The sequence below is a fragment of the Pseudomonas graminis genome (assembly GCF_004364335.1).
Lineage (GTDB): Bacteria > Pseudomonadota > Gammaproteobacteria > Pseudomonadales > Pseudomonadaceae > Aquipseudomonas > Aquipseudomonas graminis_D.
Genome location: NZ_SOCR01000006.1, coordinates 153,544 through 210,619, shown reverse-complemented (window position 1 = coordinate 210,619; position 57,076 = coordinate 153,544). Strand labels below are relative to the sequence as shown.

Here is a 57,076-nt window from a genome sequence, read left to right as displayed (position 1 = left end):
CGCCGTGAGCGTCGCGACCGTCCTGAGCACTCCGACGCCGATGGCGCCGATGGTGATGACAGCGACAACAGCGATAACGCTGACGAGTAATCCACGGACCTTTTGAGGAGCCCATTACATGGCACGTTTCTTCCGTCGTCGTAAATTCTGCCGCTTCACAGCTGAAAATGTGAAGGAGATCGATTACAAAGATCTCAACACCCTGAAAGCCTACGTATCTGAAACCGGCAAGATCGTTCCTAGCCGCATTACTGGTACCAAAGCTCGTTATCAGCGTCAGCTGGCTACCGCTATCAAGCGCGCCCGCTTCCTGGCCCTGTTGGCCTACACCGACAGCCACGGCCGCTGAGACCAGGTAGTCGACAAACGCAGTAAGGGATAGATCGCATGCGCGCCATGGCTGAATTCATCATGCGCGGCCGCATGCAGGCCACTCTCGTAGTGGTTGGATGTGCGGCATTGCCGCTGTTGTTCTGGTTGAGTGCTGCCGCAGGTTGCCTTGTGCTCCTGCGACGCGGGTTGAGTGACGCGTTAGGCGTCCTTGCCTGGGCTCTGCTGCCGGCATTGGTCTGGTGGTATTTCGGTGAACCCCGCACCCTGATGGTGTTGCTGGGTTCCTGGGGGTTGGCCGCCGTGTTGCGTGCCAGCGAGTCCTGGGTCCGCGTGCTGCTTGTCAGCGTGGCGGTTGGATTGTTGTATGCAGTGGTTTTGGGCGCGGTGTTTCGCGAGCCCATCGAAGCCATGGCGGGGGAGCTGCAAAAGCTCCTGCCCCAGGTCTTCGGTGATGTCTACCAGCAGATGTCGGTAGAAGAGCGAGCGCGTCTGGGGGCACTGATTACTCCCGTCCTTAATGGCCTGATTGCAGCGTTGTTGCAGATCGTCAGCGTGGTATGCCTGCTCCTTGGGCGTTACTGGCAGGCGTTGTTGTATAACCCGGGCGGTTTCGGGCGAGAATTTCGCAGCCTGAAACTCCCGCGGGCACCGATGCTGGTGCTGCTGGTGTGCATGTTGGTGGGGCCGAACTTTGGTCCTCTACTGGCGATGCTGACACCGTTGTGCAGCGTGCCGCTCATGTTCGCGGGCCTGGCCCTGGTTCACGGTCTGGTGGCTGCAAAGCGCCTGACACGGTTCTGGCTGGTGGGGTTGTACGTCACGCTGTTGGTGTTCATGCAGCTGATCTATCCGTTGCTGGTGGTGTTTGCCATTGTCGACAGCCTGATTGATTTTCGCGGCCGTCTGGCGTCGAAAGATGCCGATAGCGGTTCTGCGAACGGTGAAGGTTAAAGTTAAGAGGTTTTACCAAATGGAACTCATCCTGCTGGAAAAAGTCGCCAACCTGGGCAACCTGGGCGATAAAGTAAACGTTAAGGCTGGCTACGGTCGTAACTTCCTGCTGCCTTTCGGCAAAGCAACCGCTGCAACCGCTGCCAACGTGGCCGCGTTTGAAGAGCGTCGTGCAGAGCTGGAAAAAGCTGCCGCCGAGAAGAAAGCTTCTGCTGAAACTCGTGCTGCTCAACTGGCTGAGCTGGAAGTGACTATCACTGCCACCGCTGGTGACGAAGGCAAGCTGTTCGGTTCGATCGGTACTCACGACATCGCTGACGCACTGACCGCCTCCGGCGTTGAAGTGGCTAAAGCTGAAGTTCGTCTGCCGAACGGCACCATCCGTAACGTTGGCGAATACGACGTAGCCGTGCACCTGCACAGCGATGTTGAAGCCACCGTTCGCGTTGTTGTTGTAGCTGCTTAAGCAGTATGGTTTCTGCGCTTCGGTGCAGAAGTCTGACCGGCTGATGACTCGCTCCTCGGTTGGTTAGCATTGGGCACGTTCCTGTTCGCAGGTCGTGCCCTTTGTCATTTCTGAGTATCCTGATTCAACCCCCTGATTTCCGTGTGGCCATGAACGACATCTCCGCTCCCGAGCAATATGACCTGCAAACCGCTGCCCTGAAGGTGCCGCCGCATTCCATCGAGGCCGAACAGGCTGTGCTCGGTGGTTTGATGCTGGACAACAACGCCTGGGAACGCGTGCTTGATCAGGTGTCGGATGGCGACTTCTATCGTCATGACCACCGTCTGATATTCCGCGCCATCGCCAAACTGGCCGATCAAAACCAGCCGATCGACGTCGTCACCCTGGCCGAGCAGCTCGACAAGGAAGGCCAGACCTCCCAAGTCGGTGGTCTGGGCTACCTGTCGGAACTGGCGAAGAACATTCCGTCCGTGGCGAACATCAAGGCCTATGCCCAGATCGTTCGCCAGCGCGCAACGCTGCGTCAATTGATCGGCATCAGTACCGAGATCGCTGACAGTGCGTTCAACCCGGAAGGGCGTACCGCTGAAGAGATTCTTGACGAGGCCGAACGGCAGATCTTTCAGATTGCAGAGGCGCGGCCCAAAACGGGCGGGCCGGTCAGTGTCAACGACCTGCTGACCCGTGCGATTGACCGTATCGATACGCTGTTCAACATCGGTGACGGCATCACCGGTCTCTCCACGGGCTACGCCGACCTTGATGAAAAGACCAGCGGTCTGCAGCAGTCTGACTTGATCATCGTCGCAGGCCGTCCGTCGATGGGTAAGACCACCTTCGCGATGAACCTCGTGGAAAACGCGGTGCTGCGCAGCGACAAGGTGGTGCTGGTCTACTCGCTTGAGATGCCAGGCGAATCGCTGATCATGCGTATGCTGTCGTCGCTCGGTCGTATCGACCAGACCAAAGTACGTTCCGGTCAGCTGGATGACGATGACTGGCCGCGCCTGACGTCGGCGGTCAACCTGCTCAACGATCGCAAGCTGTTCATCGACGACACGGCCGGCATCAGCCCCTCCGAGATGCGAGCGCGTACGCGGCGTCTGGTCCGTGAACACGGGGATATCGGCCTGATCATGATCGACTACCTGCAGCTGATGCAGATCCCTGGCTCGAGTGGCGATAACCGGACGAACGAGATTTCCGAGATCTCCCGTTCCCTGAAAGCGCTCGCCAAGGAATTCAATTGCCCGGTGGTCGCGCTGTCCCAGCTCAACCGCTCCCTCGAGCAACGTCCCAACAAGCGCCCGGTGAACTCCGACTTGCGGGAATCCGGAGCGATCGAGCAGGACGCCGACGTCATCATGTTCGTGTACCGGGATGAGGTGTATCACCCCGAGACCGAACACAAGGGCATCGCTGAAATCATCATCGGCAAGCAGCGGAACGGCCCGATCGGGTTCATCCGGCTGGCGTTCATCGGCAAGTACACCCGCTTCGAGAACCTTGCGCCGGGCAGTTACAACTTTGATGATGATGAATAAGTAGGGCTCTGGACCGCGACTCTGATGCTGGAAGGGCATCAGAATCGAGAGTCATGCCGATCACTTATCCGACTACTGTCGTCGGACTTGATCAAAATTTGTGCTATTCTCCGCGCCCGCGAATTTCTACGCGAAAATCGCCCCCTGACACGAACACTGGTCATCGATATGCAAGCAGCCAAGCCGTTATTTGACTATCCGAAGTACTGGGCCGAATGTTTCGGACCAGCGCCTTTCCTGCCCATGAGCCGGGAAGAAATGGATCAGCTTGGCTGGGATTCCTGCGACATCATCATTGTCACGGGTGATGCCTACGTCGATCACCCGTCGTTTGGCATGGCAATCATCGGCCGGCTGCTGGAGTCCCAAGGCTTCCGCGTCGGGATCATTGCGCAGCCTGACTGGAAGTCAAAGGACGACTTCATGAAGCTCGGCGAGCCGAACCTGTTCTTCGGCGTCGCGGCCGGCAACATGGATTCGATGATCAACCGTTACACCGCCGACAAAAAGATTCGCTCCGACGATGCGTACACGCCGGGCGGCATGGCGGGCAAGCGTCCGGACCGTGCGAGTCTGGTCTACAGCCAGCGTTGCAAGGAAGCCTACAAGAACGTGCCTATCGTTCTGGGTGGCATCGAAGCATCGCTGCGCCGCATCGCTCACTACGACTACTGGCAGGACAAGGTTCGCAACTCGATCCTGATCGACGCCTGCGCCGACATCCTGCTGTACGGCAATGCCGAGCGGGCCATCGTCGAAGTGGCCACTCGCCTGTCGTACGGCGAGACGATCGAAAGCATCACTGACGTGCGCGGCACCGCGTTCATTCGTCGCGATACGCCGGAAGGCTGGTATGAAGTCGATTCCACGCGCATCGACCGTCCAGGCAAGATCGACAAGATCATCAACCCGTACGTGAACACTCAAGACACTCAGGCCTGTGCCATCGAGCAGGAAAAGGGTGACGTCGAGGATCCGAACGAAGCGAAGGTCGTGCAGATTCTGGCGAGCCCGCGCATGACCCGCGACAAGACGGTCATCCGTCTGCCGTCGATGGAGAAAGTGCGCGGCGACGCGGTTCTTTATGCCCACGCCAACCGCGTGCTGCACCTTGAGACCAACCCGGGCAACGCCCGCGCGCTGGTTCAGAAGCACGGCGAAGTGGACGTCTGGTTCAACCCGCCGCCCATTCCGATGACCACCGAAGAGATGGACTACGTGTTCGGCATGCCGTACGCGCGCATTCCGCACCCGGTGTACGGCAAGGAGAAGATTCCGGCCTACGACATGATCCGTTTCTCGGTGAACATCATGCGCGGCTGCTTTGGCGGCTGTACGTTCTGCTCGATCACCGAGCACGAAGGCCGGATCATCCAGAACCGATCCCACGACTCGATCATTCGCGAGATCGAAGAGATCCGTGACAAGGTTCCTGGTTTCACCGGCGTGATTTCCGACCTCGGCGGGCCGACGGCGAACATGTATCGCATCGCGTGCAAGAGCCCGGAAATCGAATCGGCGTGCCGCAAGCCGTCGTGCGTGTTCCCGGGTATCTGCCCGAACCTGAATACCGATCACTCGGCATTGATTCAGCTGTACCGCAGCGCCCGTGAACTGCCCGGCGTGAAGAAGATTCTGATTGCCTCCGGTCTGCGTTACGACCTGGCTGTTGAATCCCCCGAGTACGTCAAGGAGCTAGTGACCCACCACGTCGGCGGTTACCTGAAGATTGCACCTGAGCACACCGAAGAGGGTCCGCTCAACCAGATGATGAAGCCGGGCATTGGCAGCTATGACAAGTTCAAGCGCATGTTCGAGAAGTACTCCAAGGAAGCAGGCAAAGAGCAGTACCTGATTCCTTACTTCATCGCGGCCCACCCGGGCACGACCGACGAAGACATGATGAACCTCGCGCTGTGGCTTAAGGGTAACGGCTTCCGTGCGGATCAGGTGCAGGCGTTCTATCCGTCGCCGATGGCCAGTGCAACGGCCATGTACCACTCTGGCAAGAACCCACTGCGCAAGGTCACGTACAAGAGCGACTCGGTCACCATCGTCAAGAGCGAAGAGCAGCGCCGTCTGCACAAGGCGTTCCTGCGCTACCACGACCCGAAGGGCTGGCCGATGCTGCGTGAAGCGCTGGAGCGGATGGGCCGTGCCGATCTGATCGGGCCGGGCAAGCACCAGTTGATTCCGCTGCATCAGGTTGAAACCGATAGCTATCAGAGCGCGCGCCGCAAGAACTCGACGCCGGCCGGCAGCCACAAGGTCGCCAAGACCACCAAGATCCTGACGCAGCACACGGGTTTGCCTCAACGCGCGAGCGACGGCAGCAAGCCTTGGGACAAGCGCGAAGAGGCCAAGGCCGCTGCGGCTGCTCGTAACAGGGACGCCGCCAAGGAACGCGCGGACGCCGCCAAGGGTGGCAAAGGCGGCAAGAGCAAGAAGCCTTCGCGCCAGCCGGTTTTTCCACGGTAAGGGCCCTCGCGCCAACGCTTCTTCGCTCCAACAAAACGCCAGCTTTCGAGCTGGCGTTTTGCATTCCGGTGCAAATAACCCCACCCGCCTCATTTCCGTGCGACCCTTGCACCATTCGTTGAAGCGGGCGCGATTTTGGTGCTGTGCTTGGCTGAACAAGCTACCTCCAGGCCGGAGGCGCTTGATTTGCCGGGGTGGCATAAGTCTTGCGCAGCTCCGTTACCGTCCAGGCTCGCAGGAGGCACGCCGTGTCGATTCACATTGCCTTGCACCATGTCACGCATTACCGCTACGAACGCGCGGTTGAGCTGGGTCCGCAGATCGTCCGCTTGCGACCGGCGGCTCACAGCCGCACGCGGGTATTGTCGTATTCGCTGAAAGTCCTCCCCGAAAACCACTTCATCAACTGGCAGCAGGACCCGCAGGGTAATTACCTGGCGCGGTTGGTGTTCCCGGAAAAGACTAACGAGCTGCGCATCGAAGTGGATCTGGTCGCCGAAATGGCGGTGTTCAACCCCTTCGATTTTTTCCTCGAGCCGTATGCAGACAAGATCCCGTTCACCTATGCCCGCGAAGAGCACCACGAGCTGCAGCCCTATCTGGAAAAGCTGCCGCTGACCCCAAGATTCCAGGCGTACCTGGACAGCATCGACCGTACGCCTATTCCGGCGATCGACTTTCTGGTGGGGCTCAACCAGCGTCTGGCCAATGACATCGGCTACCTGATCCGCATGGAACCGGGCATTCAGACGCCGGAATACACCCTCGAAAACGCTTCCGGTTCCTGCCGTGATTCGGCGTGGCTGCTGGTGCAGTTGCTGCGTCACCTGGGCCTGGCCGCGCGGTTTGTGTCCGGGTATTTGATTCAGCTCAAGGCCGATGTCAAAGCGCTGGACGGACCGTCCGGCACTGACGTTGATTTCACTGACCTGCATGCCTGGTGCGAGGTGTATCTGCCAGGCGCTGGCTGGGTCGGCCTTGACGCGACTTCCGGCTTGTTTGCCGGTGAGGGTCACATCCCGTTGGCGTGCAGTCCCGAGCCGTCCTCGGCGGCGCCGATCAGTGGCATGGTCGAGCCCTGCAAAACCGAGTTCACCCACGAGATGTCGGTGCAGCGTATCTGGGAGGCGCCGCGCGTCACCAAGCCCTACACCGAAGAGCAGTGGCAGGACATTCAGGCGCTGGGTCGGCAGATCGACAGCGATCTGGCCGCCAACGACGTGCGCCTGACCATGGGCGGCGAGCCGACCTTTGTGTCCATCGACGACCGTGATGGCGACGAATGGAACACTGCCGCGCTGGGTCCGAAGAAGCGCCTGCTCTCCGCCGAGTTGTATCAGCGCATGCGGGACCACTACGCGCCCCAGGGCATCGTCCATTTTGGTCAGGGCAAGTGGTACCCCGGTGAGCAACTGCCGCGCTGGTCGCTGAACTGCTTCTGGCGTAAGGACGGGCAACCGGTTTGGCACAACAACGCGCTGGTGGCTGACGAAACCCGGGACTATGGCGCCGACAGCGAGATGGCGGGCAGTTTCCTGCGCAGCGTGGCCGAGCGACTCAAGCTGCCGACTCGCTACGTTTTCCCCGCCTACGAAGACCGTTTCTATTACCTGTGGCGTGAGGGCGCGCTGCCCAAAAACGTCAGCGCCGAAGCCTCGCGTCTCGAAGACCCGCTCGAACGCGCGCGCCTGCGCAAAGTGTTCTCCCAAGGGCTGGACACGATCATCGGCCACGTTCTGCCGCTGGCGCGCACCGCGGCCGACGATCACTGGCAGAGTGGTCGCTGGTACCTGCGCGACGAGCATTGCCGTCTGGTACCGGGGGACTCCGCGCTAGGCTATCGCCTGCCACTGGCTTCCCAGCCTTGGGTCAAGGCGGCGGAATACCCGTATATCCATCCGACCGACCACAATCAGGCATTTGCCGAGTTGCCCGACCGCGACGAGGTTCAGTCGCGACTGAACAGCCTGGCAGAGCAGGGTGATCCGGGCGTAGACCGCGAACCTGATATAGACGAGTCCGCCGATTGGCTGACTCGCACTGCATTGAGCGCGGAGGCGCGGGGCGGGCGGTTGTATCTGTTCATGCCGCCGCTGCAGTCCCTTGAGGCCTATCTGGAACTGGTCGCCGCGATTGAAGCGACCGCCGAGGACATGCGCTGCCCAGTGTTGCTGGAAGGGTACGAGCCACCGAGCGATCCGCGTCTGGCGAACTTCCGCATCACCCCGGATCCGGGCGTGATCGAGGTCAACGTGCAGCCTTCGTCCACGTGGGACGAGCTGGTCGAACGCACCGAGTTTCTCTACGAACAGGCGCGCCTGACCCGGCTGACCACGGAGAAATTCATGATCGACGGGCGCCATACAGGCACCGGCGGCGGCAACCATTTTGTCCTCGGTGGCGCGACCCCGGGCGACTCGCCCTTCCTGCGTCGGCCGGATCTGCTGCGCAGCCTGTTGAGCTACTGGCATAACCACCCGTCACTGTCCTATCTGTTCTCCGGGTTGTTCATCGGCCCGACCTCGCAGGCACCGCGGGTCGACGAAGCACGCAACGACTCGCTGTACGAGCTGGAAATCGCTTTTTCGCAAATGCCCGAGCCGGGCGAAGAATGCGTGCCGTGGCTGGTGGACCGGTTGCTGCGCAACCTGCTGATCGACGTGGCCGGCAACACCCATCGCGCCGAATTTTGCATCGACAAGTTGTACTCGCCCGACGGCGCGACCGGCCGGTTGGGCCTGCTGGAACTGCGCGCGTTCGAGATGCCGCCGCACGCGCGCATGAGCCTGGCGCAGCAGCTATTGCTGCGGGCACTGGTTGCGCGTTTCTGGCGCGAACCCTATGCACCGGCGAAACTGGCGCGCTGGGGCACCGAGTTGCACGACCGCTTTATGCTGCCGCACTTCATCGAGCAGGATTTCGCCGACGTCATCGCCGAGCTCAACAGCGCCGGTTATCCCGTGCGCGCCGAGTGGTTCGCGGCGCATCTGGAGTTTCGCTTTCCGAAGGTTGGCGACTACGCCGTCAGCGGCATCGAGCTGGAGTTGCGTCAGGCGCTGGAGCCGTGGCACGTGCTGGGCGAGGAGGGGGCAGCGGGTGGCGCGGTTCGCTACGTGGACTCGTCACTTGAGCGCTTGCAGCTGAAGGTCACCGGCCTGCCGCCGCAGCGTTACATGCTCACCTGCAACGGCGTGCCGGTGCCCCTGCAGCCGACCGGGCGCGTGGGCGAGTTCGTCGCGGGAGTGCGTTACCGCGCCTGGCAGCCGACCAATGCCTTGCAGCCGACGATTCCGGTGCATGCGCCGCTGGTTTTCGACATTCTCGACACCTGGATGCAGCGTTCGCTGGGGGGCTGCGAGTATCATGTCGCCCACCCTGGCGGGCGCAATTACGAAACCCTGCCGGTGAACGCCAATGAAGCGGAAAGCCGACGTCTGGCGCGGTTCTTCCGGGTCGGCCACAGCCCCGGCAAACTGGAGGTTCCAGCGCTGACCCTCAACGATGAACTGCCGATGACCCTGGACCTGCGCCTGCATCGGTAGCCGCGTCGGCGACCTGACGTGGGGTCAGGTCGCCGTGCCGCACGTCCAAACATGGAAAGCGCCCCTGCGTGTCATGTTGTCTGCGCTACTCTGAGCGCAGTTGATTCGAGTCCTTTTGCTGTCTGCCGAGCCTTCCATGCCTGACCTGCTTGACCACTATCCGCTCACCCCGGGTACCTACCACGAGATGCTGGATGCCAGCGGCGCCGTTCGGCCGCATTGGCAGCGTCTGTACGAGCATCTCCAGCGCAGCACACCTGCGCAGCTCATCCAGCGTCAGGCGCTGCTCGCCCGGCAGATTCAGGAAAACGGCGTCACCTATAACGTCTACGCCGACCCCAAGGGTGCCGATCGGCCCTGGGAACTGGACATGCTGCCCCACGTGATTCCACTGGAAGAGTGGCAGCCACTGGCGGCCGGCATCGCCCAGCGCGCGCGTTTGCTCAATGCCGTGCTGGCTGATCTCTACGGCCCGCAGGAACTGATCGCCGAAGGTCTGCTGCCGGCGGAACTGGTGTTCGGCCACAACAATTTTCTCTGGCCATGCCAGGGCGTGAAGCCCCCCGAAGGGACGTTCCTGCATGTGTACGCGGTAGACCTGGCGCGCACGCCCGATGGCCGCTGGTGGGTCACCGCCGACCGGACTCAGGCGCCGTCGGGTGCCGGTTATGCGCTGGAAAACCGTCTGATCGTGTCGCGAGCCTTTCCCGAGTTGTACCGGGATATGCAAGTCCAGCACCTCTCGAACTTCTTCCGGTCGCTGCAGGAAACACTCGCGCGCCAGGCACCGACCAGCCACGAAGCCCCGTTGGTGGTGTTGCTGACGCCCGGACGTTTCAACGAGAGCTATTTCGAGCACCTTTATCTGGCCGGTCAGTTGGGCTATCCGCTGGTGGAAGGCAGCGACCTCACTGTGCGGGATGCCACGGTGTACCTGAAGACCCTCAGCGGTCTGCGTCGTGTTCACGCGATCATGCGCCGGCTTGACGACGACTTCTGCGATCCGCTGGAACTGCGCACGGATTCGGCACTGGGTGTACCGGGCCTGCTGCAGGCGGTGCGACAGGGCCGCGTGCTGGTGGCCAATGCCTTAGGCAGCGGCGTACTGGAATCGCCCGGGCTGCTGGGGTTTCTGCCCAAGATCAATGAACACCTGTTTGGTGAAGAGCTGCTGCTGCCGTCGATCGCCACGTGGTGGTGCGGCGAGCCGCCGGTGCTGGCCCAGGCGCTGGAGAAGATGCCCGAGCTGCTCATCAAGCCTGCGTTCCCGTCCCAGAGCTTCGCTCCGGTGTTCGGCCGCGATCTCAGCGCCGAAGACCGCCAGGCCCTGTCCGCGCGCATGCAGGCCCGGCCCTATGCCTACGTCGCGCAGGAGCTGGCGCAGTTGTCCCACGCGCCGGTCTGGCAGGGCGAGGACAGTCAGCTGCAGCCCCGCGCCATCGGCATGCGCGTGTACGCGGTAGCGACGGCCGATGGCTATCGTGTGCTACCGGGCGGATTGACCCGCGTGGCCGCCGATGCCGACGCCGACGTGGTGTCGATGCAGCGCGGCGGGGCGAGCAAGGACACCTGGATCCTTGGCGAGCGCCCGCTGGGCAGCGAACCGTGGAAGAATCGCCATTCGCCGGGCGTGCACGATTTGGTGCGGCGCGACCCGTATCTGCCGTCGCGGGTGGTGGAAAACCTGTTCTGGTTCGGCCGTTACTGCGAGCGCTGCGACGACAGCGCGCGCCTGCTGCGGATCATGCTCACGCGCTATGTCGATGGCGATGATCCGGTCGCCCTGCAAGCGGCGGTCGAGCTGGCCGAACGGTTGAATCTGCTGCCGCTTCAAGACGAAGACGAACCGAGCGAGCTGCATGAACGTTTGCTCGAAGCGCTATTGGGTGACGACTGGCCGTTCAGCCTGCGCTCCAACTTGCAGCGCTTGCAGTGGGCGGCGTCCCAGGTGCGCGGCAAGTTGTCCCGCGAGAACTGGCAGGCACTGGTGGAGTTGCAGCGAGAAGCCATGAGCCTGGAGACCGAGAGCCCTGATTTCGGCGAGCTGCTGGATTTTCTCAACCGTCTGGTGATGTCGCTGGCGGCGCTGTCCGGTTTCGCCCTGGACGACATGACCCGCGACGAGGGCTGGCGTTTCCTGATGATCGGGCGGCGCATCGAGCGCTTGCAGTTTCTTTGCACGACACTGGCGGCATTCCTGCGCAGCGAGGCCGTGTTTCATCAGGACGCACTGGACGGGCTGCTGGAGCTGGGCAACAGCGGCATCACTTACCGCTCGCGCTATCTGGCCTTGCCGCAGTTGATCCCGGTACTCGATTTGCTGGCGCTGGACGATCAGAACCCCCACGCGGTGATGTTCCAGCTCAAGCTGGTGGCCCGCTCGGTGAAACGCATGAACGAGGATTTCGGTGTGCCCCAGGACAACAGTCTCGCGACGCTCATTCAGCGGCTGTCGGTGTTCGATCTGGGTTGTCTGGAAGAAGGGCTGTTCGGTGAAAGCAGCGTCAAGGCGGCGCTGGATGGGCTCGCGGATTTGCTGCAGACCATCGGCGAGACCAGCGGCCATGTGTCTGACCGGCTTGCGCTGCGTCATTTCGCCCATGTCGACGACGTCAGCCAGCGCACGGTGTCGGTCTGATGAACAGCGCCCATTATCAGGTCCTCCACGACACGCATTACAAATACGACAGCCCGGTTTCCCTGGCGCAGCAGCTCGCCCATCTGTGGCCGCGACGCAGCCCCTGGCAGCGTTGCCTGGAGCAGCATCTGGTCATCAGCCCGACGCCGACCACGCGCCGCGATGAGCTGGACGTTTTCGGCAATCCGCTGACGCGCCTGGCATTCGAACGCCCACACGATGAGCTGCAGGTCAACGCGCGCCTGCGCATTGAAGTGCTGGAACGGCCGCGGCTGGATTTCAATGGGTCCGCCCCATGGGACGAGGCGCAGCATCGGCTGACCTACAGCGCGTCGAGGATGGCGCCGGACATCCTCGATGCCTGCCGCTATCGCTTCGAATCGCCTTACGTGCATCTGAAGCAGACGTTCGTCGAGTTCTCCGCCAGCTGCTTTCCCGCGGGGCGGCCGTTGCTGCTGTGCGCGCAGGCGCTGATGGAGAAGATATTCGAGGAGTTCACCTTTGATGGCGAGGCCACTCAGGTTGCTACGCCGCTGGTGGAAGTGCTGGAAACCCGCCGTGGCGTCTGTCAGGACTTCGCCCATCTGATGCTGGCCTGCGTGCGCTCGCGCGGGCTGGCGGCGCGTTATGTCAGCGGCTATCTACTGACCCAGCCGCCGCCCGGTCAGCCACGGCTGATCGGCGCCGATGCATCCCATGCGTGGGTGTCGGTGTTCTGTCCGGTGTTGGGTTGGGTGGATTTCGATCCGACCAACAACGTTCAGCCTGCGCTTGAGCACATCAGTCTGGCGTGGGGGAGGGATTTTTCTGACGTGTCGCCGTTGCGGGGGGTGATTCTGGGGGGCGGGAGCCACGACCCGGAAGTACGTGTGACGGTGATGCCGATTGCGATGTGAGTAGGGGCGCATTGAAGGAGCGCGCTTGCCCCCGATAGATGAGTGCCAGCCAATGGATGGATCACGGCGAAAATCCTATCGCGAGCAAGCTCACTCCTACAGATTTTCGCGTTCATCCATCCCATTGCGCTGAATCAGATGATTACTCAGCAGGCTTTTCTTCAGCGGAGCCTTTTACGTCGGTGGCGTCATCAGCTTCGGTGGAGCCTTCGGCGTTTTCGCCGTCTGCTACTGCACCTTCTCCAGCCTCTGCTTCAGCCTTCTCGGCCTGCTTGCGCTGTGCTTTTTCCTCTTTCTTTTGCTCTTTTGCCAGATCACGTTGGCGTTTGGCGAAGGAATAGTTGGGTTTGGCCATGGGCAGTCCTCGAGGCAGACGATAAGTCAGCACATTCTGCCTGAGAATGGTGCAAAACCGGCGTGGTATTTTTCCTCACCCGGTCATCAATGCCGGTCAGTTGCCCGCCATTACAGGTGTCAGTCGTTGGAAACGGCGCGTTGATAGACGCCGTAAGCCTGGCTTGCGCGGTCGTAACTACCGGATGCACCGCACGCGTAAGCGGCGAGCAGGCTGCGAAAAATGCTGGAAAGTTGCATGGGATCGTCCTGAAGATGGGTGACAGGGCGATCTTATGCAGCCATCGTAGCGCTGACTGTTTGATTGTCTCGATGGCCCTGATAGTGGCTGCGCAGAGGTACTCAGTAAAACGGTTGATAAATTGTTCTAGTTTCGGGCGGTCGTTGTATACGAAATCGAAGACTGCCCCACCAGGAGACGCACCATGATTCGCAAGCTTGTCGCTGCATCCATTCTGACTTTGGCCAGCGGCCACCTTCTGGCGGCTGAATGCTCGGTCGAGGTCGATTCCACCGACCAGATGACGTTTACCACCAAGGCCATCGAAATCGACAAGAGCTGCAAGCAGTTCACCGTCAACCTGAAACACTCCGGCAGCCTGCCGAAGGCCGTCATGGGCCACAACCTGGTCATCAGCAAATACGATGACATGTCGCAGATCGCCACAGACGGCATGAGCGTCGGCATCGACAAGGATTATCTGAAGGACGGTGACGCGCGTGTTATTGCCCACACCAAAGTCATCGGCGGGGGCGAGTCGGATTCGGTCACCTTCGACGTATCCAGGCTGGATCCGGCCCAGGCATATGGCTTTTTCTGCTCGTTCCCGGGCCACATCGGCATGATGAAAGGCACTGTCACGCTGAAGTGATCACTGGGCCTGCTTCGAGTCGGTCATCTTGAAGATGCCTTGGGCGTTGCTGCTGTCGAAGTTGAGATCGATCCTGCCGTTGTCAGGGTCGATCTTGCGCTGAATGAACTCCACGAATGAACCCGGCACCTGGTGCGCCACCACGACGCCCTCGGCGTTCAACAGCCCCCGGCTCACCGTGCAGGCCTTGTACGCGGTCTGCATGACCCTTCCCGAACCTGACACCTCGATACTGTCCTTCATCGGCCGCTCGCGCCGATTTTGCTCTGCCACCGTCGCTTCCAGATCCTCAACGCGATCGGTCAGGTGATTGAAGCTGTTGCCTTCGGTAGCGATCCACGCCATTTCCGCGCTTTCGCTCAGCAGTTGGCGATAGTCATCTTCCCGAACGACGCCGTGCTGGCGTCCAAACGCACGATACAGCGCCGGTAGCAGGCGCGTGGCCTCGGCGACGCTGCAATGCCGGGTGGTGCGCAGGCGGCTCAGAACGCTCAGGTCTTCAGGGCTCAACGGATCGCGGTTCGAACCGACGACACGGCTGACCGCGTCTTGAAACCCCTGGCTGAGGCGCCCGGGATGGAGTTCGGAAACGAAGAACTGCGCGATGTCCTCCGGCAGGTCCATCTGGCGATAGCCCCAGCCGGTCATGTTCAGTTTGGTCAGCGGGTAGGTGCGCACATCGGTGAAGCCCAGCGGCTCGAGCAGGCGCGAGAAGGCCTGACGCCCGCGTGGCAGTTCGCCGTTGTCCGCCCAATCGACGGTGCGGATGGCGCCGTGGTCGAACACCACCTTGCGGCCGCCCTCGAATTGCTCGTCCACATAGCGAAGCCCGTCGGGCACGGCCTCTACCAGCTTGTGGAACAGGCACAGGTTCAATGCTTCGGCGAGCCAGACCCGATGCACCGCCTCGTCAGACCAGGAAAACCCGCCCAGCGCCTGGGGCACCTCGACGCGGTGTTCGAGCCATGCTGCAGCGGGCTGGCCGACGGTGGACGCAACGAGGGTGAAGAGGCCTTGGAAAGCAGTCATGGATAGCGGCTCTGGGCGGGGAAGTCAGAGCGCTATGTAAGCCGTGATGGCGAGTGCCATCAAGCGAAAAGAAATAACGGGTTCATTCCGTTTTTGAATGCAGCGCCGTTCGACCTGCGCCGCGTATCGCGTGAATCACTGTAGGAGCGCGCTTGCCCGCGAATGAGTTGGGTCAGTTACGCAGATGGCGACTGACGAAACGCTTTCGCGGGCAAGCGCGCTCCTACAGGATTTGCATGCGTCCGAGGGGCTGGAGTGACAACCCAAAGGCGCGCACGCTTCCGTTCCCGGATGGGTTAAGGCGCGTACGGCAGATCCCGTTTGTGCTGGGTCTTGCGGTAGGTGCTGACAATCACCTCGGCGGTTTCCTGCTTCACCGGTTCGCCGTGCAGGAAGGCGTCGATCTCTGCGTAGCTGATGCCGTGGGCCGCTTCGTCCGGTTTGCCGGGGACCAGCTCTTCGAGGTCGGCAGTGGGGACTTTCTCGACCAGGTTCTGCGGGGCGCCGAAGCTGCGGGCGATGGCGCGGACCTGATTCTTCACCAGGCCGCTCAACGGCGCCAGGTCGCAGGCGCCGTCGCCGAACTTGGTGTAGAAGCCCATGACTGCCTCAGCTGCATGGTCGGTGCCGATGACCAGACCGCCTTTGACGCCGGCAATAGCGTACTGCGCGACCATCCGCGCCCGGGCCTTGATGTTGCCCTTGACGAAATCCACGGTATTGGCCGGCTGGCCTTCGAAGGATTTGATCTGATCAACCAGCGCTTTCACCGATGGCGCGATGTCCACCGTGTGACGCTCGTCCGGGTTGATGAAATCCACCGATGCCGTGGCTTCATGTTCGTCGTGCTGAATGTGATACGGCAGGCGCACGGCGATGAATGTGTACGCCTTGTCGGCGGTGCTTTCACGCAGCTCGCGAATGGCGCGTTGGGCCATCAGACCCGCTGTCAGCGAATCCACGCCGCCACTGATGCCCAACACCAGCACCTTCAGGCGGGCGTTATGCAGGCAGTCCTTGATGAATTGCACGCGGCGGCTGACTTCCGCCTGCAGCGCTTCGTCATTGGCGAAAGGCGGCTGGACGTTGAGCTGCCGGGCGATCTCGCGCTGTACGTCTTGCATGATTGACTCCTCGAGCAAAAAAGGAATGGCATAAAAAGGGCGGCGGTCGGTGCTCGACTCAGGCTGGCACCTTGAATACGTGGCGCAGATAGGACACGAATTCCGGGTCCTTGCACTGGGTTTTGCCGGGCTCGTCGGAAATCTTGGCGACAGGCTGGCCGGCGCAGGCGGTCATTTTCAGCACGATGCTCATCGGCTGGATCCCCGGAATGTCGGCGGTCAGGTTGGTGCCGATCCCGAAACTGACGTTGATGCGACCCCGCAGCGCACGGAATATTTCCAGCGCCTTGGGCAAATTCAATCCGTCGGAGAACACCAGCGTCTTGCTCATCGGCTCGATGCCCAGCTTTTGATAATGACGGATGCATTTTTCGGCCCACTGCACAGGGTCGCCCGAATCGTGGCGCAGACCGTCGAAGAGCTTGGCAAAGAACAGGTCGAAATCACCGAGGAAGGCATCGGTGGTGATGCAGTCTGTCAGCGCAATGCCCAGCAGGCCACGGTACTCGCGCACCCAGCAATCCAGGGCAGCAATCTGGCTGTCGATCAGGCGCGGGCCGAGTTGCTGATGGGCCATGATCCATTCGTGGGCCATGGTGCCCAGCGGTTTGAGGTCGAATTTGCGCGCCAGGTGCACGTTGCTGGTGCCAACGAACTGGCCGGGGAAATCCTTTTTCAGCACCGAAACCACGTCCTCCTGCACCGCGTAGGAGAAGCGCCGGCGCGTGCCGAAGTCTGCCACTTTCAGTTCCGCCAGTTCATCAGCGGTTGCGGTTGCGTTCAGCCAGTCGAACTTGCGATACAGCTGATCGCGGGCCTGGCTGAGCAGGGTTTCCGGGTTGCGATGGCGATTGCGGACTTCGCTGACGATGGCCAGGACGGGCACTTCGAAGAGGATCACGTGCAGCCAGGGGCCGGACAGGCGGATGCACAGTTCGTCGTTTTCGATGGTGGTCTGGACGTAGCGCAGGTTGAAGCGGAACAGCCCGAGGAAACGCAGGAAGTCGGGCTTCATGAAATTGATGCGTTCGAGGAAACCGTTCTCCTCGACACTCAGCGACAGGTCGCAGAGCTGCTCGATCTGATGGCGGATCTCGGCCAGATACGGCCTGAGGTCTTCACCGTTGCGGCAGCGAAACTCCCACTCCACTTCGACGTTGGGGTAGTTGTGAAGCACAGCCTGCATCATGCTCAGCTTATAGAGGTCGGTATCGAGCAGGTTCTGCACGATGCGGTCCGCGAAAGCGCTCTCACTCATTGTGTCGCTCCAGCCAGCAGTGGCCGCCAAGGTGCGGCCCGGGATTCAATTGGGTGTCGCATACAACCTTGCGGTAGCGCTGTGGCGGTACGTCCGGTTTGTTATTGACGATGGCCGACATAATGCCAGTCGTCGTGGACGAGGGGCAGAAATGTTTGGGTGGACGGTGATTTCCGGTAGGAGCGTGGCTTGTCCCGCGATCTGGCGCGCAGCGGCAGTCATGCTGGTGAATGCTGTTTGTCTGACGCAACAGGGGGAACGGATTACGACTGCTACGCAGCCGATCGCGGGACAAGCCACGCTCCTACAATGTTGCGGATTTCCAGACTACTGAGGCGTTGGCTCGTTGAGCTGTTCGAGCATCCATTCCACGAACACGCGAATCTTCGGCACTTCGGCCGCGTGCTCGGGGTAAGCCAGGTAATAGGCATCCTCACTGGGCAGTGCGTGTTGCCAGGGGATGATCAACTTGCCGTCCGCCAGCTCCTCTTCCACCAGAAACCGGGGCAGCAGCGCGACGCCGCAGCCCACTTGCGCCGCGCGAATGCACATGTAGATCGTTTCGAAGCGCGGGCCGTGATAGCTGTGCTCGGTCTGGTAACCCTGACTTTCGAACCAGTCATGCCAAGCCTGGGGGCGATGCGCGTTTTGCAGCAGGACCAGATCGGTCAACTGCGTAGGATCGGTGAAGGGTGGGTCAGGCAGGCTGCCCGGGGCGCAGACCGGGATCAGCTCTTCACTGAACAGCCTGACGCTCTCGGCACCGGGTCGGGCGCCACCGCCGAAATAGAACGAGAGGTCGCAGCGGCTCTGCGCCAGGTCATCGCTTTCCTGTTCGTTGACCAGATCCAGATGAATGTGCGGATGACGCAAGCGCCAGCCCTTGAGTCGTGGCACCAGCCAGCGGGCGCCAAAGGTCGAAGGCGTCGACACGCGCAGCACTTCGGTTTCGCCGCCGTAGGAGCGCAGGAAGTGCGTCGACATCTCCATCTGCGTGAGCACTTTGCGCACCTCGCCCAGGTACAGCGCACCGGCTGGCGTCAGTTGCAGGCGCCGACGAACCCTTCGGAACAACAGGTGCTGCACCAACTCTTCCAGCTGCGCGACCTGCTTGCTGACGGCGCTCTGGGTGAGGTTCAGCTCCTCGGCCGCGCGGGTGAAACTCAGGTGACGGGTCACCGCTTCAAAACATTGCAGCGCGGTGACCGACGGGAGATGGCGTTTGCTCAGCATATTCGGCTCGTTCAGCGTCAGCATGAAAAAACGGAATGATATCTCGCTTAATCGTCGTTTGTTGCAGTGTCGCCGGCCAGCTATTACTAGAGGCTGACGAAATCACCCATATTTGGCATTCCGCTTTCGCGCTTACGATCAGTTTCAGGAGAAACCATGCTCAACGACCTGCTTACCCGACTCGGTGTCGATGCCGCGCTTTATCAACAGGGCGACAAGCCTGTTCACACGCCGATCGATGGCAGCCAGGTGGCGTCGGTGAGCTGGGAGAGCGCCGCCGAAGTCGAGCAGCGTATCACCCGCGCCGACCACGCCTTCGACGCATGGCGCAAAGTGCCTGCGCCTCGTCGCGGCGAGCTGATTCGTCTGTTTGGCGAAGCGCTGCGCAAACACAAAACCGACCTCGGTGAACTGGTGTCGTGGGAAGCGGGCAAGATCACTCAGGAAGGACTGGGTGAAGTGCAGGAAATGATCGACATCTGCGACTTCGCCGTCGGCCTGTCGCGGCAGATGTACGGCCTGACCATCGCTTCCGAGCGCCCGGGCCACCACATGCGTGAAACCTGGCATCCGCTGGGCGTCGTCGGCGTCATCAGCGCGTTTAACTTCCCTGTCGCGGTCTGGTCGTGGAACACCGCCCTGGCGCTGGTTTGCGGCAACTCGGTGATCTGGAAACCGTCGGAAAAAACCCCGCTGACGGCGCTGGCCTGCCAGGCGCTGTTCGACAAAGTAGCGGCTGAATTTTCGGACGCTCCTCAGTACCTCACCCAATGCATCGTCGGCGGCCGCGAAGCCGGTGAGGCGTTGGTCGATGACGCCCGCGTCGCGTTGATCAGCGCCACCGGCAGCACGCGCATGGGCCGCGAAGTGGCGCCGAAACTCGCTGCACGTTTCGCCCGCAGCATTCTGGAGCTGGGCGGCAACAACGCGATGATTCTGACCCCGAGTGCCGATCTGGATCTGGCCGTGCGCGCGGTGCTGTTCAGTGCCGTCGGCACGGCGGGTCAACGTTGCACCACCCTGCGTCGCCTGATTGCGCACTCGTCGGTGAAGGCGGAGTTCGTCGAGCGCTTGAAAGCGGCATACGCCAAAGTGCGCATCGGGCATCCGCTGGAAGGCAATCTGGTCGGTCCGCTGATCGACAAGCAAAGCTATGAAAACATGCAGGAAGCGCTGGAGCAGGCGTTGAGCGAAGGCGGCAAGGTGTTTGGCGGCAAGCGTCAGTTAGAGGAAAAATTCCCGAACGGTTATTACGTATCGCCGGCCATTGTCGAGATGCCGGAGCAGAGCGATGTCGTGCGCAGCGAAACCTTTGCGCCGATTCTGTACGTGGTCGGGTACGAGGAATTCAGCGAGGCGGTACGGCTGAACAACGACGTGCCGCAAGGGTTGTCCTCCTGCATCTTCACTACCGACGTGCGTGAAGCCGAGCAATTCATTTCGGCGCTGGGCAGTGACTGCGGCATCGCCAACGTCAACATTGGCCCGAGTGGTGCAGAGATTGGTGGCGCGTTCGGTGGCGAGAAAGAAACCGGCGGTGGCCGCGAATCCGGCTCGGACTCGTGGAAAGGCTACATGCGTCGCCAGACCGCCACCGTGAACTACTCCCGGGAACTGCCGCTGGCCCAAGGCATTACGTTTGATTGATGGTTTGTGTAGGAGCGTGGGAACGATCAGGTCTGGCTGTCTCTCTCCGAGGTTGTGCGATGCCGTTACGCGAAGAATGTCTGTGGGAAACGCTGACGCCGCAAAGGCCTGAAGCGCCCGCGTTGAGCGGGGAAGTGACTGTCGATGTGTGCGTCATCGGCGCAGGCATCACGGGTTTGTCGGCGGCCCTTCATCTGCTTGAGCAAGGCAAGACGGTCGCTGTCGTCGAAGCCCATCGCACCGGGCAGGGCGGGTCCGGGCGGAACGTAGGACTGGTCAACGCCGGCCTGTGGATTCCGCCCGACGAGATTGAAGCCGGCTTCGGCGAAAAAGTCGGCAGCCAGCTCAACGCCATGCTCGGCAATGCGCCGTCGCTGGTCTTCAGCCTCATCGAAAAATATGGCATCGACTGCCAGGCCACGCGCAAAGGCACGCTGCATATGGCGCACAACGCCAAGGGCGAGCTGGACCTGCGCAGCCGTGAACAACAATGGAAACGTCGCGGCGCACCTGTGGAATTGCTCACCGGCAAAGCCTGTCAGGAAGCGACCGGCACCACCGAAATCACTTCTGCATTACTCGACCGCCGCGCTGGCACCATCAACCCGATGGCCTACACCAGCGGGCTGGCAGCGGCCGTCACGCAATTGGGCGGTCAGCGTTTCGATCACTCGCCGGTCAAACGCCTTGAACGTCAGGGCTCGCGCTGGTGCGTGATCACCGAAAACGGCGCGGTGCTTGCCGAGCAAGTCGTTATCGCGTCCAACGCCTACACCGAGGGCGAATGGACGGAGCTTCGGCGCAACTTCTTCCCCGGCTATTACTATCAAGTGGCATCGGCGCCGCTGACCGAAGACGCGGCACAACAGATTTTGCCAGGCGGGCAGGGCTCCTGGGACACGCGGCAAGTGCTCAGCAGCATTCGTCGCGATGCCGATGGCCGGCTGTTGTTGGGCAGTCTGGGCAATGGCAACCAGAAGCCCGGCTGGTTTCTGAAGGCGTGGGCCGATCGCGTTCAATGGCATTATTTCCCGTTCCTCAGACAGGTTGAGTGGGAATGTACCTGGACCGGCTGCATCGATTTCACGCCCGATCATTTACTGCGCATGTTCGAGCCTGCACCAGGACTGGTCGCTGTCACCGGTTACAACGGACGCGGCAATACGACAGGGACGGTGGTCGGCAAAGCATTCGCCGATTATCTGTCCAGCGGCAACGCCAGTGTTTTACCCATCCCCTTCGCGCAGATGCAGCCTCTGGCGGGCGTTAGACTGCGCAGTTCTTTGTATGAGGCTGGCTTTTCGCTATACCATGCCGGCCAGTGCCTCAGAATCGTGATCTGAGAAGAACTCCCTCTCCAAAACAACGCTTTTTCCTACATCCACTACCCTCAAATGGTGCGGCCCGTAGCGGATCCGCACCGACGGTGTGCAGTTCGGTGACGCAGGCTGTAACAACAGGGTTGTACAGGTGAGGGCGGCACGGTTGCGCGCCCGCTTCTCCAGGGTTGCTCTTTTAAAGTCGCAAGGTTGCACCTTGCGCGGTTTAGACGGTTGCACGCCCCGTGAAAAAGGGCAGAAATCAGTCGGATAGCAACAAAACGGCGAGTTTCTCAAGAATAAAAAACCGATGGCACGCCACTTGCTCGCAGCAGCTCTGTGGTCGCAGTGCTAATTAAAAAACCCAGGAGCACCAACTCATGTCGCAGACGTTCTACAGAAAAGGCTTTCTCGCACTCGCAGTGGCTACTGCCATGGGTGCGGCTTCATTTGCGCAGGCAGCCGACCTCAAGATCGGCGTTGCAGGCCCGATGACCGGCGCAAACGCCTCATTCGGCGAGCAATACATGAAGGGCGCTCAAGCAGCTGCCGATGCCATCAACGCTGCGGGCGGCGTCAACGGCGATAAAATCGTCCTGACCGCCTACGACGATGCGTGCGAACCTAAACAGGCTGTTGCTGTTGCCAACAAGGCCGCGTCTGACAAAGTCGCCGGCGTTGTCGGTCATTTCTGCTCCTCCTCGACCATCCCTGCGTCGGAAGTCTATGACGAAGCCGGCATTATCGCGATCACCCCTGGTTCCACCAACCCTACCGTGACCGAGCGCGGCCTGAGCGCCATGTTCCGCATGTGCGGTCGTGACGATCAGCAAGGCATCGTGGCCGGCGACTACATCGTCGACGTGCTCAAGGGCAAGAAAATCGCCGTCATCAACGACAAGGACACCTACGGGAAAGGCCTGGCCGACGCCACCGCCAAGCAGCTGACCAAGCGCGGCGTGAAGCCTGTGCTGGAAGAAGGTCTGACCCGTGGCGAGAAGGACTTCAGCGCCCTGGTCACCAAGATCCGCTCCGTTGGCGCTGACGTCGTTTACTTCGGCGGCCTGCACCCGGAAGCCGGTCCACTGGTTCACCAGCTGCATGAGCAAGGCCTGAAAGACGTCAAGTTCATGTCCGACGACGGCGTTGTCACTGATGAGCTGGTGAAAACTGCTGGCGGCCCGCAATTCGTCGATGGCGTGTACATGACCTTCGGCGCCGACCCGCGCATGCTGCCAGACAGCAAGGCCGTGGTTGAGCAGTTCCGCAAATCCGGCTACGAGCCTGAAGGCTACACCCTCTACGCCTACGCTTCGGTTCAGGCCCTGGCCGCTGGCTTCAACGGCGCCAAGTCGAACAAAGGCGAAGACGCTGCCAAGTTCCTGAAAGCCCACCCTGTCAAAACCGTTATGGGCGAGAAAGCCTGGGACACCAAGGGCGACCTGAAAGTCTCTGACTACGTGGTTTACCAGTGGGACAAGGACGGCAAATACCACCAGCTCGAAAAGCAGAAGTGAGTTAAGCGCTTAGTCGGATCGGCTGTTTCCCGGGGGTGAGCCGGGAAACGACCTGATCCGGTAATCGGCGCTGTCTGACGGCGGCGCCGGATTTCTTCTGTTGCCACTGTCTGCGCCGCTCTATTCCTCACGAGGGAGTGGTCGCCGCGCGCCAGGTTGGCCTTTCAAGTTCGTGAGCGTGCGTGATGGACGGTATTTTCCTGCAGCAAATGGTCAACGGCCTGACACTGGGCTCGGTCTATGGCCTGATCGCCATCGGTTACACGATGGTCTACGGCATCATTGGCATGATCAACTTCGCCCACGGCGACGTGTACATGATCTCCGCTTACCTCGCAGCTATCGGCCTCGCCGTGCTGTCGTTTTTCGGCGTTGAGTCATTCCCCTTTCTGATTCTCGGCACACTGATCTTCACCATTGTGGTGACCGGTGTGTACGGTTTCGTTATCGAGCGAGTGGCGTATAAACCGCTGCGTAACTCGACCCGCCTGGCGCCGCTGATCAGTGCGATCGGCATCTCCCTGATTCTGCAGAACTACGCGCAGATCGCTCAGGGCCCACGCCAGCAAGGCGTACCGACCCTGCTCGAAGGCGCCATGCGCTTCGATGTCGGCAGCGGTTTCGTACAGATCACCTACACCAAAATCTTCATCCTGATCGCTGCCTTCGTCGGCATGGGCGTACTGACCTACATCATCAAGTACACCAAGCTGGGCCGGATGTGCCGCGCCACGCAGCAGGATCGCAAGATGGCCTCGATTCTGGGCATCAACACCGACCGGGTCATTTCCTACGTGTTCGTCATCGGCGCGGCCATGGCGGCACTGGCCGGCGTGCTGATCACCATGAACTACGGCACGTTCGACTTCTTCGCCGGCTTCGTCATCGGCATCAAGGCGTTTACCGCAGCGGTACTCGGCGGCATTGGTTCGTTGCCGGGCGCCATGCTCGGCGGGCTGATCCTGGGGGTTGCCGAGTCGCAGTTCTCCGGTCTGATCAACTCCGACTACAAAGACGTGTTCAGTTTCGGCCTGCTGGTAGTGATCCTGATCTTCCGTCCCCAAGGCTTGCTGGGTCGCCCACTCGTGGCGAAGGTATAACCATGTCTGCACCTACTAAACCCATTGATATCAAACAAAGCCTGATCGACGCGGTGATCGCCGGGCTGCTGGCGCTGATCGTGTTCGGCCCGATCGTCGGCATCGTGCTGGACGGCTACGGCTTCAACCTGCAACCGGGCCGCGTCGCCGTGCTGGTGGGCGTGGTCGTTGTCGGTCGTTTCTTCATGAGCCTGTTCCTGCAGACGCCGAGAGGCGTGGCCATCGCGCAGAGTTTTGAAAGCTCGGGCTCCGGCGTGCACGTGCTGCCGCCGGGCTACAAGACGCGCCTGCGCTTCATCATTCCGCTGATGATCCTGATCGCCGTGATTTTCCCGATCTTTGCCGACAAGTACGTGCTGACCGTGGTCATCCTCGGCCTGATCTACGTGCTGCTGGGCCTGGGCCTTAATATCGTGGTCGGCCTCGCCGGTCTGCTCGACCTGGGTTATGTCGCCTTCTATGCGATTGGCGCGTACGGCCTGGCGCTGGGTTATCAATATCTTGGCCTGGGCTTCTGGTCGGCGTTGCCGCTGGCAGCCATTGCGGCGGCGCTTGCGGGTTGCATCCTCGGCTTCCCGGTGCTGCGCATGCACGGGGATTATCTGGCGATCGTGACCCTGGGCTTCGGCGAGATCATTCGTCTGGTGCTCAATAACTGGCTGTCGTTCACCGGCGGACCTAATGGCGTGCCGGTGCCTTCGCCGACCTTCTTCGGTCTGGAGTTCGGGCGTCGCGCCAAGGACGGCGGCATCCCGATCCACGAGTATTTCGGCTTCGAATACAACCCGGACCTCAAATTCATCTTCATCTACACCGTGCTGTTTCTTGTCGTGCTGGCTGTGCTGTACGTCAAGCATCGCTTGACCCGCATGCCGGTCGGCCGCGCGTGGGAAGCACTGCGTGAAGACGAAATCGCCTGCCGCTCGATGGGCCTGAATCACGTACTGGTCAAGCTGTCGGCCTTCACCATCGGCGCCTCGACGGCCGGTCTGGCCGGTGTGTTCTTCGCCAGCTATCAAGGCTTCGTCAACCCGACCTCGTTCACCTTCTTCGAGTCGGCGCTGATCCTCGCCATCGTCGTGCTCGGCGGCATGGGCTCGACGGTCGGCGTGGTCATCGCGGCCTTTGTGCTGACCGTCGCGCCGGAACTCTTGCGCAGCTTCGCGGAATACCGCGTCTTGCTGTTCGGCATCCTCATGGTGCTGATGATGATCTGGCGTCCGCGTGGCCTGATTCGCATCAGCCGTACCGGCGTGCAGCCACGCAAAGGCGTGCTGGCCAACGTGGAGGGCGCGTGATGAGCGACGAAATCGTTCTGTCCGTCGACAACCTGATGATGCACTTCGGCGGCATCAAGGCCCTCAGCGATGTCAGTCTGCAAGTGCGGCGCAACTCGATCTTTGCATTGATCGGGCCCAACGGCGCCGGCAAGACCACGGTGTTCAACTGCCTGACCGGCTTTTACAAAGCCACCGGCGGGCGCATCGAGCTCAACGCGCGGGGCAAGAAGACCAACGTCATTCAGTTGCTCGGCGAGCAGTTTCGCGCCGCCGACTTCGCTTCGCCCAAGCGCTTCGGTAGCCGGCTGTACTACAAGATGTTTGGCGGCACGCACTTGGTAAACCGTGCAGGGCTTGCGCGTACTTTCCAGAACATTCGCCTGTTCAAGGAAATGTCCGTCGTCGAGAACCTGCTCGTCGCGCAGCACATGTGGGTCAACCGCAACATGCTCGCCGGCATCCTCAACACCAAGGCTTACCGCAAGGCCGAAGACGACGCGATGAACACCGCGTTCTACTGGCTCGAAGTGGTGGATCTGGTGGACTGCGCCAACCGTCTGGCCGGTGAGCTGTCCTACGGCCAGCAACGTCGTCTGGAGATCGCGCGGGCGATGTGCACGCGGCCGCAGGTCATCTGCCTGGACGAGCCGGCAGCTGGTTTGAACCCACAGGAAACCGAGGCGTTGAGCGGCATGATTCGCCACCTGCGCGACGATCACGACATGACCATTGTGCTGATCGAACACGACATGGGCATGGTCATGGGCATTTCCGACGACATCGTCGTGCTCGACCACGGCAACGTGATCGCCAAGGGCAAACCGGAGCAGATCCGCAACGATCCAAAAGTGATCGCCGCGTACCTGGGCGCTGATGAAGAGGAGTTGGTATGAGTAAGCCGATCCTCGAACTGAAAGAGATCGACGTGTATTACGGGCCGATTCAGGCCCTGAAGAAAGTCTCGATGCACATTGACGAGGGCGAGACGGTCAGCCTCATCGGCTCCAACGGCGCGGGTAAATCCACGCTGCTGATGTCGATCTTCGGCCAGCCGCGCGCCGCCAGCGGCCAGATCATCTACCAGGGCACTGACATCACCCACAAGTCGTCGCACTACATCGCGTCCAATGGCATCGCGCAATCGCCGGAAGGCCGCCGCGTGTTCCCGGACATGTCGGTGGAAGAGAACCTGATGATGGGCACCATCCCCATCGGCGACAAACACGCCAGCGAGGACATGCAACGCATGTTCGAGATGTTTCCGCGGCTCAAGGAACGTCGCAACCAGCGGGCAATGACCATGTCCGGCGGCGAGCAGCAAATGCTCGCCATCGCGCGCGCGTTGATGAGCCGTCCCAAGTTGCTGCTGCTGGACGAGCCGAGCCTGGGGCTGGCGCCGATCATCGTTAAGCAGATCTTCGCGACGCTGCGTGAGCTGGCGCAGACCGGCATGACCATCTTTCTGGTCGAGCAGAACGCCAACCATGCGCTGAAGCTGTCGGACCGCGCTTACGTGATGGTTAACGGCGAGATTCGCCTGACGGGCACGGGTAAGGAATTGCTCACCAATGAGGAGGTCAGGAACGCCTATCTCGGCGGTCACTGATTCCTGATCACTGCTGTAAAAACAAGCCCCGGGTGGATAACTTCCGGGGCTTTTTTATCGCGGATCCGAATTGTGGAAAACAATTTTGAGCACCTGCGAAAACGCGACATATAGCCGCTGCAAATCGCTGTTTTGTCACGCTTTTGACTTGTTCAGTTTTACTGTGGAAGTGACTGTGAATAAGTTGGGAGCAGCTGGCTGTAGGCCTTGTTTTACGTGGCTTGCAGCCTGCTGATCAATATTTGACCAGTTGTTCCAGCCGGTATTTCGTTGGGGTTTGTCAACGTTGTTGTGGCTGGTTTTTTATACAGTCTTTATGTGGTGCCAGCCTGTGGATAAGTCTGTGTGCAACCGTTGGAAAGACCGCCGCAGATACCGCAATCTGTGGTCTGGAGCATGCATTCCTGTCCACACACCCAAGTCTTGGAAAAATTCGACGGCAGATGGCCCATGGCCGGTCAAGTAAAAACATCGTGCAAGTTACCCACACGCCCCGTATGCCGGGACTTTCGGCATTTCGAGTTGCCCCCAGAAAATGGTTGCCTGACTGTGGATAAGGTGGGCAAAAGTGTCTGCAGGCCGCATGGCACAAGGCGTTGGAATGATTGGTTGTTTTTTATACAGCGAAGCACGGGTAGGACGATGTTGCGGATGGTGCTTGATCCCAGCCTGCGTGGGCGGGCATTCTCCAGAACCTTCCTACGCGCAACACTGCTTGCGCGACATTCCCGCTTGGCTTGATAAGCCCGCATCGTTAGTCAGGAGAAAGAAATGACCTCTACCGTATTCATTACCGGGGCCACTTCCGGGTTTGGCGAAGCCTGCGCCCGTCGTTTTGCCGAGGCGGGCTGGTCGCTGGTGCTGACCGGTCGCCGTGAAGACCGCTTGCAGGCGCTGAGCACTGAGTTGTCGAAACAGACCAAGGTGCACACCCTGACGCTGGACGTGCGCGATCGCGAGGGCGTGGAGCGCGCCGTGGAAAGCCTGCCGGCTGAATTCGCAAAAATTCGCGGCCTGATCAACAACGCAGGCCTGGCGCTGGGGATCGATCCTGCACCCAAGTGCGATCTGGATGATTGGGACACCATGATCGACACCAACATCAAAGGGCTGGTGTACACGACGCGCACGCTGCTTTCGCGTCTGATCGCCTATGGCCGCGGTGCCAGCATCGTCAACCTGGGTTCGGTGGCAGGGAATTATCCGTACCCGGGCGGCAACGTTTATGGCGGCACCAAGGCGTTCGTCGGGCAGTTCTCGCTGAACCTGCGCAATGACCTGGTCGGCACCGGCGTACGGGTGACCAACCTTGAGCCGGGCTTGTGCGAGAGCGAGTTCTCGCTGGTGCGTTTCGGCGGCGATCAGGCCAAGTACGACGCCACCTACGCAGGCGCAGAGCCGATCCAGCCTCAGGACATCGCCGACACCATCTTCTGGATCATGAACACGCCGGCCCACGTCAACGTCAACAGCCTCGAACTGATGCCCGTCAGCCAGACCTGGGCCGGGTTCGCGATTGATCGCAGTCGTAGTGAGAAGTAAGTCGTTTTACTGATGTGATCGTTCCCACGCTCCGCGTGGGAATGCGCTAACCGACGCTCCGCGTCGCCGGTTGCCGGGACGCGGAGCGTCTTGGGCTGCATCCCCACGCAGAGCGTGGGGACGATCATTACGCCGAACCTGTAGGAGCCGGCTTGCTGGCGAACCGGGTGTGTCAGACGCACAAATGCCACTGATCCACCGCATTCGCCAGCAAGCCGGCTCCTACAGGGGCGAGCGTTAAAACGGTTGGCGTCCCAAGGCCGGGGTGCCTCAGGCGTTGAAGTACTCGGCCAGCCCGATGTAGCAGGTCGCCAGGTGATACGGCGTCGTCGACGGCATGTCGCTGCGGCTGACTTGCCCCTGGCTGTCGAGGCACTCGTTCCAGCCGGTGGGGTGCAGGAACCGGGTTTGCAGCGCTTCCAACTGGCGCGCCAGCAGGTGCTCGCTATCAGGTCGTAACGTCAATGCGCGCAGGTATTCAGCCTGGGCCCAGATGCGCTGCGTGCCGTCTTTCACCGAACCATCCACTTCCAGCATCGCCGCGACCGCGCCAGTCGTTTGATCGACGCCCTGTGCCTCGGCGTGGGCGAACGCAGTCTCCAGCGAACGATACAGCGGCGTGCAACGCAGACGCGCGGAGGACGCCAGCAAATAGAACCATTCGAACTGGTGACCCGGCTCGGACCAGTTATCCACAGCGTCCAGCGGTTTCTCCAGCATCACCCCGTGCTCGACATCGACGAAGCGTCGCTGCATGGCTTCTACCAAGGCGTCCAACGCCGCCAGCGTGTCAGCGTCATCGCGTACGGCTAGTGTGCCGAGAAACGCTTCGGCCAGGTGCATCAGCGGGTTCTGCAGCGGGCCGGCGTTCAGCGAAGACCAATCCTCGGCCAGCACGGATTCGTACAAGCCATCGCCATCGGCAAAGCGTTCGGCGACGACGTTCAGCGCGGCATTGAGCACCGACTCCACCAGCGGCTCACGGACCTTGCCCCAGTAATGCGCGCAGGCGAAGACGATGAAGGCGTGGGTGTAGAGGTCCTTGCGGCGATCCAGCGGCGCGCCCTGTGGATCAATGCTGTAGAACCAGCCGCCGTGCTCGGCATCGTGAAAGTGCTGCTGCAACGAACGAAACAGCGCTGCTGCGCGAGTAGCGGCGTCGGGCACGTCGGGGTGATCGATCAGGCTTGAAAACAGAAACAGCTGACGCGCACAGGCCATGGCCCGGTAGCGCTGTGGCGGCAAAGGCCGATGCTCAGCATCAACCGCCTCGAACGGCAGCGCCATCCCGGCATTCCACCCCGGGCCCTGCCACAACGGCACGACCACGCCCATGAAGTGTTGTTGCACCTCGGCGAATAGGGCGGACAGTGAGGACTTGGCGGTAGAGAGGGAAGCGTCAGGCATTGGATGGCGTCACGGCAGGGGCAGATTGCGCGACATGGTAGCAGGAGGTGGGGATCTTGCGTCAGTTGTGGGTATCAGGAGGAGGGCGCTTGGCTACGCCGATGATTCGTGTTCGACATCGGTCCAGTGTAGGAGCGCGCTTGCCCGCGATATCGGTGTGTCAGACAACCTATTTGTCGCTGACAGATCGCAATCGCGGGCAAGCGCGCTCCTACAATGATGCCGTCATCTAGCCCGCGAACAACCATACGCCTGTCGCGGCCGACAACGCACCAGCAACCCGTACCACCGGTGCCGCCGCCGATGGCAGAAACCGCACCACGGCATAACCCGCCGCGTGCAATGCAGCAGTCGCGCCGACAAACCCGAGCGCATAACCCCACGGGCTGGACATCTCCGGCAGCTCCAGGCCATGGGCCACGCCGTGGAACATCGCAAACAGTGCTGTCGCCGCCATTGCAACGAACAGCGGCGGACGTACGGCCAGTGCCACCGCCAGGCCCAGCGCAAAGACCGACGCCGCGATGCCGCTTTCCAGTGCTGGCAATGCCAGGCCTTCAAATCCGAGCAAGCCGCCGATCAGCATGGTGCCGACGAACGTGCACGGCAGCGCCCAGCGCGCGGCGCCTTTTTGCTGTGCAGCCCAAAGCCCCACAGCAATCATCGCCAGCAGGTGATCGATGCCCCCCAGCGGATGGCTGATGCCGGCCACAAGACCGCTTTCATCGTGACCTGGGTGAGCAAAGGCCAGCGCTGGAGCGAGGAGCAGCGCCAACGCGCCGAATACTTTTTTGCCGTTCATGAATGAATTCCTTGCTTCACTTGGGTATGAGCCACTTGGATGTACGAATCAGGCCGCGGTCAGCAGGCCCTGGCGCTCGATGAAGGCGATGATGTCCTCCAGGCCGTGGCCGGTTTTCTGGTTGCTGAACACGAACGGCTTGTCGCCGCGCATCTTCTTCGTGTCGCGGTCCATCATCTCCAGCGATGCACCCACCAGCGGTGCGAGGTCGATCTTGTTGATCACCAGCAGGTCGGATTTGCAGATGCCGGGGCCACCCTTGCGCGGCAGCTTGTCGCCTGCCGACACGTCGATCACATAAATGGTGAGGTCCGACAGCTCCGGGCTGAACGTCGCCGACAGGTTGTCGCCGCCAGATTCGACGATGATCAGGTCCAGTCCCTCGAAGCGCCGATTGAGCTGGTCGACGGCTTCCAGATTGATCGAAGCGTCTTCGCGGATCGCCGTGTGCGGGCAGCCGCCGGTTTCCACGCCGATGATGCGCTCAGGCGCCAGTGCTTCATTGCGCACCAGAAAGTCAGCGTCTTCACGGGTGTAGATATCGTTGGTGACCACCGCGAGGTTGTAGCGGTCGCGCAGGGCCAGGCACAGCGCGAGGGTCAGCGCGGTCTTGCCGGAACCGACCGGACCGCCGATGCCGACGCGCAAAGGTTGGCTGTTCATTCGTTCTCTCCGTTAAGGGTGTTGTGCGGTGCGAGGTGCTGCGGCGATGGCGGCCACCTCATGATCGGAACAGGCGGCTGTACTGCCGCTCGTGGTTCATGCTCGCCAGCGCCAGGCCTAATGGCGCGCTGCCGATGTGTCCAGGGTTCAGTGCGGTCGCGTGTTGCTGGGCGTTTTGCAGCAGTGGCAATAACTCACTGGTCAGGCGCTGGGCGGCTTGCTGCCCCAGTGGCAGGGTTTTCATTAGCACCGCCAACTGGTTTTCCAGCCAGCTCCAGAGCCAGGCGGCGAGTGCGTCCTGAGGACTGATCTGCCAGGCACGCGCGGCCAGTGCCCAACCCAGCGCCAGATGGGGTTCGCCCACACGTTGTAGGAAATCCCGCGCGGGCTGATCCATTTCCGGCAGGCCGTTGAGCAATTGCTGCAGGGAGTAACCCATTTGCCGGCTCTCCAGATGCAACTCGCGGGTTTCGCGGCTGGCGCGATGTTCTTCGCTCAATTGCAGCAGCGTCGCCCAGTCGTCTTCGCCAGCCGCCGCGCAGTGCGCCAGTAAAAGTGGCGCCTCGAAGCGCGCAAGGTTGAGCAGCAACTGGTCACCAATCCAGCGTGCGGCGCTGGACGAATCGTGAACGGTGGATTGCTCGACCGCCATTTCCAGGCCTTGGGAGTAGCTGTAGCCGCCGATCGGCAGTTGCGGGCTGGCCAGACGCAGCAGCGCCCAGGCCGCGTTCACGTGCGCACGCCGAATTGATGAATGCGCGGCGGGTAGTTGAAATCTTCCTCACCGGCGCGCGAGTGGTGGTGGCCGCCGCCGTACGCGCCATGTTCCGGCTGGAAGGGTGCCTCGATGGATTCGGTGGTGGCGCCCAGCTGATCGAGCATGGCCTTGAGCACGTAGTCGTCCAGCAGTCGCAGCCAACCGTCGCCTACTTGCAGCGCCACATGGCGGTTGCCCAGGTGGTACGCCGCGCGGGTCAGTTCGAAGGCGTTGCCGCAGGTCACGTGCATCAGTTTCTCGGGGCGCGCGCAAACACGGACGATCCGGCCGTCTTCGGCCCTGAGGAAATCGCCGTCATGCAGCGGCGGCTGGCCCCGTTCCAGGAACAGCCCGACGTCTTCACCCTCGGCATTGAAACAGCGCAGCCGGCTCTTGCTCCTTGCCTCGAATATCAAATGCAACTCGGCGGCCCATTCAGCCTGAGGTTCGATCCGTTGATGAATCACCAGCATCAGAAAGCTTCCAGCAATGTGCGATGCAATGGCTAGAGCAAGTGCCTTGCCAACAGGCGACCGGGACAGAAATTGCCTGAATACGGTGCAGAGGGCCGAGATTCCAACGGCTCTATGCTCAATGGTGGGGCGTCGCGAAGGGTTGTGCACCGGTATGGTGCGTTTTAGTGGTGGCGCCACTAACAGATACGGCGCTGGAATCTTCTGCGGTGGACGCTAGGTCTTCGCGGGCAAGCGCGCTCCTACAAGGGGCCGCGTTCCAAACTCAGGTTTTCATCGCCTGCGACAACGACTTCCACATCCTCACCGTGATCCAGGTTTGCTATCGCAACCCATTGTAGGAGCGCGCTTGCCCGCGAATGGCCTTCGCAGGCGCTGAGTCACTCAGTACTGCCCAACCCCTGCCAGCGCTTGGCGCCGATGAAGATGAAGCGCAGCTGCTGGGTGATTTTCGCGCGGGGCGTCAGGTGGGCGGCCAATGCCGGCGGAGGCGGGTCGATCAGCTCGGGGAGCATGGCGAACACGCTCTTGACCACCAGGTCGGCCATGACCGAAAGGTCGTCGGTGTTCAGGTGCTGGAATTTGGGCATCGACGCCAGGTCGGTCGCAAGGTCGGCGATGATGCCTTCGCGCAGGGCGCCGAGCGCCTGACGGACTTTCAGCGAGCCGCCGTACTGCTCACGCGCCAAGAACAGGAACTGCGAGCGATTGGCAGCGACGACATCCAGAAAGATGCGGATGGAGGCATCAATGATGCCGGTATCGATGTTGTGGTTGTGGCGCACGCGGCGGATGGTTTCGCGGAAGGTCTGGCCGACCTCGCTGACCAGCGCCAGCCCCAGGTGGTCCATGTCATCGAAATGCCGGTAGAAACCGGTGGGCACGATGCCGGCGGTTTTCGCCACTTCCCGCAGGCTCAGGCTGCCGAAACCGCGCCCGCTCTCCATCAGGCCCCGGGCTGCATCGAGCAGGGCATGGCGAGTCTGCTGTTTCTGTTCGGCGCGGGGCAGCATGGGGCGTGTATCTGATGGACGCATGGGCCGCAACTCTAGCAAATGCGTTTGCGTGGCGTCGAACCCGGTTTACGTCGGGCAATAAAAAGCCCGGCGATCAGGGCCGGGCGGTTCTCATGTTTTTTGTCGTGCCGATTTTTGGGTGATCTGACCGGCCTCTTCCCGGCTGAAGCCGGTCCTACGGGGTGCGCGTGTCTTCCGTAGGACCGGCTTTAGCCGAGAAGCTGTTGACTGCAGCGGCTATCGATCAGGAAACGCGCTGATACTGCTGAATCAGGCGATCAGGCCCATTGTCGGCGACGCGCTGGTATTGATTGATCAATCGATCCGGACCGTCCTGCGCAACGGTCGGCAAACCGGAATGCTGCGTCGCCTTCGCTTCGCCGAGGATCGCTTGTTCGCTGGCAGGCATCGCGAATGCGCTCGAGGCAAGCAGGGAAAGGGTCAGGGCAATCAATTGGCGTTTCATGGAAGGATGCTCGGGTGTAAAGGGTTGTGTGAACGTGCTGCCGATTTTACTGCTGCCCGGTGGATAAAGAAGTTCAGCGGGCTGATGGTGACCATCGACAGAAATGATTCGAATGCCGACCCCTTGCCCGGCGGGCGTTTCAACGGGTTTCAGGTCGATCGCCACGCCCGTCTGGACGTACGGCATGGGCGTGGGGCGGAACTTTTCTGACCCTGAATACAGATTTCATCAAACCGACGCGGCTTTTCTCAGTCGAACCGTTACGACGTACGAGACGCGCCCTGGACGGCGCGTCGGTTTTTGGGGAGACAACGCAATGACGCGAGGCCGTAAAATCTTCGCCTGGACAGCCGCAATCCTGCTGCTGTTGCTGGTGATTCTGATCATTGTGATCGCCACGTTCGACTGGAACCGGCTCAAGCCGACCATCAACGAAAAGGTGTCTGCAGAACTGCATCGCCCCTTTGCCATCAACGGTAATCTGGCCGTGAGCTGGCACCGGGAGCCTGACGAAGGCGGTTGGCGCGCCTGGGTGCCATGGCCGCACCTGTCGGCGGAAGACATCGCCCTGGGCAACCCGGAATGGTCGAAGACGCCGCAGATGGTCACGCTCAAGCGCGTCGACCTGCGCTTGTCTCCCTTGCCGTTGCTGGCGCAACGCGTGGTCATCCCGCGCATCAACCTGACCGAGCCCAACGCGAAAATCGAGCGTCTGGCCGATGGCCGCGCCAACTGGGTGTTTGATCTGCCCAAGAGCGACCCGAACGCCAAGCCGTCGAGCTGGGTGGTCGACATTGGCTCGATCGGCTTCGATAAAGGCTTCGTGAGCTATAACGACCAGAAGATCAACACGGCGGTCGATGTGGTCATCGATATGCTGGGCAAGCCGATTCCCTACAGCGACATCGTCGGCAGCAGCGAGGCGAAGAAGGTCCGGGACAAGGGCGCTTCGGCTCAGGACTATGCCTTCGGCTTTACCGCCAAAGGCCAGTATCACGGCCAGAAACTCAACGGCAGCGGCAAAGTCGGTGGACTGCTGGCATTGAAAGACGCCACGCAACCATTCCCGGTACAGGCCGACGTTAGCGCGGGCGCTCTGCGCGTCGCAATCGCAGGTACCGTCACCGATCCGCAGAACCTCGGTGAACTGGACCTGCGCCTGAAGCTGTCCGGCGACAGCCTGAGCAACCTGTTCCCGCTGACCGGCGTAACCCTGCCGGATTCTCCTCCATACTCCACCGATGGCCGTCTGATCGCCAAGCTGCATGACCCGGCGGGCGCGTCCTTCCAGTACAAGGGCTTCAACGGCAAGATCGGCGACAGCGATATTCACGGCGATCTGGGGTTTGTTGCCAGCGAGCCCCGTCCCAAGCTGACCGGCGCGCTGGTGTCCAATCAATTACTGATGGCAGACCTCAAGCCGCTGATTGGCGCTGACTCCAATGCCGAGCAGAAAACCCGGGGCGGCGCGAGCAAGCAGCCAACGGACAAAGTGCTGCCGGTCGAGGAGTTCAAGACCGACCGCTGGGCCGCCATGGACGCCGACGTGGAGTTCACGGGCAAGCGCATCGTGCAGAGCGCTGACTTGCCGTTCACCGACCTTTACACCCATGTGGTGCTCAGCGATGGCGTGCTGAGCCTGCAGCCGCTGCGCTTCGGTGTGGCGGGCGGCAAGCTCGACGCCGACATCAAGCTCGACGGCCACACCCAGCCGCTGGAGGGGCGCGCGAAGCTCTCGGCTCGGGGCTTCAAGCTCAAGCAGCTGTTCCCGACCTTCGAACCGATGAAAACCAGCTTTGGTGAGCTCAACGGTGATGCTGACCTCAGTGGCCGTGGCAACAGCGTGGCCGCTTTGCTGGGCACGTCCAACGGTGAGCTGAAAATGTTGATCAACGACGGTGCTGTCAGCCGTGGCCTGATGGAGATTGCCGGGCTGAACGTGGGCAACTACGTGGTCGGCAAGCTGTTTGGCGACAAGGACGTCAAGATCAACTGTGCGGCGACCAATGTAGGCTTCAAGGACGGCCTGGCGAGCACCAAGGTGTTCGTGTTCGATACCGAGAACGCGATCATTTACGTCGATGGCACGGCGAATCTCAAGACCGAGCAACTGGACATGAAGATCACGCCGGAGTCTAAAGGCTTCAGGGTGTTCTCCCTGCGTTCGCCGCTGTATGTGCGCGGGCCGTTCAGCAAGCCCAGCGCGGGTGTCCAGTCAGGTCCGTTGCTGCTGCGTGGCGCGGGCATGGTGCTGTTGGGCGCGGCAGTCGGGCCGGCGGCGGGATTGCTGGCGCTGGTAGCACCGAGCAGCGGCGACGCGCCCAACCAGTGCACCCCGTTGCTGGAGCAGATGCGTTCGGGCAAGGCGCCGAAGACGGTGAAGTGAGTTCGCCGCCACAAAAAAGCCAGGGCATGTGCCCTGGCTTTTTGTATTGCGTAGTACGTATCAGAGACCGTCGAGCAGGTCGGCCATGTCGTCGGCGTGCTCTTCTTCCTGCGCCAGGATCTCTTCGAAGATGCGGCGGGTGGTTGGGTCTTGATCGCCGATGTACTGAATGATCTCGCGATAGCTGTCGATCGCAATGCGCTCGGCCACCAAATCTTCGGTGATCATCTCTTTCAAGGTGTTGCCGGCCACGTACTGGGCGTGGGAATTCTTGCTCAGGAGGTCCGGGTTGAATTCCGGCTCGCCGCCCAGCTGCACGATGCGCTCGGCCAGCTTGTCAGCGTGTTCAAGTTCCTGATTGGCGTGTTCCAGAAACTCATCAGCGGCGGCGTGGGATTTAATCCCCTTGGCCATGAAGTAATGGCGCTTGTAACGCAAGGTGCAGACCAGTTCGGTCGCCAGCGAGGAGTTCAGTAAACGCAGGACCTCTTCACGGTCACCGTTGTAGCCTTCAGTGACGGCGCCGTCTTCAACGTTTTTGCGCGCGCGCTCTCGCAACGTGGCGACATCGGTCATAGGGTGCAGGTTAATCATCAGATTTCTCCAGGGCTGTTCCGGTTTTTTTCCGTCGCGCTCTGTTGCGCCATGCCTAAGCAGGCGCCCGGCAGGATCGGGGTCTTAAGGTGTGAGTGGTGGGCACTGGCAAAAGTTTGATTTTTTGTTCGGGGACTTTTTGACGCGGAGTCAGATTGTCGCAGGGTAGAAGTGATGCGGAGCAAGAGAAATGCGGGATCGAGACAGGGGGTGCGTGCGTCAGGAAAAATAGCCAGCGATCACGGCAGCGACGGGCATCCTGACGATGCCCCGGCGCTCGTGATCGCGAGCAGGCTCATGCAGTCAAGCCCCTATCAAACAAAGGGGCGTCAGATCACATGGCGCGTTCGTTGGCGTCACGCTGTTCGCACGTCATGAAGCCCTTGCTGTTGACGCGGCCATTGTTGTCGAAGGTGACGTAGTAAGCCTGCTGATGGCCTTCACGGTTCAGCACGTAGTTGTTGCAAGTGCCTGGGTGGGCGCGACGCTGAACAGTCGTCGATGGCGTGCCGCCGATGGTCAGGACTTGTTCCTTGGTCATGCCTTCTTCGACTTGCTTGACCAGCGGCTCATTGCGATAGGTCGCGTAATCAACCGGGTTTGGCAGGGTGGTCGATGCGCAACCAGCCAATGCGGCCATGGAAATCACTACTGCCAGGGATTGCTTGAACATTCGAATCGCTCCGCGAAAAGGCCATTGTTGGCCCGTTGCTGTTAGGAGCGTTGAAGACACAAAAGAGTTCGATCAAATTGATGGCGATGGGGCATTACCCTTTTCTGTTGTGTTCATGCGCTTCACGGCCACTTTGGCCTGTTTGTCGTTAAATCTCACCGGCCGAAAATTGCTCGCACGTTCGCGAAACACCGAGGTCAATCTGATGGCATGGTCGGGAGATGCAGTTCTCACCCGCGTAAGTCATGGGTAAAGACTGCTTGCTCGACCATTTCGACATCGTCAACCAGCACTTCGGGCTGGTGGGCAAGGGAGCCGATCCCGTGGGGTTGTTCCTTGAACATGCCGCGCGTCTCAAAGCCGCCGGTCTTTGACTTACTTGGCTGTAGTTCGTGATCAGTCGACCCGAGAGGTCGCGTAGGAAGAGATGCGATGAGCGATAAAGAGCTTTATGAAATCGAGTACACGCTGGCCGGTGAGCACCATGTCGATCTGATTGAAAACCTCGACGTCCCGATCATCGAGGTTGTGCACGAGCTGGCGCTCAAGCACAACGTGGCCGTTGAAGATGACCCCTTCGATACAGGTGAAAGCACCATCGGTCTGCCCCATGTGTTGGGCATTACCGATGTGTCGATTCACGCTGCGCAGGATCACGACAAAGCCTGACTGCCGGGTTCATCCGACGGACAGGTTTAACGGATCGCGGCCTTGCGCAGCGGCGTGGTCCAGCGTTCTGCCAGGATTACCCCGCCCAGCGTCAGGGCACCACCGATGAAGTGATAGGACGCCAGCTGCTCGCCCAGCGCGAGCGCGGCAACCAGCGCCGTCAGGATCGGCACCAGGTTGAAAAACAACGTGGTACGGCTTGGCCCCAGGATGGAGATTGCTTTCATCCACAGCAGTGGTGCGAGCATCGAGGTCGGGATGCACGCATAGAGCACCAACGGAATGTTGCTCGCGTTCAGACCGGTTTTCGGGGAAATGATGAACAGCGGAAACAGCGCAACGATCGCCACCAGAATCTGCAGATAGAGCAGCTGCAACGGCGGCATGCGTAATTGCCACTTCTTCAGCAGCGTGCTGTAGGTGGCGTAGGCCAGTGTCGCGACGAGCATCATGACGTCGCCGACGTTGATGCCGCGGGCAATCAGCAAGCTCCAGCTCCCTTGAGACACCACCCACAACACGCCCGCAAACGACACGAATGCGCCCACCAGCGCGCCTGCGGTCAGCCGGGTGCCAAGACTGGCGATCGACATGCCCAGAGTCATCACCGGCACCAACGACAGAATGATGCCCATGTTGGTGGCCGTCGTGATGTTCGCCGCGTAGTACGCCAGGCTCTGATAAATCGCCATGCCCAGCACGCCCAGCACCACGACTTTGCCGATGATGGGCCTGATCTGCGCCCGATTGCGCAGCACGGGAGCGAGCAGAAACGGCGTGAACAGCAAGCCTGCCAGCAACCAGCGATAGAACCCGATTTCGGCCGGAAAGATACGCCCGGCGGCGGCCTTGGTGATGACGTTGTTGCCCGCCCAGATCATGACGGTCAGCAGTGGATAAAGGTATTGCATGGGCGAACCGGCTTCTGAATGAGGCGCCATTATCGGCTTGCCAGTCGGCACGTCCAGCGCACGCTGCGCATTTGCAGAAATATGCAGCAACATTCTTTGGCTACACTGCTTTCAAAGCCATGCAGATGCGTGGTGCTTCCGGAGAAAACCGATGACGATGCTGCGTATTCCTCTGCTGGTGATGGGCCTGTTGTTGAGCGCCCAGGGTTTTGCCGCCACCGCGCAACAAAACAAGATGACCACCTGCAACGCCGATGCCTCGGCCAAGTCCCTGAAGGGCGACGAGCGCAAGGCGTTCATGAGCACTTGCCTGAAGGCCGCGCCTGCGCCGGCCGCCACTCAGCAGGAGAAGATGAAAACCTGCAACGCCACGGCCAGCACCCAGGCGCTCAAGGGCGATGCGCGCAAGGCCTTTATGAGCGATTGTCTTAAAAAGAAATAATTCTGCGATCCGATTTCGGGCGCTGAAATGCGGCGCCAGCCCCTGCACTTTCTGCGATTGCGGCCGATGACCCGGTTTGCAATCGCAGCCTCCTCACGCTTGAGCCCTCAAGGGCTTCCGCGTCGCTGGTTCTCCACTCAGAACGCTGGCAGACTGCCCATCCTTCACGCCGCTCGTTTTGAGGCTGTATGCCAACGTTTACGCCCCGTCAAGTCTATCTGGCCAGTTGCATTCTCGTGTTCGGCGGGCTGCTGCTGGTGCTGCCGCTCAACCTTCTGCCCAGTCTGCTGGCGGGTTTGCTGGTGTATGAGCTGGTGGACATGCTCACGCCGCAACTGCAGCGACTGATTGCCGGCGAGCGCGCGCGGTGGCTGGCGGTGGCATTGCTGGGGACGCTGGTGGTGACGGTGTTGGCGTTGCTGTTTGCCGGCGCGATCAGTTTCCTGCTGCACGAGGCGGAAAACCCCGGCGCGTCGCTGGATAAATTCATGATTCTGGTGGACCGCGCCCGCGGTCAGCTGCCGCCCTTCATCGACAACTACCTGCCGGCCAGCGCCACCGAGTTTCAGGTGTCGCTCAGCGCCTGGTTGACCAAGCACCTGGGTGAGCTGCAGTTGCTCGGCAAGGGCGCGGCGCACATGTTCGTGACGTTGCTGATCGGCATGGTGCTGGGTGCGATTATCGCCTTGCAGCGCATCCCCGATGTCACCAAGCGCAAGCCCTTGGCGGCGGCGCTGTTCGAGCGTCTGCACCTGCTGACTCAGGCCTTCCGCAATATCGTCTTCGCACAAATCAAGATCTCGCTGCTGAACACGGCATTCACCTCGATCTTCCTGGCGGTGATCCTGCCGCTGTGTGGTGTGCACCTGCCGCTGACCAAAACCCTGATCGTCCTGACCTTCCTGCTGGGCCTGCTTCCGGTGGTGGGCAACCTGATGTCCAACACGCTGATTTTCATCGTCGGCATGTCGTTGTCGATCTGGGTGGCGATGGCGGCGTTGGGGTATCTGATCGTGATCCACAAGGTCGAGTATTTCCTCAACGCGCGGATCGTTGGCGGGCAGATCAGCGCCAAGTCGTGGGAATTGCTGCTGGCGATGCTGATCTTCGAAGCCGCCTTCGGCCTGCCGGGGGTGGTGGCAGGCCCGATTTATTACGCCTACCTGAAGAGCGAGCTGCGCAGGGCGGAGTTGGTTTAGCGCCGGGCGCTTCCACTCATCTTTTACGGTGACGTCGAATTTCAGGCTCGACACCGATCAAATTGTAGGAGCGCGCTTGGTCTGGGCCGCATCCGGACGAAGGCGTCGTGTCAGAAACATCAATGGCGACGGACACACCGCAATCGCGGGCAAGCGCGCTCCTACAGGTTTTGCGGTGGGTTGGCGCTCAAGGTCGGACCCCAATCTACTGTAGGAGCCGGCTTGCTGGCGAACGCGGAGTGTCAGCTCACATTAATGTTTCTGACCTGACCCCTTCGCCAGCAAGCCGGCATCCTACAGATTCACGTCTGGCAAGAGATTGCGGGTCGGAACGGAATCAGCCGTAGCGCTTTTTCGCTTCAATTGCCAGGCCGCTGCCGATGCTGCCGAAGATGTTGCCTTCGACGTGCCGGGCCTTGGGCAGCATGGCGGCGACGCTGTTGCGCAGGGCCGGGATGCCGCTGGAGCCGCCGGTGAAGAACACGGTGTCGACATCGGTGACGCCTACACCTGCCTGATTCAACAGGTTGGTCACGCTGGCGCGCACGCGTTCGAGCAACGCATCAATGGACGATTCGAACAACTGGCGGGTCAGGTCGACGCTCAGGCCGGGCTCTACGCGGTCCATTGGCACCAGACGATTATCCGCCTGGGTCAGCTGGATCTTCGTCTCTTCGACTTCCATCGCCAGCCAGTGGCCGGCGCGTTGGTCGATCAGTTTGAACAGCCGATCGATGCCCTGGGTGTCTTCGATGTCATAGCGCATGCTGCCCAGCGCCAGTTGCGACTTTTGCGAATATACCGAGTTGATCGTGTGCCAGGTCGCCAGGTTCATGTGCGTGCTGGTCGGCATGTAGGCGCCGCTTTTCATCCGGCTGCCATAACCAAACAGCGGCATCACGCCTTGCAGGCTCAGTTGCTTGTCGAAGTCGGTACCGCCGATGTGCACGCCACCGGTAGCGAGAATGTCACTGTGACGGTCATCGATCAGACGGCGCTCCGGCGACAGACGCACCAGCGAGAAGTCCGACGTACCGCCGCCGATGTCGACGATCAGCACCAGCTCTTCTCGATCGAGCGTAGACTCGTAGTCGAACGCCGCCGCGATAGGCTCGAACTGAAAGGAAACGTCCTTGAAACCGATCTTGCGCGCCACGTCGGCCAGTGTGTCTTCGGCCTCTTGATCGGCAGCAGCGTCGTCATCGACGAAATGCACCGGACGGCCCAGCACCACTTGCTCGAAGGAATGACCGGCAGTGGCTTCAGCACGTTTTTTAAGTTCGCCGATGAACAGCCCGAGCAGGTCCTTGAACGGCATCGCTGTACCGAGCACGCTGGTGTCGTGCTTGATCAGCTTGGAACCCAGCAGACTTTTGAGCGAGCGCATCAGGCGGCCTTCATAGCCCTCGAGGTACTCGTGAAGTGCAAGGCGACCATAGACCGGGCGGCGCTCTTCAATGTTGAAAAACACCACCGAAGGGAGCGTGATCTTGCCGTCTTCCAGTGCGATCAGCGTTTCCGCTCCGGGGCGCAGCCAGCCGACCGTGGAGTTGGACGTGCCGAAATCGATACCAAGGGCACGGGCCGGGGATGGAGTGCTCATCTGCTTTGCATACCAGTCGAAAAACGGCCGCGCAGTGTATGCGAGTGCGCGCCGGATGCGTAGCGCGAAACGTCGGTTTCTCGCCCGACCTGCATCTATTTCCCGCGCCTGCCTTGAACTGCGGCCCCGAGCCCCAATCTAGCAGGCAACTCTTAATGCATTTGGCCGGTCTGGACAGCGTTTCATTTCGCGCGACTGTGTGCCGATAACATTGCAACGTTCAACGCAGTCAACGTTCACATGTGAAACGCGCTGCGGACTGGGCTGGATATTCCAGAATTGGGTGACCGTCAGATGGACTTCAAAGACTATTACAAGATCCTTGGCGTAGAGCCGACGGCGGACGAGAAGACAATCAAGACCGCCTATCGCAAACTCGCGCGCAAGTATCACCCCGACGTCAGCAAAGAGCCTGGCGCGGAAGACAAGTTCAAAGAGGCGTCCGAGGCGTATGAAGCGCTAAGCGACCCGGAAAAACGCGCCGAATACGACGAGATCCGCAAATACGGCAGTCAGGGCCGGTTCCAGCCGCCGCCTGGCTGGCAGGGCCGTGGCGGCGCGGGTGCGGGCGCGGGGCAGGGCTATGGTGCCGGTGACTTCGAGAACGGCGACTTCTCCGACTTTTTCAGCTCCATCTTCGGCAATCGTGGTGGTCAGCAAGGCGGCCGGGCGCAAAGCCCGGCGCTTCGAGGTCAGGATGTGGAGATGGAACTGGCGGTGTTTCTGGAGGAGACACTCTCCACCGAGTCCAAGCAGATCAGCTTCAAGGTGCCGCAACACAGCGCCAACGGTCAGCGCATGGCGGACATCACCAAGACGCTGAATGTGAAGATTCCGGCCGGCGTCACCGATGGCGAGCGCATTCGCCTCAAGGGGCAGGGCGCTCCGGGTGTGGCCGGTGGCGAGAAGGGCGATCTGTACCTGATCATCCGCCTGGCGCCGCACCCTATGTTCGACGTCGAAGGACACGACCTTATCATCACGGTGCCGATCGCGCCGTGGGAAGCGGCGCTCGGCACCAAGGTGGCGGTACCGACACTGACCGGCAAGATCAACCTGACCATCCGTCCGGACAGTCAGAACGGGCAGCGGCTACGGGTCAAGGGCAATGGTCTGTTGAACAAGCAGGGCCAGCGCGGCGATCTGTATGCACAACTGAAAATCGTCATGCCCAAATCCACCGATGAGGCGACCAAAGCGCTGTGGGAGAAGCTGGCCGAGCAGGCCGCGTTCGATCCGAGGGCTCAATGGAGTAACTGATCATGAGCAACACCCTGGTCATAGACATGCAGGAGTTCTGTGAGGTGGTCGACATGCCGGCCGCCTTCGTCATCGAGATTGTCGAGCATGGCATTCTCGAGCCCCAGGGAAGGCAGCCGGACGAATGGCTGTTCGACAGTTCAGCGCTGTCGATCGCCAGGCGTGCGGTGAAATTGCATCGCGAGTTACAGCTGGAATGGGACGGCGTCGCTCTGGCGCTCAACCTGCTGGAAGAGCTTGAACGCGTGAGAGCGGAAAACCGCATGCTCAGGCAGCGGCTGGGCCGGTTTGTCGATTGAGGAGCTGTTGAATGTTCCGAGGCCATCGCGAGCAAGCTCACTCCTACAATGGCTTGATCTCGTCCACATCACGTGTGATCGACGCAGATCTGTAGGAGCCGGCTTGCTGGCGAATGCGGTGGGCAGCGGCATCTGAGGTGACTGACAGGGCGGATTCGCCAGCAAGCCGGCTCCTACGGCATGAGGTGTATCAGCTGCGCCAATGCTGACGGACCGGGGTCCGCTTTCTAGCCTTTCTTCGGCAACTCCACGGTAAACGTCGTGCCGTCTCCGACGTTGGAAACCACGGTGATGCCCCCGCCATGGGCGTTTACGACTTCTTTCACGATGAACAGTCCCAGGCCAAGGCTGGTGGACGGGTTGTGAATCCCGGCCTTTTCATTGGCCGAACGCACCAGCGGGTCGAAGATGCTGCCGATGGCTTCCTCCGCAATCGGTTCGCCGTCGTTATGCACCGACAGGCTCACATGGTTTTCGCTGCCGGTGAGCTTCACGGTGACCCGACGCGTCGCCGCGCCATGTTGCAAGGCATTGCCAATCAGGTTTTGCAGCATTTGCGCGATACGTGCCTGATCCCAATCGCCTCGAGTGTCACCGGTGCTGGTGAACACTGCGTTGCAATCGGGCTGCCCTGCTGTGGCGGCGTCGATGGCTTCGCGACAAGCGAGGGTCATTTCCATGGGCTTGCGCTCAACCGGCAGCGTCATGCCCAGACGGCTTCGAACAAACTCCAGCAAATCGCTGATCATCGTCCCCATCAACAAGCTGCTGCTCTTGATGCGCTTGATGTAGGCAACATCGGCGTCCGCCAGCGTGGTCTTGCGCATGAGCACTTCGGAAGACATGCCGATGGCCTGCAGGGGCGCACGCAAGTCGTGGCCGAGAATGGCGAGAAAGATGTCACGGGAACGCGCCACGCGATCGGCGTAGGCGGCCGTCGACTCGGCCAGGGCTTCGTCGATGGCTTCGTTGAAGCGAATCATGTCAGCGAGGTGACTGGTCTGTGGCTCTTTCTGGCTTTCTGCCCAGAAGCGCACGACCGTGGCCCGAAGGTGGCGGAACTCTGAAGTCATCTGCACCAGATCAAACCCGACGATATGCCGCAACTCGCCATGACTGGAGGCGGCCTGATCAAGTGTCGGGGTTTTGCCGATGTCTTCGCCCTGAGCCTTGGCGATGCGCTCGGCTTTGGTCTGGGCGGTGTTCATGTCACGCGCCGCCGCGAGAAGAATCGCCTCAGCGTGGTCGCGCAGCTCGACTGAGCTCATCTGGGCGGCTGCGGGCGTCAGCGTGGCCGCAAACCGTTCCCACTCATCGACGATGCGATCCACATTCTGAACGATGAAGTCCGAAAGACGCATGGGGTACTACCTTGCTGGCGGGGCGCTGAATGAGAGCGCGCATAGTACCGCCATGTTGTTGCAGGACGCATCACGGATTTGCACGCTTTCATTGTAGGAGCGTGGCTTGTCCCGCGATCGGCGACAAAGTCGTCGTGAAAAGCGGAGATCACGGATTAGCGGGATCATCGCATTCATGGATTTCACTGGCGCTGCGCACCAGATCGCGGGACAAGCCACGCTCCTACAAAAACGGACTAATACCCTTAAAACAGAAAATACCGCTGCGCCATCGGCAGCACGTCGGCCGGCTCGCACCACAACAACACGCCGTCGGCCTTGACCTGATAGGTCTGCGGGTCGACGTCGATGTCTGGCAGGTAGTCGTTGTGGATCAGGTCCGCCTTGGTCACGCTGCGGCAGCCCTTGACCACGCCTATCTGTTTCTTCAAGCCCAGTTGTTCCGGGACCCCGGCATCGAAGGCCGCCTGGCTGATGAACGTCAGGCTGCTGGCGTGCAATGAGCTGCCGTAGCTGGCGAACATCGGGCGGTAGTGAACCGGCTGCGGGGTCGGGATCGAGGCGTTGGCGTCGCCCATCAGGCTGGCGGCAATCGAACCGCCCTTGAGGATCAGGGTCGGTTTCACGCCGAAGAAAGCCGGGCGCCAGAGCACAAGGTCCGCCCATTTACCCACTTCCACCGACCCCACTTCATGGCTGATGCCGTGGGTGATCGCCGGGTTGATGGTGTATTTGGCGATGTAGCGCTTGGCGCGGAAGTTGTCGTTGCCTTCGCCGTCACCGGGCAATGGCCCGCGCTGACGTTTCATTTTGTCGGCGGTCTGCCAGGTGCGCATGATCACTTCGCCGACGCGGCCCATGGCCTGGCTGTCGGAGCTGAGCATCGAGAATGCGCCCAGATCGTGAAGAATGTCCTCGGCTGCAATGGTCTCGCGGCGGATGCGGCTTTCGGCGAACGCGACGTCTTCGGCGATGCTCGGGTCCAGGTGATGGCAGACCATCAGCATGTCCAGGTGCTCGTCGATGGTGTTGCGGGTAAACGGCCGGGTCGGGTTGGTCGAGCTCGGCAGCACATTGGCGAAGCCGCAGGCCTTGATGATGTCCGGTGCGTGACCGCCGCCGGCGCCTTCGGTGTGGTACGTGTGAATGGTGCGGTTCTTGAACGCCGCCAGGGTGGTTTCGACGAAGCCGGATTCGTTCAAGGTGTCGGTGTGGATCGCGACCTGCACGTCGTACTGATCGGCGACGCTCAGGCAGTTGTCGATGGCCGCGGGCGTGGTGCCCCAGTCTTCGTGCAGTTTGAGGCCGATGGCACCGGCCTTGACCTGCTCGATCAGCGGCTCGGGCAGGCTGACGTTGCCCTTGCCGGTAAAACCGATGTTCATGGGGAAGGCTTCGGCGGCCTGCAACATGCGCATCATGTGCCACTTACCGGGGGTAACCGTGGTTGCGTTGGTGCCCGTCGCCGGGCCGGTGCCGCCGCCGATCATGGTGGTGACGCCGCTCATCAGCGCTTCTTCGATCTGCTGCGGGCAGATGAAATGGATGTGCGTGTCGACGCCGCCGGCGGTGAGGATCATGCCTTCGCCGGCGATGACTTCGGTCGCGGCACCGATGGCGATGGTCACGCCGGGCTGGATGTCCGGGTTGCCGGCCTTGCCGATGGCCGCGATGCGTCCGTCCTTGAGGCCGACGTCGGCTTTGACGATGCCCCAGTGATCGATGATCAGCGCGTTGGTGATCAGCGTGTCGACCACTTCGGCGGCAACGCCCTGGCCCTGGCCCATGCCGTCACGAATGACCTTGCCGCCACCGAACTTCACTTCCTCGCCATAGACGGTGAAATCCTGCTCGACCTCGATCCACAGCTCGGTGTCGGCCAGACGCACGCGGTCGCCGACAGTGGGGCCGAACATGTCGGCGTAGGCTTGTCTGGAAATTTTCATGGCGATTCCTTGAATTCATGGATCGTTCCCACGCTTTGCGTGGTAACGCCTCGCTGGACGCTCGGCGTCCGATGTGTGACGCGGAGCGTCAGGGGCAGCATTCCCACGCAGAGCATGGGAACGATCAACAGCGCTATACCTGTAGGAGCGCGCTTGCCCGCGAAATGCGTCGTGTCAGACGACATTGATTTCGGCTACGAGACCGATTCGCGGGCAAGCGCGCTCCTACACAAAAACAGCGCTACAAATCCCCCATCACCCGACCGGCAAACCCGAAAACCCGCCTCAACCCGGCCAGGTCCACCAGTTCCACTTCCCGTGCCTGTCCCGGCTCGAAGCGCACGGCGGTGCCGGCCGGGATGTTCAGGCGCATGCCCCGGCTGGCGACGCGGTCGAAGGTCAGGGCGTCATTCGTCTCGAAAAAATGAAAGTGCGAGCCGACCTGAATCGGTCGGTCACCGCTGTTGGCGACGCTGAGGGTGATGGTCCGGCGACCGGCGTTGAGCTCGATGTCGCCCGGCTGGATCTGGTATTCACCAGGAATCATGCGCTCTTCCTCGACAGTAACTTGTAGTAAATGGCCGTGGCCTTGTATTCGCCGTCGGGGTTGCAGGCGTAGTCCGGCAGCAGGCCAGACAGCTCGTAACCCAGCGCGCGATAGAAATCTTCGGCATCGGAACCGGCCAGCGTGTCCAGAAACAACAGCCCGCGCCGATGCTGCTGCGCGGCCTGTTCCACGGCGGTCATCAACTGTGTTGCCAGCCCGCGCCGACGCGCCTGACTGAGCACCAGCAATTTCTGCACCTCGGCGCGGTTCAGGCCATTGGCCTTCTGGCACAGCGCCAGTTGCACCGTTGCCAGCACCTGATCTTCTTCTGCCACCACCCAGAGCAACAGATTGCCCTGCTCAATCTCGGCTTTGACACCGTCCCACCAGTCGGCAGCCTCCTCGGTACCGAGATCCGCCATGAACCCGACCGAGGCCCCGTGGTGGACGGCGTCCAGCAAGAGCGCCACCAAACCGGGGCGGTAGTGGGCGAAGCTTTCTGGCGTGACACGGCGTAAGTGGGCGGCATTCATGGGCGAAATCCTTTCAGAATGAACATTCAGGCGACAGACTTGATGCCGGGCGCTTGCGAGGGTGGGGCAGAGGCGCCGGGCGACAGGTCCAGCTGCATGAACGTCAGGTCCAGCCAGCGGCCGAACTTGGTGCCGACCTGGGGCATCTGCCCGGTGGTGATGAAACCCTCGCGCTCATGCAGGTGAATCGACGCCGCGTTACCGCTCTCGATGGCCGCGACCATCATGTGCTTGTCGCAGGCGCGCGCGCGTTCGATCAGCGCTTTCATCAGCAGCGGACCCAGGCCGTTGCCACGTTGATCGGCACGCACGTAAACCGAGTGCTCGACGGTGTGGCGAAACCCTTCAAACGGCCGCCAGTCGCCGAACGACGAATAGCCCAGCACCTGATCGTCGGCATCGACCGCCACCAGAATCGGGTACGCCTGGGACTGACGCGCAGCGAACCAGGCTTCGCGGTTGGCAAGGTCCACCGGCTGCTCGTTCCAGATCGCCGTGGTGTTGAGCACCGCGTCGTTGTAGATGGCCAGCACGGCCGGCATGTCAGTCAGCAAAGCGTCACGGATCGAATAGGTCATTTTCGTTTCCACGGGTTCCTGTGTGGCTGTTTCGACGGTCATCTCAGGTTCGAAGCTCGGTTCAGGCAATCGGTTGATGCACGGTGACCAGCTTGGTGCCATCCGGAAAGGTGGCCTCGACCTGGATTTCCGGGATCATTTCCGGGATGCCTTCCATCACCTGTTCACGGGTCAGCAAGGTGGTGCCGTAGTGCATGAGGTCGGCTACGGTCTGGCCGTCACGCGCACCTTCCAGCAGAGCGGCGGAGATGAAGGCCATCGCTTCCGGGTAATTAAGCTTCACACCGCGTGCCAGCCGCCGCTCGGCGACCAGGCCTGCGGTGAAGATCAGCATCTTGTCTTTTTCGCGTGGGGTCAGGTCCATGGGTTTTGTCCGTTTTAAATAACTGAATAAGCCAGCGCTGCAATGTACTTGTAGGAGTGAGCTTGCTCGCGATTGCGGTGTGTCAGAGACATATTCCTATCTGACGGATCGCAATCGCGAGCAAGCTCACTCCTACAGGATGTCTATGCGTGCCCCGAGGGAGCGAATTGGGGAACGCGGCCCATCATGTACTCCAAATCCTCGGTGCCACTGCTTCCCGGCCCAACAGGGCAGGGCGCAGCAGCTTCCATAATTCAATCAGCCAGGCCCGCGCATGCAGCGCTTCGTCCGCCAGGCAACGGGCGATGATCAGCCCGGGTAGCTGGCTCAGGTCGCCGCGCACGGGTGAATGTTCGGCCAGCTCGCGGCAGCGCTCCATCAATTCAGCGTCGATTTCCCCGGTCACAATCAGCGTCGCGAACACCGGCTTGCCGCCCAAGCCGATCGGCGAATCCAGCAAGCCGTCATTGCCGACGATGCGCTGGCGCTCGTGCCACAACAACTTGCCGTCGCGCCGGATATCCAGATGCGCCTGAAAGTGGCCCTGATCAAAACGCTCGCCACTGGCCGGCCGACCCAGCGCAACCACGTCCCAGTAGAACAGTCGGGCGTCGCCCTCCAGGTCAATCTGCGTGGTCAGTTCTGCCTTGGCCTCGCTGAAGACGATGCTCTCCTGGGGCAGCCACTCCAGCGTGCCACCTGCATCGACTTTTATGTCCAGTTGCTGATAGGCCGGACCCGCCGCCCGGTACCACTTCGCTGCGCCGGGACTGGTCAGCTGCGCCCAGGCGTTGGCGCCGACGCTGGCGCTGATGTCCAGCCGATCGCCGCCGGCAATGCCGCCCGGCGGGTGAACGATGATGTGCTGGCAGACCTGCGGGCCCTCGGCGTACAGATGCTTTTGCACCCGCAACGGACCTTTGTGGCGCCGTTGCGTCGGGCGCGTGCTGTCGCCGAAACGCCCATAGGCCAGCTCCAGCTCGGCATGCCAGCTGGGGGTGAACAGGGCGGTGTGGGCAGGAAGATTCATAAGTCGACTGTCGTGTTCTCGAAGGACCGTACCTTAGCTGATCGGCGCATTAAATGGTGACCAGACCCCGGACGCCTTCGGCCTCCATGTTGTCGCCACGGCCCTGCTGGACGATCTCGCCGCGGGACATAACGATGTACTGATCCGCCAGTTCGGCGGCGAAGTCGTAGAACTGCTCGACCAGCAGGATCGCCATGTCACCCCGGGCGGCGAGCTTTTTGATCACTGCGCCAATCTCCTTGATCACCGAGGGCTGAATGCCTTCGGTAGGTTCATCGAGAATCAGCAGGCGAGGGCGGCTGGCCAGGGCGCGACCGATCGCCAGCTGCTGTTGCTGCCCGCCGGACAGGTCACCGCCGCGCCGGTGCTTCATCTGCAGCAACACCGGGAACAGCTCGTAAATGAACGGCGGGACTTCCTTGGCTTCGGAGCCGGGGAATCGCGACAGGCCCATCAACAGGTTTTCCTCAACGGTCAGTCGGCCGAAAATCTCCCGGCCCTGGGGCACGTAGGCGATGCCGGAATGCACGCGCTGGTGGGGCTTGAAACCGGTGATCGGCTTGCCTTCCCACTGCACCACGCCTTCTTTGGCGGGCAGCAGCCCCATCAGCACTTTCAACAGTGTGGTCTTGCCCACGCCGTTGCGACCGAGCAGGCACGTGACCTCGCCGATGTTCACGTCAAACGACAGACCGCGAAGGATGTGGCTGCCGCCGTAGTACTGGTGGAGCTTTTCGACTTGGAGCATGGCTGAGTTCTCAAGCAAATATGTATGACCTGTAGGAGCGCGCTTGCCCGCGATTGCGGTGGGTCTGTGACATCAATATCGTTTGACCCACCGATTTCGCGGGCAAGCGCGCTCCTACAGGGTTCGGCGCTACCTTCCGAGATACACCTCAATCACCCGTTCATCCGCCTGCACGTCTTCCAGCGAGCCTTCTGCCAGCACGCTGCCCTGGTGCAGCACGGTGACGTGGTCGGCGATGGTGCCGACGAACCCCATGTCGTGCTCGACCACCATTAGCGAGTGCTTGCCGGCCAGGCTTTTGAACAGCTCGGCGGTGAACTCGGTTTCGGCGTCGGTCATGCCAGCGACGGGCTCGTCGAGCAGCAGAAGCTGCGGGTCCTGAACCAGCAGCATGCCGATCTCCAAAAACTGCTTCTGGCCGTGGGACAACAGCCCGGCGGGGCGCGACATCGACGCCGTCAGGCGAATGGTTTCCAGCACCTCATCGATGCGGTCGCGCTGTTCGCCGTTAAGCTTCGCCCGCAGGCTGGCCCATACCGATTTGTCGGTCTTCTGCGCCAGCTCCAGGTTCTCGAACACGCTGAGCGCTTCGAACACCGTGGGCTTCTGAAACTTGCGGCCGATCCCTGCCTGGGCGATCTGCACTTCGCTCATCTGGGTCAGGTCCAGGGTTTCGCCGAACCAGGCCTTGCCGTGACTGGGGCGGGTCTTGCCGGTGATCACGTCCATCAGCGTGGTTTTGCCCGCGCCATTGGGGCCGATGATGCAGCGCAGCTCGCCGACGCGGATGTACAGATTCAGATCGTTGAGGGCCTTGAAACCGTCGAAACTGACGCTGATGTCTTCCAGCGTCAGGATCGTGCCGTGCAAGGTATTCAGTCCTTTGCCGGCGACCTGGCCAAGGCCGATGGCATCGCGGCTGGTACCGGCGTCGCTGTTCGGGTCGAGCACCGGATCAAACGCGGGCGTCGGAGTGCTTTTCATTGCTCGCCCCTTTTCTTGATCAGGCCGATCACGCCTTTGGGCAGGTACAGCGTCACGACGATGAACAGCGCGCCGAGGAAGAACAGCCAGTATTCAGGGAAGGCCACGGTGAACCAGCTTTTCATGCCGTTGACCACACCGGCGCCGAGCAGCGGGCCAATCAGCGTGCCGCGACCGCCCAGGGCGACCCAGACTGCTGCCTCGATGGAGTTGGTCGGCGACATTTCGCTCGGATTGATGATGCCGACCTGCGGCACATACAGCGCCCCGGCCAGGCCGCACAACACCGCGCTCAATACCCAGACGAACAGTTTGAAACCGCGCGGGTCGTAGCCGCAAAACATCAGGCGGTTCTCCGCATCGCGCACCGCCGTCAGCACGCGCCCAAACTTGCTGCGCGCCAGACGCCACCCGACAAACAGGCTGCCCGCGAGTAAAGCCACCGTGAGCAGAAACAACACCGCGCGGGTGCCTTGGGAGGTGATGCTGAACCCCAGAATGCTGCGGAAGTTGGTGAAGCCGTTGTTGCCGCCAAAGCCGGTTTCGTTGCGGAAAAACAGCAGCATGCCGGCGAAGGTCAGGGCTTGGGTCATGATCGAGAAGTACACGCCCTTAATCCGCGAGCGAAAGGCGAAGAATCCGAACACCAGCGCCAGCAAACCTGGCGCCAGCACCACCAGGCACATGGCCCAGAGGAAGTGCTGCGTGCCGACCCAGTACCACGGCAGTTCGGTCCACGACAGAAAGGTCATGAACGCCGGCAGGCTGTCGCCCGACGCCTCGCGCATCAGGTACATGCCCATCGCGTAGCCGCCCAAGGCGAAGAACAGCCCGTGGCCGAGGGACAGCAGGCCGGCGTAGCCCCAGACCAGGTCCAGCGCCAGAGCGACGATCGCATAGCAGAGGATTTTGCCCACCAGCGTCAGCGTGTAGGCCGAGACCTGCAGGCCGTTGCTTTCAGGCAGCAGGGACAACAACGGCAGGGCGATCAGTAGGGCAAGAATCACCACGCCGACTGTGACCGTGACTTGGGTGCCGGCGCGTTGCGCGGCAGTGACCATCAATGGCTGATTCATCAGTCAATCACCCGTCCTTTGAGTGCGAAGAGGCCTTGCGGACGTTTCTGAATGAACAGAATGATCAGCGCCAGGATCAGGATCTTGCCCAGTACGGCGCCGATCTGAGGTTCGAGGATCTTGTTGGCGATGCCCAATCCGAAGGCCGCTGTGACGCTGCCAGCCAGTTGACCGACGCCGCCGAGCACGACCACGAGGAAGGAGTCGATGATGTAGCTCTGGCCCAGGTCAGGGCCGACATTGCCGATCTGGCTCAGCGCCACGCCACCCAGCCCGGCGATGCCGGAGCCGAGCCCGAAGGCCATCATGTCGATGCGCCCGGTGGGTACGCCGCAGCAGGCCGCCATGTTGCGGTTCTGGGTGACGGCACGCACGTTCAGGCCCAGGCGGGTTTTGTTCAGCAGCAGCCAGGTCAACACCACGACAAACAGCGCGAATGCGATGATGACGATGCGGTTCCAGGGCAGCACGAGGTTGGGCAGCACCTGAATGCCGCCCGACAGCCATTCCGGGTTGGCCACTTCGACGTTCTGCGCGCCGAATACCACGCGAATCAGCTGGATCAGCATCAGGCTGATGCCCCAGGTTGCCAACAGTGTTTCCAGCGGGCGACCGTACAAGTGGCGGATGACCGTGCGTTCCAGCGCCATGCCGATGCACGCGGTGACGAAAAACGCGATCGGCAAAGCCACCAGCGGATAAAACTCAAGGGCGCCGGGGGCGTAACGCTGAAACATCATCTGCACGACGTAGGTCGCGTAGGCGCCGAGCATCAGCATCTCGCCGTGGGCCATGTTGATCACGCCGAGCAGGCCGAAGGTGATCGCCAGTCCCAGCGCCGCCAGCAACAGGATCGACCCCAGCGACAGCCCGGCGAAGGCTTGCCCGAGGATCTCGCCGAACATCAATTTGCGTTTGACCTGAGCCAGGCTGGTTTCCGCCGCCAGACGCACGGTGGGGTCGGTTTCAACGTTGGGTTCGAGCAGGGTTTCCAGCCGGGTGCGGGCCAGCGGGTCGCCGGTTTCACCCAGCAGACGCACGGCGGCGAGTCGCACGGTGGGACTGACGTCGACCAGTTGCAGATTGGCCAGCGCCAGATTCAGGGCCGAGTGAACGCTGTCGTCCTGCTCGCTGGCCACTTGTTGCACCAGCAAGGGCAACTGGGCAGGACGCGCGCTTTTTTGCAGGACCTGCGCGGCGGCCAGACGGACTTTCGGATCGGCGGCCAAAAGCTGATGGCTGGCCAGCGCGGTGTTGATCAAGCCGCGAAGGCGGTTGTTCAGGCTGATGGCCTGTGGTGCATCGGGGTTGGGTGCATCGGCCAGCGCGGGAGCGTTGGGGTCAACGGCGATGAAGCTGTCGCCGCTCTGGATGAAGGCCCGGTTGCTGCTGTCGGCAGCGACGCGACCGTCCTGCAAGGCAACCAGCAATTCGATACGCGCCGGGTCCGGCCTGGCAGCCCAGGTTTCCAGCAATTGGGCGCGCTCGGCGGAGTCGGCCGCGACAAAGTCGCCGGCATCGCTGGCGTGGGCGGCGAAGGGCAGCCACAGGCACAGCGCGAGAATGAGTTGGTGGAAGTATCTGGGCATATCGAGTCCTGAAAGCACCCGCATGACTCACCGTCATGCGAGGAACCTGTAGGAGCGCGCTTGCCCGCGAACGCGATGTGTCTGTGACATAAATGACGACTGACACATCGCTCTCGCGGGCAAGCGCGCTCCTACAAGGGAATTGTGTCGGGCCGGGATCAGTGCCAGCCCGACAACGCGTCGCTTAGTTACTCTTGACCGCGTAGTCAGGCTTCTTGTCGTTGCCCGGAATGAACGGACTCCACGGCTGGGCACGAATCGGCTCTTTGGTCTGCCAGACCACATTGAACTGACCGTCGGCTTTGATCTCCCCGATCATCACCGGCTTGTGCAGGTGGTGGTTGGTTTTGTCCATGGTCAGGGTGAAGCCCGACGGCGCAGCGAAGGTCTGGCCGGCCATGGCTTCGCGGACTTTATCCACATCGGTGGATTTGGCTTTCTCGACCGCTTGCGCCCACATGTGGATACCCACGTAGGTGGCTTCCATCGGGTCGTTGGTCACGGCCTTGTCGGCATTCGGCAGGTTGTGCGCCTTGGCGTAGGCCTTCCAGTCGGCGACGAACTTGGTGTTGACCGGGTTCTTCACCGATTCGAAGTAGTTCCATGCGGCCAGGTTGCCCACCAGCGGTTTGGTGTCGACGCCGCGCAGTTCTTCTTCACCGACCGAGAACGCCACCACTGGTACGTCGGTGGCTTTCAGGCCCTGGTTGCCCAGCTCTTTGTAGAACGGCACGTTGGAGTCGCCGTTGACGGTGGAGATCACAGCTGTTTTGCCGCCTGCGGAGAACTTCTTGATGTTCGACACGATGGTCTGATAATCGCTGTGACCGAACGGGGTGTAGACCTCTTCGATGTCCTTGTCCGCGACACCTTTGGAGTGCAGGAACGAGCGCAGAATCTTGTTGGTGGTGCGTGGGTAGACGTAGTCGGTGCCCAGCAGGAAGAAGCGCTTGGCCGCGCCGCCGTCTTCGCTCATCAGGTATTCAACTGCGGGGATCGCCTGCTGGTTAGGCGCGGCGCCGGTGTAGAACACGTTCCGCGACATCTCTTCACCTTCGTACTGCACCGGGTAAAACAGCAAGCCGTTAAGCTCTTCGAAGACCGGCAACACTGATTTGCGCGACACCGATGTCCAGCAGCCGAACACCACGGCGACCTTGTCCTGGGTCAGCAACTGGCGTCCCTTCTCTGCGAACAGTGGCCAGTTCGACGCCGGGTCGACCACCACCGGCTCAAGCATCTTGCCGTTGACGCCGCCCTTGGCGTTGATTTCATCAATGGTCATCAGTGCCATGTCCTTGAGCGAGGTCTCGGAGATAGCCATGGTGCCGGACAAAGAATGCAGAATGCCGACCTTGATGGTCTCGGCCGCCTGAGCGGTCCAGGTCAAACCCATCGCTGCGATCGATGCAGACAAAGTGAACGCTTTCAGCAAACTACGACGCTTCATTGGCTAGCTCCATTCTTTGATTTTTATAGATGACGGCGGTTGGCGGTGCAGAGTTGAGTCTGCTTAGGCTTTAGCAAACGCTGGGCCAAGGCTGTGCACGTCGCAAAACGGAATGAAGACGTCGCCTGTGCAGGCCGCCACGCACCAATGTGGATCGGCGCGAGGCGGGTGGTGCGTCAGGCGCGCTTAACTGGTGCGAGCGTTTTGGGCGTTCAAAGCGGCGCTGGCCTGAGGCGACTGGAACCTGAGGCTACCGCACGAAAATCTCACGCTCCCCGGTGAACAGGTCGAAGGTTTCGTACACCAGCTTGTCCGGCGCTGTGAAGTAAGCGAACGCCTGTCCATTCATTTCTCGAAATGCACTGAGTTGCAAGCGTGTGCCCGGCGGGATAGCGACGTGATCGGCAAGGAAATCCGAGAACATATTCTTCTTCGGAACCGACGGTGCGAAGACCAAAAACACCGGATGCGTATTGCTCGTCGCCTGGTCCGTCACGAATCTGTCCAGGCTCCAGCGC

At 61.1% G+C, this 57,076-nt stretch carries 53 protein-coding genes and 1 pseudogene (2 of these 54 running past the window's edge); 25 read left to right on the top strand and 29 right to left on the bottom strand.

Annotated features, from left to right (window positions below):
* The 9 genes from rpsF to EC919_RS13105 all read left to right on the top strand — a co-directional run.
* Positions 1–90 carry the end of a 30S ribosomal protein S6 gene (rpsF, locus tag EC919_RS13145; RefSeq protein WP_065987796.1) on the top strand. Its footprint begins 333 nt before the window's first position, so only the last 90 of its 423 coding nucleotides appear in the window; the start codon falls outside the window, past its left edge; its stop codon occupies positions 88–90.
* Between the two features lie 28 nt (positions 91–118).
* Positions 119–349, top strand: coding sequence for a 30S ribosomal protein S18 (rpsR, locus tag EC919_RS13140; RefSeq protein WP_037015707.1), 231 nt, complete (start codon positions 119–121; stop codon positions 347–349).
* Positions 350–387: 38 nt separating this feature from the next.
* The gene (locus tag EC919_RS13135; protein ID WP_133774529.1) at positions 388–1,284 is read left to right on the top strand and encodes a hypothetical protein; all 897 of its coding nucleotides are present in this window, start codon (positions 388–390) and stop codon (positions 1,282–1,284) included.
* Positions 1,285–1,303: 19 nt separating this feature from the next.
* Positions 1,304–1,750, top strand: coding sequence for a 50S ribosomal protein L9 (gene rplI, locus EC919_RS13130; protein ID WP_065987794.1), 447 nt, complete (start codon positions 1,304–1,306; stop codon positions 1,748–1,750).
* Positions 1,751–1,899: 149 nt separating this feature from the next.
* A complete protein-coding gene (gene dnaB / locus EC919_RS13125; RefSeq protein ID WP_065987793.1) occupies positions 1,900–3,297 on the top strand; it encodes a replicative DNA helicase in 1,398 nt (465 codons plus the stop codon).
* A gap of 168 nt (positions 3,298–3,465) precedes the next feature.
* A complete protein-coding gene (locus EC919_RS13120) occupies positions 3,466–5,775 on the top strand; it encodes a YgiQ family radical SAM protein (protein ID WP_108119052.1) in 2,310 nt (769 codons plus the stop codon).
* 248 nt (positions 5,776–6,023) lie between these two features.
* A complete protein-coding gene (locus tag EC919_RS13115) occupies positions 6,024–9,317 on the top strand; it encodes a DUF2126 domain-containing protein (protein ID WP_133774527.1) in 3,294 nt (1,097 codons plus the stop codon).
* 136 nt (positions 9,318–9,453) lie between these two features.
* A complete protein-coding gene (locus tag EC919_RS13110; RefSeq protein WP_133774525.1) occupies positions 9,454–11,955 on the top strand; it encodes a circularly permuted type 2 ATP-grasp protein in 2,502 nt (833 codons plus the stop codon).
* A complete protein-coding gene (locus EC919_RS13105; protein ID WP_133774523.1) occupies positions 11,955–12,851 on the top strand; it encodes a transglutaminase family protein in 897 nt (298 codons plus the stop codon). Before EC919_RS13110 ends, EC919_RS13105 begins: the two co-directional genes overlap by 1 nt.
* Positions 12,852–12,993: 142 nt before the next feature.
* Here the strand turns inward: EC919_RS13105 and EC919_RS13100 are convergent, their stop codons facing one another.
* Entirely contained in the window at positions 12,994–13,206 is a 213-nt protein-coding gene (locus EC919_RS13100; protein ID WP_133774521.1) for a hypothetical protein, read from the bottom strand.
* A 424-nt stretch (positions 13,207–13,630) separates the two neighbouring features.
* Between EC919_RS13100 and azu the strand changes: the two genes are divergently transcribed.
* A complete protein-coding gene (gene azu, locus EC919_RS13095; protein WP_133774519.1) occupies positions 13,631–14,077 on the top strand; it encodes an azurin in 447 nt (148 codons plus the stop codon).
* On the opposite strand, the gene EC919_RS13090 is transcribed toward azu, so the two are convergent.
* The 4 genes from EC919_RS13090 to EC919_RS13075 form a co-directional block, all read right to left on the bottom strand.
* Positions 14,078–15,106: a DUF1338 domain-containing protein gene (locus EC919_RS13090; protein ID WP_133774517.1), complete on the bottom strand. Its 1,029-nt coding sequence runs from the start codon at positions 15,104–15,106 to the stop codon at positions 14,078–14,080. It lies immediately after the preceding gene.
* 296 nt (positions 15,107–15,402) lie between these two features.
* Positions 15,403–16,230, bottom strand: a complete 828-nt coding sequence (gene nadE, locus EC919_RS13085; protein ID WP_133774515.1) for an ammonia-dependent NAD(+) synthetase — start codon at positions 16,228–16,230, stop codon at positions 15,403–15,405.
* Positions 16,231–16,288: 58 nt separating this feature from the next.
* Positions 16,289–17,488, bottom strand: coding sequence for a nicotinate phosphoribosyltransferase (gene pncB, locus EC919_RS13080; protein ID WP_133774513.1), 1,200 nt, complete (start codon positions 17,486–17,488; stop codon positions 16,289–16,291).
* Positions 17,489–17,815: 327 nt separating this feature from the next.
* Positions 17,816–18,721 (bottom strand): LysR family transcriptional regulator, encoded by a 906-nt coding sequence (locus EC919_RS13075; RefSeq protein WP_133774511.1) that lies wholly within the window; start codon positions 18,719–18,721, stop codon positions 17,816–17,818.
* A gap of 156 nt (positions 18,722–18,877) precedes the next feature.
* Between EC919_RS13075 and amaB the strand changes: the two genes are divergently transcribed.
* The 8 genes from amaB to EC919_RS13035 all read left to right on the top strand — a co-directional run bounded on the left by amaB (position 18,878) and on the right by EC919_RS13035 (position 28,732).
* Entirely contained in the window at positions 18,878–20,368 is a 1,491-nt protein-coding gene (gene amaB, locus EC919_RS13070; RefSeq protein WP_133774509.1) for an L-piperidine-6-carboxylate dehydrogenase, read from the top strand.
* 59 nt (positions 20,369–20,427) lie between these two features.
* Positions 20,428–21,711 (top strand): L-pipecolate oxidase, encoded by a 1,284-nt coding sequence (gene amaA / locus EC919_RS13065; protein ID WP_133774507.1) that lies wholly within the window; start codon positions 20,428–20,430, stop codon positions 21,709–21,711.
* 356 nt (positions 21,712–22,067) lie between these two features.
* Positions 22,068–23,204, top strand: a complete 1,137-nt coding sequence (locus EC919_RS13060) for an ABC transporter substrate-binding protein (RefSeq protein WP_133774505.1) — start codon at positions 22,068–22,070, stop codon at positions 23,202–23,204.
* A 185-nt stretch (positions 23,205–23,389) separates the two neighbouring features.
* Positions 23,390–24,304: an ABC transporter permease subunit gene (locus EC919_RS13055; protein ID WP_037015668.1), complete on the top strand. Its 915-nt coding sequence runs from the start codon at positions 23,390–23,392 to the stop codon at positions 24,302–24,304.
* A 2-nt stretch (positions 24,305–24,306) separates the two neighbouring features.
* Positions 24,307–25,602, top strand: a complete 1,296-nt coding sequence (gene livM, locus EC919_RS13050; RefSeq protein ID WP_133774503.1) for a high-affinity branched-chain amino acid ABC transporter permease LivM — start codon at positions 24,307–24,309, stop codon at positions 25,600–25,602.
* Positions 25,602–26,477, top strand: coding sequence for an ABC transporter ATP-binding protein (locus EC919_RS13045; protein ID WP_133774501.1), 876 nt, complete (start codon positions 25,602–25,604; stop codon positions 26,475–26,477). The genes livM and EC919_RS13045 overlap by 1 nt, the downstream gene beginning before the upstream one ends.
* Positions 26,474–27,190, top strand: a complete 717-nt coding sequence (locus EC919_RS13040) for an ABC transporter ATP-binding protein (RefSeq protein ID WP_065987777.1) — start codon at positions 26,474–26,476, stop codon at positions 27,188–27,190. The genes EC919_RS13045 and EC919_RS13040 overlap by 4 nt, the downstream gene beginning before the upstream one ends.
* 771 nt (positions 27,191–27,961) lie before the next feature.
* On the top strand, positions 27,962–28,732 hold the full coding sequence (locus tag EC919_RS13035) for an SDR family oxidoreductase (RefSeq protein ID WP_133774500.1): 771 nt from the start codon (positions 27,962–27,964) through the stop codon (positions 28,730–28,732).
* A gap of 270 nt (positions 28,733–29,002) precedes the next feature.
* On the opposite strand, the gene EC919_RS13030 is transcribed toward EC919_RS13035, so the two are convergent.
* The 7 genes from EC919_RS13030 to EC919_RS13000 all read right to left on the bottom strand — a co-directional run bounded on the left by EC919_RS13030 (position 29,003) and on the right by EC919_RS13000 (position 34,481).
* On the bottom strand, positions 29,003–30,139 hold the full coding sequence (locus EC919_RS13030) for an AGE family epimerase/isomerase (protein WP_133774498.1): 1,137 nt from the start codon (positions 30,137–30,139) through the stop codon (positions 29,003–29,005).
* Between the two features lie 229 nt (positions 30,140–30,368).
* Entirely contained in the window at positions 30,369–30,941 is a 573-nt protein-coding gene (locus tag EC919_RS13025) for a HupE/UreJ family protein (RefSeq protein WP_133774496.1), read from the bottom strand.
* A 48-nt stretch (positions 30,942–30,989) separates the two neighbouring features.
* A complete protein-coding gene (gene ureG / locus EC919_RS13020) occupies positions 30,990–31,604 on the bottom strand; it encodes an urease accessory protein UreG (protein ID WP_120127766.1) in 615 nt (204 codons plus the stop codon).
* 58 nt (positions 31,605–31,662) lie between these two features.
* Positions 31,663–32,337, bottom strand: coding sequence for an urease accessory protein UreF (locus EC919_RS13015; protein WP_133774494.1), 675 nt, complete (start codon positions 32,335–32,337; stop codon positions 31,663–31,665).
* Positions 32,334–32,834: an urease accessory protein UreE gene (gene ureE, locus EC919_RS13010; RefSeq protein ID WP_133774492.1), complete on the bottom strand. Its 501-nt coding sequence runs from the start codon at positions 32,832–32,834 to the stop codon at positions 32,334–32,336. The genes EC919_RS13015 and ureE overlap by 4 nt, the downstream gene beginning before the upstream one ends.
* 380 nt (positions 32,835–33,214) lie before the next feature.
* Positions 33,215–33,847 carry a TetR family transcriptional regulator gene (locus EC919_RS13005; protein ID WP_133774844.1) on the bottom strand — a complete coding sequence of 211 codons (633 nt, stop codon included), beginning with the start codon at positions 33,845–33,847 and terminating at the stop codon, positions 33,215–33,217.
* A 247-nt stretch (positions 33,848–34,094) separates the two neighbouring features.
* Positions 34,095–34,481: a hypothetical protein gene (locus EC919_RS13000; protein WP_133774490.1), complete on the bottom strand. Its 387-nt coding sequence runs from the start codon at positions 34,479–34,481 to the stop codon at positions 34,095–34,097.
* 151 nt (positions 34,482–34,632) lie between these two features.
* Here EC919_RS13000 and EC919_RS12995 point away from each other — a divergent pair, with 151 nt between their 5' ends.
* The gene (locus tag EC919_RS12995) at positions 34,633–36,702 is read left to right on the top strand and encodes an AsmA family protein (protein ID WP_133774488.1); all 2,070 of its coding nucleotides are present in this window, start codon (positions 34,633–34,635) and stop codon (positions 36,700–36,702) included.
* A gap of 60 nt (positions 36,703–36,762) precedes the next feature.
* Here the strand turns inward: EC919_RS12995 and EC919_RS12990 are convergent, their stop codons facing one another.
* Together EC919_RS12990 and osmE are read right to left on the bottom strand one after the other, a co-directional pair.
* The gene (locus EC919_RS12990; protein ID WP_133774486.1) at positions 36,763–37,296 is read right to left on the bottom strand and encodes a ferritin-like domain-containing protein; all 534 of its coding nucleotides are present in this window, start codon (positions 37,294–37,296) and stop codon (positions 36,763–36,765) included.
* Between the two features lie 334 nt (positions 37,297–37,630).
* A complete protein-coding gene (gene osmE, locus EC919_RS12985; protein WP_133774484.1) occupies positions 37,631–37,969 on the bottom strand; it encodes an osmotically-inducible lipoprotein OsmE in 339 nt (112 codons plus the stop codon).
* 171 nt (positions 37,970–38,140) lie between these two features.
* Between osmE and EC919_RS12980 the strand changes: the two are divergent.
* Together EC919_RS12980 and EC919_RS12975 are read left to right on the top strand one after the other, a co-directional pair.
* Positions 38,141–38,343 (top strand): annotated as a pseudogene (locus EC919_RS12980) (triacylglycerol lipase); the annotation flags it as partial.
* Between the two features lie 58 nt (positions 38,344–38,401).
* Positions 38,402–38,638: a hypothetical protein gene (locus EC919_RS12975; RefSeq protein WP_133774482.1), complete on the top strand. Its 237-nt coding sequence runs from the start codon at positions 38,402–38,404 to the stop codon at positions 38,636–38,638.
* A gap of 26 nt (positions 38,639–38,664) precedes the next feature.
* Here EC919_RS12975 and EC919_RS12970 read toward each other — a convergent pair whose 3' ends face one another.
* Entirely contained in the window at positions 38,665–39,549 is an 885-nt protein-coding gene (locus EC919_RS12970; RefSeq protein WP_133774842.1) for a DMT family transporter, read from the bottom strand.
* 151 nt (positions 39,550–39,700) lie between these two features.
* Here EC919_RS12970 and EC919_RS12965 point away from each other — a divergent pair, with 151 nt between their 5' ends.
* Positions 39,701–39,991, top strand: a complete 291-nt coding sequence (locus EC919_RS12965) for a PsiF family protein (RefSeq protein ID WP_122533784.1) — start codon at positions 39,701–39,703, stop codon at positions 39,989–39,991.
* Between the two features lie 188 nt (positions 39,992–40,179).
* The gene (locus EC919_RS12960) at positions 40,180–41,190 is read left to right on the top strand and encodes an AI-2E family transporter (RefSeq protein WP_133774480.1); all 1,011 of its coding nucleotides are present in this window, start codon (positions 40,180–40,182) and stop codon (positions 41,188–41,190) included.
* Between the two features lie 337 nt (positions 41,191–41,527).
* Here the strand turns inward: EC919_RS12960 and EC919_RS12955 are convergent, their stop codons facing one another.
* Complete coding sequence (locus tag EC919_RS12955; RefSeq protein ID WP_133774478.1) at positions 41,528–42,793, bottom strand: Hsp70 family protein; 1,266 nt, start codon at positions 42,791–42,793, stop codon at positions 41,528–41,530.
* Positions 42,794–43,087: 294 nt separating this feature from the next.
* Between EC919_RS12955 and cbpA the strand changes: the two genes are divergently transcribed.
* Together cbpA and EC919_RS12945 are read left to right on the top strand one after the other, a co-directional pair.
* Positions 43,088–44,053 carry a curved DNA-binding protein gene (gene cbpA, locus EC919_RS12950; RefSeq protein WP_133774476.1) on the top strand — a complete coding sequence of 322 codons (966 nt, stop codon included), beginning with the start codon at positions 43,088–43,090 and terminating at the stop codon, positions 44,051–44,053.
* Between the two features lie 2 nt (positions 44,054–44,055).
* Positions 44,056–44,352, top strand: coding sequence for a chaperone modulator CbpM (locus EC919_RS12945; protein WP_133774474.1), 297 nt, complete (start codon positions 44,056–44,058; stop codon positions 44,350–44,352).
* Between the two features lie 227 nt (positions 44,353–44,579).
* Here the strand turns inward: EC919_RS12945 and EC919_RS12940 are convergent, their stop codons facing one another.
* The 13 genes from EC919_RS12940 to EC919_RS12880 all read right to left on the bottom strand — a co-directional run.
* Positions 44,580–45,713 carry a sensor histidine kinase gene (locus tag EC919_RS12940; RefSeq protein WP_133774472.1) on the bottom strand — a complete coding sequence of 378 codons (1,134 nt, stop codon included), beginning with the start codon at positions 45,711–45,713 and terminating at the stop codon, positions 44,580–44,582.
* Positions 45,714–45,958: 245 nt separating this feature from the next.
* Positions 45,959–47,659, bottom strand: a complete 1,701-nt coding sequence (ureC, locus tag EC919_RS12935; protein WP_133774470.1) for an urease subunit alpha — start codon at positions 47,657–47,659, stop codon at positions 45,959–45,961.
* Positions 47,660–47,900: 241 nt separating this feature from the next.
* Positions 47,901–48,206: an urease subunit beta gene (locus EC919_RS12930; protein WP_133774468.1), complete on the bottom strand. Its 306-nt coding sequence runs from the start codon at positions 48,204–48,206 to the stop codon at positions 47,901–47,903.
* Positions 48,203–48,739 carry a GNAT family N-acetyltransferase gene (locus EC919_RS12925; protein WP_133774466.1) on the bottom strand — a complete coding sequence of 179 codons (537 nt, stop codon included), beginning with the start codon at positions 48,737–48,739 and terminating at the stop codon, positions 48,203–48,205. Before EC919_RS12925 ends, EC919_RS12930 begins: the two co-directional genes overlap by 4 nt.
* 26 nt (positions 48,740–48,765) lie before the next feature.
* On the bottom strand, positions 48,766–49,317 hold the full coding sequence (locus EC919_RS12920; protein WP_133774464.1) for a GNAT family N-acetyltransferase: 552 nt from the start codon (positions 49,315–49,317) through the stop codon (positions 48,766–48,768).
* A gap of 61 nt (positions 49,318–49,378) precedes the next feature.
* Positions 49,379–49,681, bottom strand: coding sequence for an urease subunit gamma (locus EC919_RS12915; RefSeq protein WP_020293711.1), 303 nt, complete (start codon positions 49,679–49,681; stop codon positions 49,379–49,381).
* A 184-nt stretch (positions 49,682–49,865) separates the two neighbouring features.
* The gene (locus tag EC919_RS12910; protein WP_133774462.1) at positions 49,866–50,711 is read right to left on the bottom strand and encodes an urease accessory protein UreD; all 846 of its coding nucleotides are present in this window, start codon (positions 50,709–50,711) and stop codon (positions 49,866–49,868) included.
* A gap of 49 nt (positions 50,712–50,760) precedes the next feature.
* Complete coding sequence (gene urtE, locus EC919_RS12905) at positions 50,761–51,459, bottom strand: urea ABC transporter ATP-binding subunit UrtE (protein WP_133774460.1); 699 nt, start codon at positions 51,457–51,459, stop codon at positions 50,761–50,763.
* Positions 51,460–51,588: 129 nt separating this feature from the next.
* Positions 51,589–52,443 carry an urea ABC transporter ATP-binding protein UrtD gene (urtD, locus tag EC919_RS12900; protein ID WP_133774458.1) on the bottom strand — a complete coding sequence of 285 codons (855 nt, stop codon included), beginning with the start codon at positions 52,441–52,443 and terminating at the stop codon, positions 51,589–51,591.
* Complete coding sequence (gene urtC / locus EC919_RS12895) at positions 52,440–53,519, bottom strand: urea ABC transporter permease subunit UrtC (protein ID WP_133774456.1); 1,080 nt, start codon at positions 53,517–53,519, stop codon at positions 52,440–52,442. The genes urtD and urtC overlap by 4 nt, the downstream gene beginning before the upstream one ends.
* Positions 53,519–55,108 (bottom strand): urea ABC transporter permease subunit UrtB, encoded by a 1,590-nt coding sequence (urtB, locus tag EC919_RS12890; protein WP_133774455.1) that lies wholly within the window; start codon positions 55,106–55,108, stop codon positions 53,519–53,521. Before urtB ends, urtC begins: the two co-directional genes overlap by 1 nt.
* 184 nt (positions 55,109–55,292) lie before the next feature.
* Positions 55,293–56,558: an urea ABC transporter substrate-binding protein gene (urtA, locus tag EC919_RS12885; RefSeq protein WP_133774453.1), complete on the bottom strand. Its 1,266-nt coding sequence runs from the start codon at positions 56,556–56,558 to the stop codon at positions 55,293–55,295.
* A gap of 250 nt (positions 56,559–56,808) precedes the next feature.
* On the bottom strand, positions 56,809–57,076 hold the 3' end of the coding sequence (locus tag EC919_RS12880) for a dermonecrotic toxin domain-containing protein (protein WP_347876981.1). 3,203 nt of this gene lie beyond the right edge of the window; only the last 268 of its 3,471 coding nucleotides appear in the window; its start codon lies off the right edge, out of view; it ends in the stop codon at positions 56,809–56,811.

Excerpts from the sequence above, each read along its gene's own strand:
- rpsR (WP_037015707.1), top strand. The coding sequence starts at position 119 with ATGGCACGTTTCTTCCGTCGTCGTAAATTCTGCCGCTTCACAGCTGAA.
- EC919_RS13135 (WP_133774529.1), top strand. The coding sequence starts at position 388 with ATGCGCGCCATGGCTGAATTCATCATGCGCGGCCGCATGCAGGCCACT.
- rplI (WP_065987794.1), top strand. The coding sequence starts at position 1,304 with ATGGAACTCATCCTGCTGGAAAAAGTCGCCAACCTGGGCAACCTGGGC.
- dnaB (WP_065987793.1), top strand. The coding sequence starts at position 1,900 with ATGAACGACATCTCCGCTCCCGAGCAATATGACCTGCAAACCGCTGCC.
- EC919_RS13120 (WP_108119052.1), top strand. The coding sequence starts at position 3,466 with ATGCAAGCAGCCAAGCCGTTATTTGACTATCCGAAGTACTGGGCCGAA.
- EC919_RS13110 (WP_133774525.1), top strand. The coding sequence starts at position 9,454 with ATGCCTGACCTGCTTGACCACTATCCGCTCACCCCGGGTACCTACCAC.
- EC919_RS13105 (WP_133774523.1), top strand. The coding sequence starts at position 11,955 with ATGAACAGCGCCCATTATCAGGTCCTCCACGACACGCATTACAAATAC.
- EC919_RS13100 (WP_133774521.1), bottom strand. The coding sequence starts at position 13,206 with ATGGCCAAACCCAACTATTCCTTCGCCAAACGCCAACGTGATCTGGCA.
- azu (WP_133774519.1), top strand. The coding sequence starts at position 13,631 with ATGATTCGCAAGCTTGTCGCTGCATCCATTCTGACTTTGGCCAGCGGC.
- EC919_RS13090 (WP_133774517.1), bottom strand. The coding sequence starts at position 15,106 with ATGACTGCTTTCCAAGGCCTCTTCACCCTCGTTGCGTCCACCGTCGGC.
- nadE (WP_133774515.1), bottom strand. The coding sequence starts at position 16,230 with ATGCAAGACGTACAGCGCGAGATCGCCCGGCAGCTCAACGTCCAGCCG.
- pncB (WP_133774513.1), bottom strand. The coding sequence starts at position 17,488 with ATGAGTGAGAGCGCTTTCGCGGACCGCATCGTGCAGAACCTGCTCGAT.
- EC919_RS13075 (WP_133774511.1), bottom strand. The coding sequence starts at position 18,721 with ATGCTGAGCAAACGCCATCTCCCGTCGGTCACCGCGCTGCAATGTTTT.
- amaB (WP_133774509.1), top strand. The coding sequence starts at position 18,878 with ATGCTCAACGACCTGCTTACCCGACTCGGTGTCGATGCCGCGCTTTAT.
- amaA (WP_133774507.1), top strand. The coding sequence starts at position 20,428 with ATGCCGTTACGCGAAGAATGTCTGTGGGAAACGCTGACGCCGCAAAGG.
- EC919_RS13060 (WP_133774505.1), top strand. The coding sequence starts at position 22,068 with ATGTCGCAGACGTTCTACAGAAAAGGCTTTCTCGCACTCGCAGTGGCT.
- EC919_RS13055 (WP_037015668.1), top strand. The coding sequence starts at position 23,390 with ATGGACGGTATTTTCCTGCAGCAAATGGTCAACGGCCTGACACTGGGC.
- livM (WP_133774503.1), top strand. The coding sequence starts at position 24,307 with ATGTCTGCACCTACTAAACCCATTGATATCAAACAAAGCCTGATCGAC.
- EC919_RS13045 (WP_133774501.1), top strand. The coding sequence starts at position 25,602 with ATGAGCGACGAAATCGTTCTGTCCGTCGACAACCTGATGATGCACTTC.
- EC919_RS13040 (WP_065987777.1), top strand. The coding sequence starts at position 26,474 with ATGAGTAAGCCGATCCTCGAACTGAAAGAGATCGACGTGTATTACGGG.
- EC919_RS13035 (WP_133774500.1), top strand. The coding sequence starts at position 27,962 with ATGACCTCTACCGTATTCATTACCGGGGCCACTTCCGGGTTTGGCGAA.
- EC919_RS13030 (WP_133774498.1), bottom strand. The coding sequence starts at position 30,139 with ATGCCTGACGCTTCCCTCTCTACCGCCAAGTCCTCACTGTCCGCCCTA.
- EC919_RS13025 (WP_133774496.1), bottom strand. The coding sequence starts at position 30,941 with ATGAACGGCAAAAAAGTATTCGGCGCGTTGGCGCTGCTCCTCGCTCCA.
- ureG (WP_120127766.1), bottom strand. The coding sequence starts at position 31,604 with ATGAACAGCCAACCTTTGCGCGTCGGCATCGGCGGTCCGGTCGGTTCC.
- ureE (WP_133774492.1), bottom strand. The coding sequence starts at position 32,834 with ATGCTGGTGATTCATCAACGGATCGAACCTCAGGCTGAATGGGCCGCC.
- EC919_RS13005 (WP_133774844.1), bottom strand. The coding sequence starts at position 33,847 with ATGCTGCCCCGCGCCGAACAGAAACAGCAGACTCGCCATGCCCTGCTC.
- EC919_RS12995 (WP_133774488.1), top strand. The coding sequence starts at position 34,633 with ATGACGCGAGGCCGTAAAATCTTCGCCTGGACAGCCGCAATCCTGCTG.
- EC919_RS12990 (WP_133774486.1), bottom strand. The coding sequence starts at position 37,296 with ATGATTAACCTGCACCCTATGACCGATGTCGCCACGTTGCGAGAGCGC.
- osmE (WP_133774484.1), bottom strand. The coding sequence starts at position 37,969 with ATGTTCAAGCAATCCCTGGCAGTAGTGATTTCCATGGCCGCATTGGCT.
- EC919_RS12975 (WP_133774482.1), top strand. The coding sequence starts at position 38,402 with ATGAGCGATAAAGAGCTTTATGAAATCGAGTACACGCTGGCCGGTGAG.
- EC919_RS12970 (WP_133774842.1), bottom strand. The coding sequence starts at position 39,549 with ATGCAATACCTTTATCCACTGCTGACCGTCATGATCTGGGCGGGCAAC.
- EC919_RS12965 (WP_122533784.1), top strand. The coding sequence starts at position 39,701 with ATGACGATGCTGCGTATTCCTCTGCTGGTGATGGGCCTGTTGTTGAGC.
- EC919_RS12960 (WP_133774480.1), top strand. The coding sequence starts at position 40,180 with ATGCCAACGTTTACGCCCCGTCAAGTCTATCTGGCCAGTTGCATTCTC.
- EC919_RS12955 (WP_133774478.1), bottom strand. The coding sequence starts at position 42,793 with ATGAGCACTCCATCCCCGGCCCGTGCCCTTGGTATCGATTTCGGCACG.
- cbpA (WP_133774476.1), top strand. The coding sequence starts at position 43,088 with ATGGACTTCAAAGACTATTACAAGATCCTTGGCGTAGAGCCGACGGCG.
- EC919_RS12945 (WP_133774474.1), top strand. The coding sequence starts at position 44,056 with ATGAGCAACACCCTGGTCATAGACATGCAGGAGTTCTGTGAGGTGGTC.
- EC919_RS12940 (WP_133774472.1), bottom strand. The coding sequence starts at position 45,713 with ATGCGTCTTTCGGACTTCATCGTTCAGAATGTGGATCGCATCGTCGAT.
- ureC (WP_133774470.1), bottom strand. The coding sequence starts at position 47,659 with ATGAAAATTTCCAGACAAGCCTACGCCGACATGTTCGGCCCCACTGTC.
- EC919_RS12930 (WP_133774468.1), bottom strand. The coding sequence starts at position 48,206 with ATGATTCCTGGTGAATACCAGATCCAGCCGGGCGACATCGAGCTCAAC.
- EC919_RS12925 (WP_133774466.1), bottom strand. The coding sequence starts at position 48,739 with ATGAATGCCGCCCACTTACGCCGTGTCACGCCAGAAAGCTTCGCCCAC.
- EC919_RS12920 (WP_133774464.1), bottom strand. The coding sequence starts at position 49,317 with ATGACCTATTCGATCCGTGACGCTTTGCTGACTGACATGCCGGCCGTG.
- EC919_RS12915 (WP_020293711.1), bottom strand. The coding sequence starts at position 49,681 with ATGGACCTGACCCCACGCGAAAAAGACAAGATGCTGATCTTCACCGCA.
- EC919_RS12910 (WP_133774462.1), bottom strand. The coding sequence starts at position 50,711 with ATGAATCTTCCTGCCCACACCGCCCTGTTCACCCCCAGCTGGCATGCC.
- urtE (WP_133774460.1), bottom strand. The coding sequence starts at position 51,459 with ATGCTCCAAGTCGAAAAGCTCCACCAGTACTACGGCGGCAGCCACATC.
- urtD (WP_133774458.1), bottom strand. The coding sequence starts at position 52,443 with ATGAAAAGCACTCCGACGCCCGCGTTTGATCCGGTGCTCGACCCGAAC.
- urtC (WP_133774456.1), bottom strand. The coding sequence starts at position 53,519 with ATGAATCAGCCATTGATGGTCACTGCCGCGCAACGCGCCGGCACCCAA.
- urtB (WP_133774455.1), bottom strand. The coding sequence starts at position 55,108 with ATGCCCAGATACTTCCACCAACTCATTCTCGCGCTGTGCCTGTGGCTG.
- urtA (WP_133774453.1), bottom strand. The coding sequence starts at position 56,558 with ATGAAGCGTCGTAGTTTGCTGAAAGCGTTCACTTTGTCTGCATCGATC.